The organism is Cellulomonas sp. H30R-01 (genome assembly GCF_010119915.1).
Taxonomy (GTDB): Bacteria; Actinomycetota; Actinomycetes; order Actinomycetales; family Cellulomonadaceae; genus Cellulomonas; species Cellulomonas algicola.
Map to the genome: position 1 here is coordinate 2,703,078 of NZ_CP048210.1, position 57,671 is coordinate 2,760,748.

The 57,671-nt window shown below is 75.5% G+C and carries 47 protein-coding genes (2 of these 47 cut by a window edge); 20 read left to right on the forward strand and 27 right to left on the reverse strand.

Going from position 1 to position 57,671, the window contains the following annotated elements; all coding sequences use genetic code 11:
* The 6 genes from proC to GXP71_RS12100 all read right to left on the reverse strand — a co-directional run.
* Positions 1-821, reverse strand: partial view of a pyrroline-5-carboxylate reductase gene (gene proC, locus GXP71_RS12075; RefSeq protein ID WP_162352839.1) — the 5' portion only. It extends 13 nt beyond the left edge of the window; the window shows 821 of its 834 coding nt (coding positions 1-821); its start codon is at positions 819-821; its stop codon lies off the left edge, out of view.
* 233 nt (positions 822-1,054) lie between these two features.
* Positions 1,055-3,115 carry an efflux RND transporter periplasmic adaptor subunit gene (locus tag GXP71_RS12080; RefSeq protein WP_162352840.1) on the reverse strand — a complete coding sequence of 687 codons (2,061 nt, stop codon included), beginning with the start codon at positions 3,113-3,115 and terminating at the stop codon, positions 1,055-1,057.
* Positions 3,108-4,148, reverse strand: a complete 1,041-nt coding sequence (locus tag GXP71_RS12085; RefSeq protein ID WP_162352841.1) for a hypothetical protein — start codon at positions 4,146-4,148, stop codon at positions 3,108-3,110. Before GXP71_RS12085 ends, GXP71_RS12080 begins: the two co-directional genes overlap by 8 nt.
* A gap of 92 nt (positions 4,149-4,240) precedes the next feature.
* Entirely contained in the window at positions 4,241-5,473 is a 1,233-nt protein-coding gene (locus GXP71_RS12090) for an ABC transporter permease (protein ID WP_162352842.1), read from the reverse strand.
* A complete protein-coding gene (locus tag GXP71_RS12095; protein ID WP_162352843.1) occupies positions 5,470-6,210 on the reverse strand; it encodes an ABC transporter ATP-binding protein in 741 nt (246 codons plus the stop codon). Before GXP71_RS12095 ends, GXP71_RS12090 begins: the two co-directional genes overlap by 4 nt.
* The gene (locus GXP71_RS12100) at positions 6,203-7,423 is read right to left on the reverse strand and encodes an efflux RND transporter periplasmic adaptor subunit (protein WP_162352844.1); all 1,221 of its coding nucleotides are present in this window, start codon (positions 7,421-7,423) and stop codon (positions 6,203-6,205) included. The genes GXP71_RS12095 and GXP71_RS12100 overlap by 8 nt, the downstream gene beginning before the upstream one ends.
* Before the next feature lie 334 nt (positions 7,424-7,757).
* Between GXP71_RS12100 and GXP71_RS12105 the strand changes: the two genes are divergently transcribed.
* Positions 7,758-10,778 (forward strand): glycosyl hydrolase, encoded by a 3,021-nt coding sequence (locus GXP71_RS12105; protein ID WP_162352845.1) that lies wholly within the window; start codon positions 7,758-7,760, stop codon positions 10,776-10,778.
* Between the two features lie 67 nt (positions 10,779-10,845).
* On the opposite strand, the gene GXP71_RS12110 is transcribed toward GXP71_RS12105, so the two are convergent.
* Positions 10,846-12,387 carry a methyltransferase gene (locus tag GXP71_RS12110; protein WP_162352846.1) on the reverse strand — a complete coding sequence of 514 codons (1,542 nt, stop codon included), beginning with the start codon at positions 12,385-12,387 and terminating at the stop codon, positions 10,846-10,848.
* Positions 12,388-12,629: 242 nt separating this feature from the next.
* Between GXP71_RS12110 and grpE the strand changes: the two genes are divergently transcribed.
* On the forward strand, positions 12,630-13,316 hold the full coding sequence (gene grpE, locus GXP71_RS12115) for a nucleotide exchange factor GrpE (protein ID WP_162352847.1): 687 nt from the start codon (positions 12,630-12,632) through the stop codon (positions 13,314-13,316).
* A gap of 49 nt (positions 13,317-13,365) precedes the next feature.
* Here grpE and GXP71_RS12120 read toward each other — a convergent pair whose 3' ends face one another.
* The 3 genes from GXP71_RS12120 to GXP71_RS12130 all read right to left on the reverse strand — a co-directional run bounded on the left by GXP71_RS12120 (position 13,366) and on the right by GXP71_RS12130 (position 17,220).
* Positions 13,366-14,100, reverse strand: coding sequence for an endonuclease/exonuclease/phosphatase family protein (locus GXP71_RS12120; protein ID WP_162352848.1), 735 nt, complete (start codon positions 14,098-14,100; stop codon positions 13,366-13,368).
* Positions 14,101-14,113: 13 nt separating this feature from the next.
* Positions 14,114-14,818: a ThuA domain-containing protein gene (locus tag GXP71_RS12125; RefSeq protein ID WP_238402388.1), complete on the reverse strand. Its 705-nt coding sequence runs from the start codon at positions 14,816-14,818 to the stop codon at positions 14,114-14,116.
* Positions 14,819-14,919: 101 nt separating this feature from the next.
* Positions 14,920-17,220, reverse strand: a complete 2,301-nt coding sequence (locus GXP71_RS12130) for a sodium-translocating pyrophosphatase (RefSeq protein WP_162352849.1) — start codon at positions 17,218-17,220, stop codon at positions 14,920-14,922.
* A 208-nt stretch (positions 17,221-17,428) separates the two neighbouring features.
* Between GXP71_RS12130 and GXP71_RS12135 the strand changes: the two genes are divergently transcribed.
* The 3 genes from GXP71_RS12135 (at position 17,429) to GXP71_RS12145 (ending at position 21,471) form a co-directional block, all read left to right on the forward strand.
* Entirely contained in the window at positions 17,429-17,959 is a 531-nt protein-coding gene (locus GXP71_RS12135) for a sigma-70 family RNA polymerase sigma factor (protein ID WP_162352850.1), read from the forward strand.
* Complete coding sequence (locus GXP71_RS12140) at positions 17,956-19,323, forward strand: hypothetical protein (RefSeq protein WP_162352851.1); 1,368 nt, start codon at positions 17,956-17,958, stop codon at positions 19,321-19,323. Before GXP71_RS12135 ends, GXP71_RS12140 begins: the two co-directional genes overlap by 4 nt.
* 183 nt (positions 19,324-19,506) lie before the next feature.
* Positions 19,507-21,471, forward strand: a complete 1,965-nt coding sequence (locus GXP71_RS12145; protein ID WP_162352852.1) for a GGDEF domain-containing protein — start codon at positions 19,507-19,509, stop codon at positions 21,469-21,471.
* A gap of 74 nt (positions 21,472-21,545) precedes the next feature.
* Here the strand turns inward: GXP71_RS12145 and GXP71_RS12150 are convergent, their stop codons facing one another.
* Complete coding sequence (locus tag GXP71_RS12150) at positions 21,546-22,670, reverse strand: epoxide hydrolase family protein (protein ID WP_162352853.1); 1,125 nt, start codon at positions 22,668-22,670, stop codon at positions 21,546-21,548.
* A gap of 144 nt (positions 22,671-22,814) precedes the next feature.
* On the opposite strand from GXP71_RS12150, the gene GXP71_RS12155 reads away from it, so the two are divergent.
* The 7 genes from GXP71_RS12155 to GXP71_RS12185 all read left to right on the forward strand — a co-directional run bounded on the left by GXP71_RS12155 (position 22,815) and on the right by GXP71_RS12185 (position 28,930).
* Positions 22,815-23,768 (forward strand): YafY family protein, encoded by a 954-nt coding sequence (locus GXP71_RS12155; protein WP_162352854.1) that lies wholly within the window; start codon positions 22,815-22,817, stop codon positions 23,766-23,768.
* Positions 23,769-23,847: 79 nt separating this feature from the next.
* Entirely contained in the window at positions 23,848-24,393 is a 546-nt protein-coding gene (locus GXP71_RS12160; protein WP_162352855.1) for a sigma-70 family RNA polymerase sigma factor, read from the forward strand.
* Complete coding sequence (locus GXP71_RS12165) at positions 24,390-25,430, forward strand: hypothetical protein (protein WP_162352856.1); 1,041 nt, start codon at positions 24,390-24,392, stop codon at positions 25,428-25,430. The genes GXP71_RS12160 and GXP71_RS12165 overlap by 4 nt, the downstream gene beginning before the upstream one ends.
* Positions 25,431-25,548: 118 nt before the next feature.
* Positions 25,549-26,085 carry a sigma-70 family RNA polymerase sigma factor gene (locus GXP71_RS12170; protein ID WP_124344339.1) on the forward strand — a complete coding sequence of 179 codons (537 nt, stop codon included), beginning with the start codon at positions 25,549-25,551 and terminating at the stop codon, positions 26,083-26,085.
* Positions 26,082-27,296 (forward strand): hypothetical protein, encoded by a 1,215-nt coding sequence (locus tag GXP71_RS12175; protein ID WP_162352857.1) that lies wholly within the window; start codon positions 26,082-26,084, stop codon positions 27,294-27,296. The genes GXP71_RS12170 and GXP71_RS12175 overlap by 4 nt, the downstream gene beginning before the upstream one ends.
* 78 nt (positions 27,297-27,374) lie before the next feature.
* Positions 27,375-27,914 carry an RNA polymerase sigma factor gene (locus tag GXP71_RS12180; RefSeq protein ID WP_162352858.1) on the forward strand — a complete coding sequence of 180 codons (540 nt, stop codon included), beginning with the start codon at positions 27,375-27,377 and terminating at the stop codon, positions 27,912-27,914.
* A complete protein-coding gene (locus tag GXP71_RS12185; RefSeq protein WP_162352859.1) occupies positions 27,911-28,930 on the forward strand; it encodes a hypothetical protein in 1,020 nt (339 codons plus the stop codon). The genes GXP71_RS12180 and GXP71_RS12185 overlap by 4 nt, the downstream gene beginning before the upstream one ends.
* A gap of 72 nt (positions 28,931-29,002) precedes the next feature.
* Here the strand turns inward: GXP71_RS12185 and GXP71_RS12190 are convergent, their stop codons facing one another.
* The 6 genes from GXP71_RS12190 to GXP71_RS12215 form a co-directional block, all read right to left on the reverse strand.
* Positions 29,003-29,347 (reverse strand): STAS domain-containing protein, encoded by a 345-nt coding sequence (locus tag GXP71_RS12190; RefSeq protein ID WP_238402389.1) that lies wholly within the window; start codon positions 29,345-29,347, stop codon positions 29,003-29,005.
* A 168-nt stretch (positions 29,348-29,515) separates the two neighbouring features.
* Positions 29,516-30,202: an anaerobic ribonucleoside-triphosphate reductase activating protein gene (locus tag GXP71_RS12195; RefSeq protein ID WP_162352861.1), complete on the reverse strand. Its 687-nt coding sequence runs from the start codon at positions 30,200-30,202 to the stop codon at positions 29,516-29,518.
* Positions 30,202-32,034 carry a ribonucleoside triphosphate reductase gene (locus GXP71_RS12200; RefSeq protein ID WP_162352862.1) on the reverse strand — a complete coding sequence of 611 codons (1,833 nt, stop codon included), beginning with the start codon at positions 32,032-32,034 and terminating at the stop codon, positions 30,202-30,204. The genes GXP71_RS12195 and GXP71_RS12200 overlap by 1 nt, the downstream gene beginning before the upstream one ends.
* A gap of 261 nt (positions 32,035-32,295) precedes the next feature.
* Complete coding sequence (locus tag GXP71_RS12205; protein WP_162352863.1) at positions 32,296-33,255, reverse strand: biotin-dependent carboxyltransferase family protein; 960 nt, start codon at positions 33,253-33,255, stop codon at positions 32,296-32,298.
* Positions 33,252-33,956: an allophanate hydrolase subunit 1 gene (locus GXP71_RS12210; protein WP_202924244.1), complete on the reverse strand. Its 705-nt coding sequence runs from the start codon at positions 33,954-33,956 to the stop codon at positions 33,252-33,254. Before GXP71_RS12210 ends, GXP71_RS12205 begins: the two co-directional genes overlap by 4 nt.
* Positions 33,957-34,059: 103 nt before the next feature.
* Positions 34,060-34,857 carry a LamB/YcsF family protein gene (locus tag GXP71_RS12215; RefSeq protein ID WP_162352864.1) on the reverse strand — a complete coding sequence of 266 codons (798 nt, stop codon included), beginning with the start codon at positions 34,855-34,857 and terminating at the stop codon, positions 34,060-34,062.
* Between the two features lie 229 nt (positions 34,858-35,086).
* Between GXP71_RS12215 and GXP71_RS20380 the strand changes: the two genes are divergently transcribed.
* Positions 35,087-37,912 carry a DEAD/DEAH box helicase gene (locus GXP71_RS20380; protein WP_238402390.1) on the forward strand — a complete coding sequence of 942 codons (2,826 nt, stop codon included), beginning with the start codon at positions 35,087-35,089 and terminating at the stop codon, positions 37,910-37,912.
* Between the two features lie 371 nt (positions 37,913-38,283).
* Here the strand turns inward: GXP71_RS20380 and GXP71_RS12225 are convergent, their stop codons facing one another.
* From GXP71_RS12225 to ssd, 7 genes are all read right to left on the reverse strand, one after another.
* A complete protein-coding gene (locus GXP71_RS12225; RefSeq protein ID WP_162352865.1) occupies positions 38,284-38,589 on the reverse strand; it encodes an Rv3654c family TadE-like protein in 306 nt (101 codons plus the stop codon).
* Between the two features lie 71 nt (positions 38,590-38,660).
* Positions 38,661-38,996 carry a TadE family type IV pilus minor pilin gene (locus GXP71_RS12230; RefSeq protein WP_162352866.1) on the reverse strand — a complete coding sequence of 112 codons (336 nt, stop codon included), beginning with the start codon at positions 38,994-38,996 and terminating at the stop codon, positions 38,661-38,663.
* A gap of 158 nt (positions 38,997-39,154) precedes the next feature.
* Entirely contained in the window at positions 39,155-39,325 is a 171-nt protein-coding gene (locus GXP71_RS20385) for a DUF4244 domain-containing protein (RefSeq protein ID WP_370520939.1), read from the reverse strand.
* A 1,093-nt stretch (positions 39,326-40,418) separates the two neighbouring features.
* Positions 40,419-40,889 carry a type II secretion system F family protein gene (locus GXP71_RS12240; protein WP_162352868.1) on the reverse strand — a complete coding sequence of 157 codons (471 nt, stop codon included), beginning with the start codon at positions 40,887-40,889 and terminating at the stop codon, positions 40,419-40,421.
* Positions 40,890-41,287: 398 nt separating this feature from the next.
* The gene (locus GXP71_RS12245; protein WP_238402391.1) at positions 41,288-41,800 is read right to left on the reverse strand and encodes a type II secretion system F family protein; all 513 of its coding nucleotides are present in this window, start codon (positions 41,798-41,800) and stop codon (positions 41,288-41,290) included.
* Between the two features lie 214 nt (positions 41,801-42,014).
* Complete coding sequence (locus GXP71_RS12250) at positions 42,015-43,358, reverse strand: TadA family conjugal transfer-associated ATPase (protein ID WP_162354328.1); 1,344 nt, start codon at positions 43,356-43,358, stop codon at positions 42,015-42,017.
* A 71-nt stretch (positions 43,359-43,429) separates the two neighbouring features.
* Positions 43,430-44,281, reverse strand: a complete 852-nt coding sequence (ssd, locus tag GXP71_RS12255) for a septum site-determining protein Ssd (RefSeq protein WP_238402393.1) — start codon at positions 44,279-44,281, stop codon at positions 43,430-43,432.
* A 286-nt stretch (positions 44,282-44,567) separates the two neighbouring features.
* Between ssd and GXP71_RS12260 the strand changes: the two genes are divergently transcribed.
* Positions 44,568-45,398, forward strand: a complete 831-nt coding sequence (locus tag GXP71_RS12260) for an HAD family phosphatase (RefSeq protein WP_162352869.1) — start codon at positions 44,568-44,570, stop codon at positions 45,396-45,398.
* Positions 45,399-45,874: 476 nt separating this feature from the next.
* On the opposite strand, the gene GXP71_RS12265 is transcribed toward GXP71_RS12260, so the two are convergent.
* On the reverse strand, positions 45,875-46,750 hold the full coding sequence (locus tag GXP71_RS12265) for a Fic family protein (RefSeq protein WP_162352870.1): 876 nt from the start codon (positions 46,748-46,750) through the stop codon (positions 45,875-45,877).
* A gap of 103 nt (positions 46,751-46,853) precedes the next feature.
* On the opposite strand from GXP71_RS12265, the gene GXP71_RS12270 reads away from it, so the two are divergent.
* On the forward strand, positions 46,854-48,260 hold the full coding sequence (locus GXP71_RS12270; protein WP_162352871.1) for an NAD-dependent malic enzyme: 1,407 nt from the start codon (positions 46,854-46,856) through the stop codon (positions 48,258-48,260).
* Positions 48,261-48,401: 141 nt separating this feature from the next.
* On the opposite strand, the gene GXP71_RS12275 is transcribed toward GXP71_RS12270, so the two are convergent.
* Positions 48,402-49,523 carry an NADH:flavin oxidoreductase/NADH oxidase gene (locus tag GXP71_RS12275; RefSeq protein ID WP_162352872.1) on the reverse strand — a complete coding sequence of 374 codons (1,122 nt, stop codon included), beginning with the start codon at positions 49,521-49,523 and terminating at the stop codon, positions 48,402-48,404.
* 90 nt (positions 49,524-49,613) lie between these two features.
* Here GXP71_RS12275 and GXP71_RS12280 point away from each other — a divergent pair, with 90 nt between their 5' ends.
* The 4 genes from GXP71_RS12280 (at position 49,614) to GXP71_RS12295 (ending at position 55,445) form a co-directional block, all read left to right on the forward strand.
* The gene (locus GXP71_RS12280) at positions 49,614-50,552 is read left to right on the forward strand and encodes a formate/nitrite transporter family protein (RefSeq protein WP_238402394.1); all 939 of its coding nucleotides are present in this window, start codon (positions 49,614-49,616) and stop codon (positions 50,550-50,552) included.
* A 50-nt stretch (positions 50,553-50,602) separates the two neighbouring features.
* Complete coding sequence (locus tag GXP71_RS12285) at positions 50,603-51,505, forward strand: hypothetical protein (RefSeq protein WP_162352873.1); 903 nt, start codon at positions 50,603-50,605, stop codon at positions 51,503-51,505.
* A gap of 177 nt (positions 51,506-51,682) precedes the next feature.
* Positions 51,683-53,695, forward strand: a complete 2,013-nt coding sequence (gene acs, locus GXP71_RS12290) for an acetate--CoA ligase (RefSeq protein WP_162352874.1) — start codon at positions 51,683-51,685, stop codon at positions 53,693-53,695.
* A 331-nt stretch (positions 53,696-54,026) separates the two neighbouring features.
* Positions 54,027-55,445: a cellulase family glycosylhydrolase gene (locus GXP71_RS12295; protein WP_162352875.1), complete on the forward strand. Its 1,419-nt coding sequence runs from the start codon at positions 54,027-54,029 to the stop codon at positions 55,443-55,445.
* Between the two features lie 190 nt (positions 55,446-55,635).
* On the opposite strand, the gene GXP71_RS12300 is transcribed toward GXP71_RS12295, so the two are convergent.
* A complete protein-coding gene (locus tag GXP71_RS12300) occupies positions 55,636-56,925 on the reverse strand; it encodes an NAD(P)-binding domain-containing protein (RefSeq protein WP_162352876.1) in 1,290 nt (429 codons plus the stop codon).
* A gap of 72 nt (positions 56,926-56,997) precedes the next feature.
* Between GXP71_RS12300 and mshD the strand changes: the two genes are divergently transcribed.
* On the forward strand, positions 56,998-57,671 hold the 5' portion of the coding sequence (gene mshD, locus GXP71_RS12305) for a mycothiol synthase (protein WP_162352877.1). 289 nt of this gene lie beyond the right edge of the window; 674 of the gene's 963 nt are visible here — the first part of the coding sequence; it begins with the start codon at positions 56,998-57,000; the stop codon falls past the right edge of the window.

Genomic DNA, 57,671 nt, shown 5'->3' on the forward strand with positions numbered 1-57,671 from the left:
TGCGCGCCGAGCTCCCGCGACCGCTCCGCAGCCGCCCGCGCCGCCGCGACGACACCCGCCCGGACGCCGTGCGCGTCGAGCTCCGCGACCGCCGCGACCGTCGTCCCACCCGGCGACGACACGCGCTCACGCAGCACCACCGGGTGGTCCCCCGACTGCGCCGCGAGCGCCGCCGCACCCTCGACCGTCGCGACCGCGAGGCGCGTCGCCAGGTCGCGCGTGAGCCCGAGCAGCACCCCCGCCTCGGCCATCGCGTCGACCAGGTAGAACGCGTACGCCGGGCCCGAGCCCGAGATCGCGGTCACCGCGTCGAGGTCCTTCTCCGCGACGCGCACGACCAGGCCGGTCGCGGCGAGCAGCTTCTCGACCAGCACCAGGTGCCCCTCGGTCGCGTGGGCGCCACCCGCGATCGCGCTCGCCCCCTTGCCGACGACCGCCGGGGTGTTCGGCATGACGCGGACCACCGGCGTGCCGGCCGGCAGTCGCTGCTCGTAGAACGCGATCGGCAGACCCGCCGCGACCGACACCACGAGCGCCCCGCCCCGCAGCGCCGACGCGATCTCGTCCAGCACGGACCCGACGACGTTCGGCTTCACCGCGACCAGCACGACGTCCGCGCGCGCCGCCGCGTCCGCGTTCGACGCCCCGGTCCGGACCGCGTACCGGCCGGCGAGCTCGTCCGCGCGGGCTGCCGCATGCTCCGTCACCTCGACCTGCTCGGGCGTCCAGCCTGCGGTGAGCAGCGCGCCGAGGAGCGCCTCCCCCATCACGCCGCCGCCCAGGACCGCCACCTGCGGGGTGCCGCCCGCTGTGTCCGTCATCGTCGTCCTCCCTCACGCGCCCGGTCGGGCGACGTCGCGAGCCTACCGACGCGCGCGGCGCACCCTCGTCGCCGCCCGACCGCGCGGTGCCGCCGCGAGCTCGTGACGTCGCGGCGAGGTCGTGAGGTGCGACTCACGACCTCGCCAGGACGTCACGACCTGGACGGGGTGGTGGCGGCGGAGCGACGAGCTCGGCGGCGACGTGGGCGGCGGGCTGTGCGTGGAGGGGGCTGTCAGCCGGCGGTGCGGGTCGACGGGGGGCCGCCCTCGAGGTCGACGGGCGGGCCGCCCTGGATGACGACCGGGCCGCGCTGGTCGTCGCCGAGGCCCGACAGGCCGGTCGACGTGCTGCCCGACGCACCCTCGACGGGCTGGTCGAGGTCGGCGAGGACGACCTCGTCACCCTCCGACAGGCCGGACACGATCTCGGTGCGCTCCGCGCCGACAGCGCCGACCACGACGTCGACCGTGCTCGGCGAGTCGCCGTCGAGGACCTGCACCGTCGTCGCGCCGTCCGCCGTGCGGACCGCGGAGGTCGGGACGGTCAGCACGTCGTCGACGCCCGCGACCTGCACGACGACCTGCGCCGACGCGCCGTCGAACAGGCGCTCCTGCGTCGCGTCGAGCGCGATCTCGACCGTGTAGGACGGCTCCGACGTCGACGACACGTCCAGGACCCCGATGCTGCTCACGGTCCCCGGGAGGCTCACGTCGGTGCTCGGCGTCGTCACCGTGGCGGCCTGGCCGACGGCGACGAGGTCGACGTCCGCGAGGCCGACCGTCGTCGTCACCGTGTGGCCGTCGCCGCCGAGGACCGTCACGACCGCCGTCGACGACGACGCGCCGACCGGGTCGCCCGGCGCGAGGGAGACCGCCGCGACCGTGCCCGCGATCGGGCTGGTCAGCGTGCCGAACGGCAGCGCCGCCCGCGCCAGGGCGACCTCCGCCTCGGCGGCCGCGACCGCCGCCTGGTCGGCGAGGATCGTCGCCGCCGAGGCGACGCCGCCGCCGGTCGTGTCGGAGCCGTCGGGGCGGGTGTCCGAGGTGGCCGAAGGGGCGGTGCCCGTCGCCCCCGTCGCGCCCGTCGTCCCCGTCGTCCCTGTCGCGCCCGTCGTGGCCGTCGTGCCGGTCGTGCCGGTCGTGCCGTCGACCGGGCCGCCCGTGGTCGGGCCCGCGCCCGTCGGCTCGCCCGTCGCGCCCTCCGCCGCGAGCGCCTGCGTCACGGCCTCCCGCAGCCGGCCGACGGCCTCGTCGAGCGTCGTCGCGAGCGCCGTCAGCGCCTGCTGGGCGGCGTCGGTCGCCTCCTGCGCGTCGAGCGTCCCGGAGATCGCGTCCTCGCAGTCGGCGAGCGCGTCCGCGACGGCGGGGTCCGCGCCGTCCGCGCCGTCCGCGCCGTCCTCGTCGTCGGCGGTGACGTCCGTCGTCGAACCCGGCGCGACCTGCTCGCCGGTCGCGTCGCCGGTGGGGTCGGTCGACGGCCCGGACGGCGTCGACGGCGTGGGCTGCGGCTCCCCGTCGTCCGCGACGAGCTCGAGGAACGCGGCGCACGCCGTCCGTGCCGCCTCGACGCTCCCGCTGCTCGCGGCGAGCGCGTCGTGCGCGGCGGCGGCCTGCGCGAGCAGGTCCTCCTGCGCGGCGCGCACCGCGGCGACGGCGGCCTGCACCGCCGCGTCGGCGGAGCCGTCCGAGCCGCCGGGGCCGGTCGCGGGCGAGTCGTCCGCCGGGTCCTCCGACGGGGAGGGCGTGGTCGTCGCCGTGGGTCCGGTCGAGCCGGACGGGGTGTCGGCCGCGTCGGGCTCGTCGGTCGAGGCGGACGACGTCTGCGACGCCAGGTCCGTGTCGAGCTGGTCCTGCGCGTCGGCGAGCGCCGCCTCGGCGTCGTCGACCGCGTCCTGCAGCGAGGCCGCGTCGAGCGTGGCGAGCGTCTCGCCGGCGGTGACCTGCTCCCCGACGGCGACGTCGACCGTCGCGACGGTGCCCGCGACGGAGAACGACGCGTCGCGCCGGGTGGCCGAGGCGACGGAGCCGACCGCGTCGACGGACTGCTCGACGGACGCGGTCCCGGCCGTCGCGGTGCGGTACCGCCCGCTGCCGTCGCCGCCCAGCGCGAGGGCCACTCCCCCGCCGACGCCGCAGAGCACGACGGCCCCGGCGGTGGCGAGCGCGACGGTGCGGCGCCGGGCGCGACGACGGGCCGACCGTGCGGTCGACGGGTGCGGCGCGGCGTCGGCACGGGGCACGGCGTCGGCACCGGGGACGGTGGCGTCGCCGGCCGGCCGGGTGGCGTCACGCATCGGTGCCCTCCTCGTCCTGGGCGACCCCGCCCGGCATGCCGCCGGGGCCGCCGCGCATCACCATGCCGCCGAGGGCCGACGTGCAGCCGTCGTCGGTGGGGTCGCTGACCTGCACGGACGTCGCCGCGACCTTGCCGCTGTCGTCGGCCTCGCCCCGGACCGCGGCGCAGCGACCGACCGTGAGCGCCGACGCGTCGGCGTCCACGGTGCGGATGTACGTCGTGGCGTCGGAGACGACGACCTGCCGGTCGACGGGCTCGTCGGACGAGCCGTCGTCGTCGGACTCCCCCGGCCCAGACGTGACGGACACGGTCAGCGTCGTGCCCGAGACGCCCGTGACCTGCCCGCTCACGACGCCGCCGAAGGCCCGCGTCATCGGGGCACCCGAGGGCAGGTCGGTCGGCGCACCGTCGGGGCGCTCGTCGTCGTCGCCCCACGGGGCTCCGGACGGGAGTTCGGTCGGCAGGTCCGTGGGCGCGCCGCCGGGCAGGCCACCGCCACCACCCCCGGGTCCCCCGAACCCGCCGACGCCCGTGCACGTGCCGTCGTCGGCGGCCGCGGTGATCGTGACCGTCGTGGCGTCCAGCGGCGTGTCCGACGTGTCGTCCGAGGCCGTGGTGTCACCGGTCGGGGTCGCGACCGCGACGACGCACGACCCGACGGCCACGTCGGCGAGCGTGCCGGCGACGGTCTGCGTGAAGGTGGTCGTGTCGGACCAGGTCACGGCCGTCTGCTCGTCCGTGGCCCGCACCTGCACGAGAGCGGTGTCGACGGAGACGATCTCGCCGACCACGCGGCCCGGCTCGTCGACGCGCTGCGTCTGCGGCCCGGCGCCTCCACCGTCCGCCGGCGCGCTCGCGGTCGGGTCGGCGCCCGCGTCACCGGCCGCACCGGAGCAGGCGGCGAGGAGGAGGACGAGCCCGACGGCCGGCAGCGCGAACGCGGTCCGGCGACGGGCGGTCGCGGGGTGGTCGGGACGCGCGACCCGGCCGGGTGCGGGACGGTCGCAGTGGTCGAGCACGGTGCGGGTCATGGCGAGGGCTCCTTCGGCGGCGCGGACGGCGGTTCGGACGGCGTGCCGGGTCGTGGGTGTGACGGCGGGTGGGCGGGGGCGGCCGGGCACGGTCACTCCGCGCGCAGCGCGTCGATGGGGGCGAGCCGCGCGGCGCGCGTCGCGGGGTAGACGCCGAACACGAGCCCGATGGCGAGCGCGACGACGATCGACCCGGCGACGGCGGCGCCGGACACGACGACGGACGCGTCGAGCAGCCCGGGCAGGACGCGCGCACCGACGATGCCGAGCACGGCACCGAGCACGCCGCCGCCGAGCCCGAGGACCCCGGCCTCGACGAGGAACTGCCGCCGGATCGCCCACGGCGGCGCCCCGAGGGCCTTGCGGAGGCCGATCTCACGGGTCCGTTCGGTGACGGACACGAGCATGATGTTCATGACGCCGATACCGCCGACCAGCAGCGAGAGCGCGGCGATGCCGGTGAGCAGGACGGTGAGCGTCCGGTAGACCGCGGTCGCGGTCGAGACGAGCGCGTCCTGGCTGTCGATCGTGAAGTCGGCGGAGTCCGCGTCGCTGATCCCGTGCAGCGCGAGCAGCGTCTGCTGCGCCTCCTGGTAGGCGGCCCCGAGCGCGTCGGACGACTCCGCCTGCAGGTAGATCGTCGAGACGGCGTTGCGGTCCGTGCCGCCGAACAGGGTGTCGGCCGCGGTCGACATCGGCACGACCGCGACGTCGTCGAGGTCGCTGTCCCCGCTCGCCCCGGCGGCCGCCAGGACCCCCACGACCTGCAGGTCCGTCCCGTCCACGGTCACGGTCTGCCCGACGACGCGTGTCGTGCCGAACAGCTCGGTCGCGGTCTCGGGGCCGAGCACGACGACGGCGGCGCCGGACTCCTCGTCGTCGGCGGTGAAGAACGCGCCCGACGCGACCTCGCGGCCGCGCACGTCCAGCCACGACGTCGTCGTGCCGACGACCTGCGTGGTCCAGTTGGTGTCGCCGGCCTCGACCGACGCGCCGGACGACTTCTCGGCGGCGACGCCCGCGACGTCCGGTGCGTTCACGTCGGACGAGAGCGCCTCGGCGTCGGCCCGGGTCAGGGTCGTGCCGGTGCCGAACCCGCCGCGCATGCCCGAGGAGTCGGTCGACGACCCGGGCCGGACGATGAGCAGGTTGCTGCCGAGCGCGCTGATCTGGTCGGACACGTCCTTCTGGGTGCCGAGCCCGAGCCCGACGGTGAGGATGACGGCGGCGATCCCGATGAGGATGCCGAGCACCGTGAGGGTCGACCGCATGACGTGCGTGCGGATCGCGGACCAGCCGGTGCGCAGGGTCTCGGTCCAGGTCACCGCGCACCCCCGGCGTCGGTGCGGACCAGCCCGTCGAGGACGCGCACGACCCGTCCGGCGCGCTGCGCGACCTCCTCCTCGTGCGTGATGAGGACGATCGTGCGGCCCTGCGCGTGCAGCGCGTCGAACAGCGCGAGCACGTCACGCGTCGAGGCGGAGTCCAGGTTGCCCGTGGGCTCGTCGGCGAGCAGCAGGTCAGGCTCTCCGACGAGGGCCCGGGCGACGGCGACGCGCTGCTGCTGGCCGCCGGACAGCTCGCCCGGGCGGTTGTCGAGCCGGTCGCCGAGCCCCACCCGTCGCATCGCCGCGACGGCACGGTCACGCCGCACGGCCGCCGCGACCTGCCCGTAGACGAGCGGCAGCTCGACGTTGCGCCAGGCGGACAGCGACGGCAGGAGGTGGAACTGCTGGAACACGAACCCGATGCGCCGGTTGCGGATGTCCGCGAGGTCGACCTCGTCGAGGTCACCCACGTCCTCCCCGGCGAGCCGGTACGTGCCCGCGGTCGCGACGTCGAGGCAGCCGAGGATGTGCATGAGGGTCGACTTCCCGGACCCGGACGGCCCCATGATCGCGACGAACTCGCCCGCGTCGATGCGCAGGTCGACGCCCCGCAGCGCCTCGAACTCGACCGTGCCGGTGCGGTACGTCTTGCGGACGCCCGTGAGCTCGATGACCGGCGCCGGCGTGTCCGCACCCGCGGTCCTGGGCGCCGTCAGCGTCCTGGGCTCAGCCATTGCCGCCGCCCTGCATCGGTCCGCCCTGGAACGTGCCGCCGCCGGGTGCGACGCCGCCCGGGCCACCCTGGAAGACCATGTCGCCCTCGCCGGGCACCGGGAACGACTGCTGACCGCCGCCGTCCTGCGTCGCGCGGGGCGTGAACACCGCGAGGACCACGGAGTCGCCCTCGGTCAGGCCGTCGGTGATCTCGGTGAGGTCGTCGGCGGTCTCGCCGGTCGTCACGGGGGTCTCGACCTGCGTCCCGTCGGCCTCGACCTTGGTCACGACGGTCTGCCCGTCGACGGTCGACACCGCCATGCTCGGGACCGTCAGGACGTCGGTGCGACGCTCGTAGACGACGCTGACGTCCGCGGAGACGCCGTCGTGCAGCCCTTCCTGGTCGCCCGTGACGGCGATCGTCACCGGGTAGGACGGGACGCCGTCCTCGCTCGTCGACAGCAGCCCCACGGACGCGACCGTGCCGAACACCGTGCCGTCGGCGCCGTCGACGGTGAGCTCGGCCTGGTCGCCGACCTCGACGAGCGCGACGTCCGCGTCGGAGACCCCGACCTCGACCTGCCACGCGTCGGTGCCGACGATGGTGAACTGCGCGGTCGACGTGGTGTCGCCGCCCTGCGGGCTCGTCGCACCGGAGTCGCCGCTCCCGGTGACCGCGTCCCCGACCTCGAGGTCCACCGCGGTGAGCAGGCCGGCGACCGGCGCGACGAGCGTCGCGTCCGCGAGCGCCGCCTGGGCGTCGTCGACCTGCGCCCGCGCGACCTCGACCTGCGCCTGCGCGGACGCGATCTGCGCGTCGGAGGTCGACGTGCCGTCGTCGGCGTCCTGCGCGTCGTCGAGCCGGGCCTGCGCGGTCGCGAGCGTGGCCTTCGCGGCGAGCAGGTCGGCGTCGAGGCGCAGCGTGTCGACGGTCGCGAGCGTCTGCCCCGCGGTGACCGTCTGGCCCTGCGTGACGGCGACCGAGGTGACGGTCCCGCTGACCGCGAAGGACACGTCCTCCTGCACGGCCGGCGTCAGGGTGCCGGTCCCGTCGACGGTCTTCTCCATCGTCGTGAGGCTCGCGGTGACGGTGCGGGTCACGGGTTCCTCGGCGGCGGCGCTGCTCGGGTCGCGGAGCGTGAACCACCAGGTGCCGGTGGCGAGCGCTGCGACCGCGAGCGCGACGACGAGCCCCCGGACCCACCGACGGGTCCTCCTCCAGGCGCTCAGCATGCGGGTGTCCTTCGTGTGTCGGGGTGGGCGCTGGCGACGCTAGGGACGCGCCCTGGCGTGGACCTGTCGCGAGGCTGTGCACGACCTGTGCACCCCGGCGGCGGCCGCTCCCGTCCGGCGACCGGCGTTCGCAGGCGAGGGCCGGAGCGGGCGCTGCCGGCGTGGACGGCGGCGAATCGCTTAGGTGGCCTGGGTCCGGCGTCGTCCGCCCTAGGCCGTTCCGACTAAGTTTGGTAACTTGACGAAGTCTGTCCGCGCCCGTCCGGTTCGCGACGGCCGTGACCCCTGGAGGGTCGAGCACCGGTGCTCGACCCGACCGTCACCTGGAGGTTCAATGACGAACCGCAGCCTGCCGCGCCGCGCGCGCGGACGGTCGGCGGCCCGCACCCTGGCCGCCACGGCCGCGGCGCTCGCCGTGGCCGGGCTGTCCGCGCTCCCCGCCCAGTCAGCCCCGTCCGTGCCGTCGGCGGCCGCCGACTCGACTGTCACCATCGTCGACACGGGTGCGACCGCCGAGACCCGGTCCCTGTTCTCCTACCTCGACGACGTGCGCGGCGACGGCATCCTGTTCGGCCACCAGCACACGACGTCGTTCGGCCTCACCCCGGGCGTCGGCGACGGCACCACGTCGGACGTCGAGAACGTCACGGGCGACTTCCCCGCCGTCTTCGGCTGGGACACCCTCATCATCGAGGGCAAGGAGCGGCCCGGCGTCGCGGAGAACACGCGCGACCAGAACATCGCGGTCATGGCCGACTACATCGCCAAGGCCGACGCGCTCGGCGGCATCAACACCGTCAGCGCGCACGTCGAGAACTTCGTGACGGGCGGCTCGTTCTACGACACCTCGGGCGACACGCTGCGGGCCGTCCTGCCCGGCGGCTCGCACCACGCCGACCTCGTCGCCTACCTCGACGACATCGCCGAGCTCGCCGACGCCTCGCGCGACGCGGACGGGAACCTCATCCCGATCATCTTCCGGCCGTGGCACGAGAACGCGGGCTCGTGGTTCTGGTGGGGCGCCGCGTTCGGCTCGCCGGGCGAGTACCAGGAGCTCTACCGGTTCACCGTCGAGTACCTGCGCGACGTCAAGGGCGTGAGCAACTTCCTCTACGCGTGGGGCCCCGGCGGCGGGTTCGGCGGCAACCGGGACGTCTACCTGCGCACCTACCCCGGCGACGCGTTCGTCGACGTCCTCGGGCTCGACACGTACGACAACACGGCGTCCGACGCGTTCCTCACGGGCCTCGTCGCCGACCTGCGGATGATCGCCGAGATCGCCGACGAGAAGGGCAAGATCTCCGCGTTCACCGAGTTCGGCGTGACCGGCGGCGTCGGCACCAGCGGTTCGTCGCCCGCGCAGTGGTTCACCAAGGTGCTCGCGGCGATCAAGGCCGACCCCGTCGCGAGCCGGAACGCGTACATGGAGACGTGGGCCAACTTCGACGCGGGCCAGCACTTCGTGCCCGTCCCCGGGGACGCCCTGCTCGAGGACTTCCAGGCGTACGCGGCCGACCCGTTCACGCTGTTCGCGTCCGAGGTGGACGGGGCCTTCGACCGTGCGGTCGACGCCGCGCCGGCCGCACCCCTCGTGCACATCGCGTCGCCCGCCGACGGCGCCCGGGTCGCCACGTCGCCGTCGACCGTGCGCGTGCGCGTCACCAACGCCTCGGCCACGGCGGTGAGCGTCCAGGTCGCGAAGGGCGGCACGGTCGTCGACACGCTCGACCTGACGTACGACGGGTCGCTCTGGTGGAGCGCACCGTGGTCGCCGACCGCCGCGCAGCTCGACAACAGCACGTACACGGTGAGCGCGACCGCGACGCTCGACGGCGGCGGCACCCTCGACGTGACGAACCAGGTGGTCCTCGGCCCGAAGCCGACGTTCGCACCCGGCGTCGTCGACGACTTCGAGGGCTACGGCGACGACACCGCGCTGCGCGCCGAGTACGTCACCTACGGCGCCAACACGATCTCGCTCGAGACCGGGTCGGTCGGGGGCGGCGCGAAGGCGCTGCGGCTCGACTACGACTTCGCGACGCAGACCTACACGGGCCTGGGCAAGCAGATCAGCGGCGACTGGTCCGAGTTCAACGAGCTCGCGATCTGGGTCGACCCGGACGGCTCGAACAACAAGATGGTCCTCCAGCTCAACGCGGGCGGCGTCGCCTACGAGGCCTACCCGTCGCTCGCCGGGGACGCGCCGCAGCTCGTCACGATCCCGTTCGTCGACTGGCGGCCGGCGCCGTGGGACACCGCGCACGCCGACCGGCGGATCTCCGACGCCGACCTGAAGGCGCTGACGTCGTTCAACATCTACGTCAACAGCGTCGACGGCGGCGCCGCGTCCGGGTCGATCGTCGTCGACGACATCGCCGCCCTGCCGGGCGTCGAGCCGCCGCCGCTGTTCTCCGACGTCCCGAAGGGCCACCCGTACGAGACCGAGATCCTCTGGCTGCACGCCCAGGGCCTCGACGACGGCTACCCGGACGGCACCTTCCGTCCGACGAAGACCGTGAAGCGCGCCGACGCGGCGCGGCTGCTCTACGCCTACGAGAAGGCGTCGTTCACGCCTCCCGCGAAGCCGTCCTTCCTCGACGTCAAGAAGAGCAGCGCCGCGTACACGGCGGTCGAGTGGCTCGTCGCGGAAGGCCTCGTCGACGACGGGCTCCTCTTCCTGCCGAACGCCCCGCTCGACCGGTCGTCCACGGCCGAGCTCCTGTGGCGGCTCGCCGGTTCCCCCGAGCCCGACGGCACCGAGGCGTTCCGCGACGTGCCGACGTGGCACCCGTACCGGACCGCGATCACGTGGGCGACCGAGGTCGGCGTGATCGACCCCGCCTCGCCGTACACGTTCGGCGTGCTCAAGCCCGTGCAGCGGCAGGAGGTCGCCCGGTACCTGTACCGGTTCGACGCGCTCCCGTCGCCGCTGCAGCCCGTCGTCCTGTCGGACTTCGCCGACGGCGCGCAGGGCTGGGGACCGCTCGACAACGGCCCGGGCTCGGCGACGGCGTCCGGCGGGGCCCTCGCCATCGAGGCCGCCGCACCCGACGGAGGGTGGTTCTCGTTCACCCCGTCCGCCGCCGACTGGACAGGCCGCACGTCGCTCGCGCTCGACGTCGTCTCGACGACCGGGTTCGACACCAAGGCCGCGATCCAGCTCGGCTCGTCGTGGCAGTGGTGCGAGACCGCGCAGGTCGGCTGGGTCTCCGGGCCCCGGACCGGCGACGACCCGCTCGTCGTCGACCTGACGACCCTGACCGCCGAGTGCGGTGCGCTGCTGTCCGACGTCAAACGCGTGAACCTCTACTTCAACGCAGGCACGCACGCGATCGACGACGTCGAGCTCCGCTGACGCGGGCGTGACGCACGACCGAGGGCCGGTCACCCAGCACGGGTGGCCGGCCCTCGGCGCGTCCGCCTCACGACGGGAGGAGCAGGCCGTCCGTCACCAGGCCGCGGACCGACGGGAGGACGTCCGCGGCGACCGCCTCGGCACCCACCTCCAGCAGCGCGCCCAGCGCACCGACGATCTGGCCGACCGTGAGCTCGCCGTCGCACACCCCGACGAACCCCGCGAGCGCGGTCCCCGCCTGCACCGTGCGGCCGAACCCGCCGCCCTGGCGCAGCAGCACGACCTGCGGGTCCACGGCACCCGGCGTCAGATAGCGCTCCTCGGTGACGTCGGGGGCGACGACCAGACGTGCGTCGGCCAGGTCGGCGTCGCTCCGGGCCGAGAGCCAGTCGTGGGCGTCGAGCGCGGCGCCGAGGACCGGCCCGAGCGGCTGCGCGACGGTCCCCGTGACCTCCTCCAGGCGGCGCAGCGTCCGGCCGCGGTCGGACGGGCGGCGCAGCGTCACGATCCCGAACCCGACGGCCTCGACGTCGCGGCTCGCGAAGTCGTCGAGCCACGCGCCGTAGCGGGCCGCCCACGCGTCGCGGTCACGGTCCGGCGTCGTGCCGCCGTCGCGGATCCACGTCTCGGCGTACTGCGCGGGGTCCTGGAGCTCGCGCTGCACGACCCACGCGTCCAGCCCGGACGCGTCGACCCACGCCCCGATCCGCTCGTCCCACGACTCGCCGCGCCGCACCTCCCAGTTGCCGAGCAGCTGTGCCACCCCGCCGGGCTCGAGGACGTCGCCCACGCCCTCGACCAGCTCGCGCACGATCGCGTCCCCCGCCCTGCCGCCGTCGCGGTACTCGTACGCGGGCACGTCGGCCGACCGTGGCGTGATGACGAACGGCGGGTTGCTGACGACGAGGTCGAAGCGCTCGCCCGCGACGGGCTCGAGCATCGACCCCTCGCGCAGCTCGACCTGGTCGCCGACGCCCGCCAGGGCCGCGTTGAACCGCGCGAACGCGAGCGCGCGGCGCGAGATGTCCGTCGCGACGACCACGCCGGCGTGCCGCGTCGCGTGCAGCGCCTGCACCCCGCACCCGGTGCCGAGGTCGAGGACCCGCCGGCGCGGCGACCGCACCGTCACCTGCGCCAGCGTCGTCGACGCCCCGCCGACGCCGAGCACGTGGTCGGTCCGCAGCGCGGTCCCCGTCGCGAGCTCGCCCAGGTCGGACGCGACCCACCAGTCGACGTCGCCCGACCCGTCGGACGCCGCGTACGGGCGCAGGTCGACGAGCGCGCGGACGTCGTCGTCGGGGGCCGCGCCGCTCGCGTCGAGCAGCCCGAGCGCGTGCGCCCCGCGCGCGCCCAGCGTCGGCAGCGCCCGGTCGAGGGCGTCCCGACGCACCCGGCAGCCGAGCAGGAACGCGCGGACCAGCGTCGCGACGGGCTCGTCGGACGCGGCCGTGGCGCGCAGCGCGGGCACGGGCTCCTCGCGGTGCAGGGCCGCCGCAGCGACCGGGCCGAGCAGGTCCTCGACGGCGGCGACCGTGAACGACGCACGCCGCAGGTCGTCGCGCAGGTGGTCGAGGAGGGCGGGGTCCGGCTGCGGGACGTCGACGCTCATCCCCCGATTCTCCCCGCCGCAAGCCCACGCGGTGCCGCGCACCCTGCGCGGTGCACCGAGCCACAGGAGAGCGAGGCGGGCGGCACGTGTCACCCGAACGAGCGGTCCTCCTGCGCCGTCCGAGGCGCGCCGCGACCGATCCGTCCCGGTGTGCCGGATTCTGCGCCACGATGACGCCCTGGGGCCGCCCCGTCCCAGGTCCCCCGCCCGGGACCGTCGCACGCAGAAGGTACGTCGGCAGCATGGCACTCGAACTCACGCTGGGCGCACGGTCGCGCACAGCCGACACCTCCGTCCTCGCCGTGCCGTCGTGGTCCGACGTGACCGCCTGGGCCGACGCCGCTCCCCCGTGGCTGCCGTGGGCCGTCGCGGGCTTCTTCGCGCTGGTCACCGTCCTCGCGCTCGTCGGCCGTCGCCGCGCACGCCGCCACGACCGGTACACCACGGCGCGCTTCAAGCAGGCGTGGTCGGCGCTCAAGGACACCGAGAAGAAGCTCGAGGAGGAGCGCGCGTGGGCGCAGGAGCAGGCCCGCGCGGTCGAGCCGGCCCTGCAGGTCGGTCAGGCGCTCGCCGTCGAGCGGGCGCTCGCGGCCGAGCGCGCGCACGCCGCCGAGCGCGCCTTCGCGGCGGGGCAGTGGCCGCACCTCGACGACGCGGCGGTCGAGGAGCTCCTCGCGCTCGCCGACCTCGTCACGACCGACGAGGCGGCGCTCCAGCTGCGGCGCGTGCTCTCGGCGGTCGGGATCCGCGAGCTCTCCGTGCAGGCGGGCGACCCGTTCGACCCCGACCTGCACGTCGTGTGCCACGCGCGGCCCGCACCGACCCCCGAGTACCTCGGCACGGTCGCGACGGTGCACGCGTCGGGCTGGGCGACGACCACCGACGTGCTGCGCCCGGCGGACGTCGAGCTCTACGTCGACCCGCGCTGACTCCCTCGCGCGGAGTGGGCTCCGCGACGGCCCACGTGCGGTCCCCGCGTCAGACGCCGGTCGGACCCGGTCCCGGGGCAAGGTCGACGACGAGCGGCCGGTGGTCGCTCGCGCGGTGCACGAGCGCGTCGTCGCGCACGTGCGCAGCCACCACGCGCACGCCCGCGTCGTGCAGCACGACGTCGATCCGGTGGCGCGCGTCGACGGCCGGGTACGTCGGCGGGCCGTCGGGCGCCGCGTCGAGCAGCCCCGCGAGCCCTGCCTGAGCGCCCGCGGTACCGCCAGCACCCCCGACGCCTCCCGGGGTCCCCGAGCCGAGCAGCCGCTGCCAGGTCGGGCCGCCCGGCTGCTCGTTGAGGTCCCCGACCAGCACGAGCGGGCGCTGCGCGCGCGCGAGGTGCGCGTCGAGCACGTCGAGGTGCCGCAGCCGCTCGGCACGGTCCAGGGAGAGGTGCACGGCCACCACGACGACACCCTCGACGCGCGCGAGCGCGACCCCGCGCCGCACGGTGCCTGCCTGCCACGGCAGCGGCAGCGCGTGCGCGTGGGTCACCGCGAGCCCCGGGGAGGCCAGCAGCGCCGTCGTCCGCGCACCGCGCCCGCCCACGACGACCCGCAGCCCGGTGCGTCGCGCGAACCGGTGCAGCCGCCACCAGCCGAGAGGGCCGCGCGGCGGCTCCTGCACGGCGAGGACGTCGGGTCTCTCGGCGCGCACGACCTCCGCCACGGCCCGCCCGTCCTGCTGCAGGCCCTTGACGTTGTAGGACATGAGTCGCAGCGTCACGGTGACCAGCGCATCACGCGTCGAGCAGCCACGCGACCTCACGGCGCAGCAGCGTGCGCCGTGACGGCGACGCGTACGAGCGGACGTCGTGCCCGAGCGCGTCGTAGAGGGCGCGGCCGGGACCCGGCGCGACCCACACGACGGGGTGCGTCCGCGTCGCGCCGTCGTCGCCCGTGACGTCGGCGACCAGCAGCACGTGCGCCCCGTCCGCGACGAGGAGGTCCGCGTACCGCTCGTCGACCGCGTCGACGTCGTCGAGGTCGTGGGTCACGTGGTGCATCGCGTCGACGACGCGGAACCGTGCCGCGCCGAGCGGCGGGTGCCACGACACGTCGTCGTCCCACCGCCCTCCGAGCGTCGCCGCCCAGCGCGGGTCGTCGCCGAACGTGTTGGCCGCCTGGTGGAGCCCGAGCACGGCGACGCCGTCGGCGACGAGCGCCTCCCGCCGGTCGTGGAACCCGCGCCACGCGTCGGCGTGCGCGGGGTCGAGCGGCCCCTGCCCGCAGTTCACGACCAGCAGATCGGGCCGGTCGACGTCGTCGAGCGCGTCCGGGAAGACGCTGCGGACCGTGACGTCGTGCCCGTCGGCGCGCAGCAGCGTCGCGACGGCGTCCGACGTCGCCGCGTGGTCGTGCCACGGGTCCCCGTACCGGTCCCGTCCGACGAGCACCACCACCTGCGCCACGGCCACCTCCTGCGTCGATCGGCCCTGCGTCACCGTCGGACGGTCGAGTCTCACCCACGGCGACGACCCCCGCGAGACGCCGGACGCCGCCCACCCCCGATCGGGGCGGACGGCGTCCGGGTGGTGGGGGTCGGTCAGCGCGCGAGCGCGCGCTCCGCCTCGGCCGCGACGGTCTCCTCACGGTCGACGCGCGCCGCGCGGAGCCGGGAGGCGATGACGGCACCGAACGCGATGAGCGCCGCGACGACCGCGATGGACAGGCGCGCGACGTGGTTGGCGTCGTCGCCGACGGAGATCACGACGACGGCCGGCGCGATCAGCACCGAGACGAGGTTCATGACCTTGATGAGCGGGTTGATCGCCGGGCCCGCGGTGTCCTTGAACGGGTCGCCGACGGTGTCGCCGATGACGGCGGCGGCGTGCGCGTCGGAACCCTTGCCGCCGTAGTGCCCGTCCTCGACGATCTTCTTCGCGTTGTCCCACGTGCCGCCCGCGTTCGCGAGGAACACGGCCATGAGGACGCCGGCGCCGATGGCCCCGGCGAGGAACCCGGCGAGCGGCCCGACGCCGAGGCCGAAGCCGACGGCGATGGGCGCGAACGCCGCGAGGAGGCCCGGGGTCGCGAGCTCGCGCAGCGAGTCGCGCGTGCAGATGTCGACGACCTTGCCGTACTCGGGCCGCGTCTCACCGGTCATGATGCCGGGGAAGTCGCGGAACTGGCGGCGCACCTCGAAGACGATCGCGCCCGCGGCGCGGGTCACGGCGTCGATCGCCAGGCCGGAGAACAGAAAGACGGTCGCACCGCCGAGGATCACGCCGACGAGCGTGACCGGGCTGATGATGTCGTACGACAGCATCGCGGCGACGATGTCGTTCCCGACCGTCCCGGAGATGCCGTCGAGCGCGGTCCGCACGGCGTCCGCGTACGAGCCGAACAGCGCGGTCGCGGCGAGCACGGCGGTCGCGATCGCGATGCCCTTGGTGACGGCCTTCGTGGTGTTCCCGACGGCGTCGAGGTCGGTGAGGATCTGCGCGCCCTCGGGGCTGACGTCGCCGGACATCTCGGCGATGCCCTGCGCGTTGTCGCTGACCGGCCCGAAGGTGTCCATCGCGACGATGACGCCGACGGTGGTGAGCAGGCCGCAGCCCGCGAGCGCGATGAGGAACAGCGCGAGCGCGACGTTGCCGCCCGCGATGAGGAACACGCCGCAGATCGCGGCGGCGATGATGCCCGCGGTGTAGACGGCGGACTCGAACCCGACGCCGATGCCCGACAGCACGACGGTCGCCGCACCGGTGAGGGTCGTCTTGGCGACGTGCAGCGTGGGCTTGCTGGTCGTGCCGGTGAAGTAGCCGGTGACCCACAGGATGATCCCGGCGAGCACGACGCCGATCGCGACGGCGGCCGACGCGATGACGCGCGGGTCGCCCGCGTGGTTCTCCAGGCCCGCCGTGCCACCCGTGAAGTCCGCGAACGACGACGGCAGGTAGACGAACGCCGCGACGGCGGCGAGCGCGACGCCCACGAGCGCCGAGATGTAGAAGCCGCGGTTGATCGCGGTGAGGCCGCTCTCGTCGCCGCGGACCCGCGTGATCGCGACGCCCAGCGCGGCGACGAGCGCGCCGACGGTCGTGACGATGAGGGGGAAGACGAGCCCGTGCTCGCCGAACGCGGCCTTGCCGAGGATGAGCGCCGCGACGAGCATCACGGCGTACGACTCGAACAGGTCGGCCGCCATGCCCGCGCAGTCGCCGACGTTGTCGCCGACGTTGTCGGCGATCGTCGCGGCGTTGCGCGGGTCGTCCTCGGGGATGCCCTGCTCGACCTTGCCGACCAGGTCGGCGCCGACGTCGGCCGCCTTGGTGAAGATGCCGCCGCCGACGCGCATGAACATCGCGAGCAGCGCGGCCCCGAAGCCGAAGCCCTCGAGGACGCCCGGCGCCTCGCCGCGGTACAGCAGCACGACCGCAGCGGCACCCAGCAGGCCGAGCCCGACGACGCTCATGCCGACGACCCCGCCGGTGCGGAACGCGATGCGCGCGCCCTCGGCACGGCCGCCGGGCTGGGACGCGGCCGCCGCGACGCGCAGGTTCGCGCGCGTCGCGAGCCACATGCCGAGGAACCCGATCGACGCGGAGAACAGCGCGCCGACCAGGAAGAAGATGGACCGCCCGACCTTGATGCCGGCGTCGCCCGGCAGCAGGAACAGCAGGGCGCAGACGACGACCGCGAAGATGGCCAGGGTGCGGAACTGCCGGCTCAGGTACGCCGACGCCCCTTCCTGGACCGCGCGCGCGATCTCGCGCATGGAGGCCGTACCCTCACCGGCCGCGAGCACCTGACGGCGCAGCACGGCAGCGACGACCAGGGACGCGACCGCGACCGCTGCGATGACCACGACGATCGTGATGCTCGTGGAACCGAGCTCGACCATGCATCCTCCCAGGATGGTGCCCGGCACGCTCCCCCTGACCGTGCCTGTCCCGCGGCCCCGTTGCCGCCGGACCCGCAGAGTCTAGCCAGCAGATGTGACCTGGATCGCACCGGGAGATGGACATCAGGTTCGAGCGCAACCCCAACCGTTCCGATGTCCCGTACGTCAGCACGGTCATGAGGCATCGACGACGGACGGGGACGCACCGGTGACGTGGGAGGACGACCTCGGCCGCGTGGTCGCCGAGCGCGGCGGCGCGCTCGTCGCGTACGCGCGCCTGCTCACCGGTGACCTGCACGCCGCGCAGGACCTCGTGCAGGACGCGCTCGTCAACGCGTTCACGCGGCGCCGGCGCGGACCTGTCGACGAGGTCGAGGCGTACGTGCGCCGCGCGATCCTCAACGCCTACCTCGACGGCTGGCGGCGACGACGACGCCTGGACCAGGTGGTGCACCTCGTCGCCACGCAGACGCACGCAGCCGACCAGACGTCCGCGGCGGGTGACCGCGCCGACGTCGCCGCCGCGCTCGACGCGCTCTCGCCGCGCGAGCGGGCGTGCGTCGTCCTGCGGTTCTACGACGACCTCACGCTCCCCGAGATCGGGCACCGCCTCGGCGTGTCCGACGGTGCCGTGAAGCGGTACCTGTCCGACGCCCGACGACGTCTCGAGCCGCTCCTCGGTCCGCAACCCGACCTGCTCGACGACGTCCCGACGATCGCGAAGGGAGCCCGGCGATGACCCGCGACCTGTCCCACGAGCTGCGCGACCTGGCGGCCCGGCACGCGCGGACCCTCCCCGACGGTGGGCTCGCCGTCGCGGCGCTCACGCGGCGCGCCCGGCGACGTCGTCGGGCGCGGGCCACGGCCCTGACCGTCGGCTCCGCGGCCGTGGTCGTCGTGGTGGCGGCGGCGGGTGCGCTCGCCCTGCGTCCGGCGCCCCGTCCCGCGCCGGCGCACACGCCGTCCCCCAGCGCGAGCGCGACGCCTGCTCCGTCGGCCTCCGCCACGCCGGCCGTGGCCCTGCCGCACGGCGATCCCACCGCGGAGTACGGCACGTGCGGTGCGCTCGTGGACGCGACGCCGACCGGCGGGTTCGCCGCGTCGTGGACGACGACCGTCGAGATCGCCGACGACGAGGTCGCGGAAGCCGGCGCCCTGGCCGTCGACGCCGCCCTGGCGCCTCCCGACGCGCCTGCCACGATCGTCGGCTACCCGGAGTCGGGACCTCGGTTCTCGGTCGTGCGCGACGGCGTCGTCGTCGCAGGCGGCACTGATCTCTACCTCGGCGCCGACCTGGGCGTCGGCCTCGACCCCGTCTACTCGGAGGGGGACGACACCGTCGCCTTCACCGGCAGGGTCGATCTCGCGGTCTGCGACCCGGGCGACGGCTCCGCCGACGTCGGCGCCGCCCTCCCGCCGGGGCGCTACACGCTGGTCGCCTGGACGCCCGTCGTCGACCTGGGCACGGACTCGTGGCCGGACGCCGTGGTCCAGGGAACCTCGACCAACGCGGAGTACGTCGCGCAGGCCGGTCTGACGTGGGTCGTCGCGGCCGGACCCGCCGTGCCGTTCTCCGTGCTCGCCGGGGATGCGCCGGTCGCCCAGGCGCCGGTCGCCGGTGCGCCGCCCGCCGGGTCGGCGCCGACCTGCGGGGACCCGGCACCGGCGGTGACCCGCGGCCCGCTCCACCTCGACCGGCCGGCCGCACCGCCGTCGGAGGCGCAGGTCGGCGAGGTCCTCGAGGTCGCGCTCGACCTGCGGTACGACGGGCCGGGCAGGTTCCGGCTGCACCAGTACCCAGCGGCGCTGGTCATCAGCCAGGAGGGCGTGGTCGTCGGAAGCACGGTGGTGCAGTGGGACGGGATGACGCGCGTCGTCGACCTCGGCAGCGGGCAGCCGCGGCACGAGACCGTCTTCGCGTCGCTCACGGGCTGCTCGACCGAGTTCGGCGAGCCGGGCACGTCACTGCCTGCCGGGACCTATCTCGTGCACCCCGTCGTGGACGGCAACGTCGGGTGGATCTGGACGTCGGAGTCGGGGGCGGTGCGCCCGGGCGGGAGCACGGTCGCCGTCGGGGAGCCGTTCACCGTCACCGTCCGCTGACCGGTCCCGCGACCAACGGCCCGGGGACGTCGTTCGTCCTTCTCCGTGACGGTGGGCGACGACGGGAGGGCGCAGGTGCTTGCGCCGGGCGGGTGGCCGTCCGACCTGCGGCTCAGCACGTGCCCCGGGCGACCGATACGCACGGGCGACAGCGCGACGAGGCGACGACGAGCGGCGGCACCGATGGCGGACGGACACGAGGACGGCGACCGGCGCCGACCCTCCGGGGAGCCGCTCGTCTGCGTCCTGTCGCCGTTCATCGGCGGGCCTTTCTACGGTCGGGTGCTCAACGGCACGCAGCGGGGTGCGCGGCGCACGGCGAGCCGGCTCCTCGTCGTGCAGACCCTGGACGCGGCGTCGTTCCGCATCGACGCGCACACGGTGCCCGAGCACCTGCCGCCCGTCGCGCACGACCACGTCGAGGGGTTCGTCGTGCCGGTCGGCGCGGTCGCGGACGACTACGTCCAGGAGCTGCACGCGAGCGGTGCGGACGTCGTCCTCGTGGGGCACTCGCTGCCCGGGATCACGTCGGTGCGCGCCGACAACGCGGCGGGCGTCGCGGCGGCGGTCGCGCACCTCGTGGCGCACGGGCACACGAGGATCGCGTTCGCCGGGTTCCGGGGCGCACCGGACGTCGCGGAGCGCTACGACGGGTACCGCGACGGCCTGCACGCGGCCGGGATCGTGCCCGCCGACGACCTCGTCTACGACGCGCCCGACAACCTCGAGGGCGGCGGCGCGGTGGCGGCGCGCGCGATGCTCGCCGCGGGCCTGCCGTCGACCGCGGTCGTGTGCGGCACCGACCTCAACGCGATCGGCCTCATGCGGGTGCTCCGCGCCGCCGGCCTGGACGTGCCGGGCGACCAGGCCGTCGTGGGGTTCGACGACATCGACCGGGCCGCGTTCGAGCAGCCGGGGCTCGCGTCGGTCGCGCAGCCGATGGAGGAGATCGGCGCGACGGCGGTCGAGCTGCTCCGCGAACGTCGGGCCGCCGCCGAGGGACCGCGGACCGTCCGGGTGCCGACGACGTTCGTGCCGCGGGAGTCGTGCGGGTGCCCGGTCGAGCGCCCGGCGCCCGGCCCGGCGGACGCCGACCGTGCCGACCGGGCGGACGACGCCCGCGAGCGCACGTTCGCCGGGGCGCGCGCGCTCGGCCGGACCCTGGCGATGCACTACGAGCTCACGATGGACCTGCTGCACACGCCCGACGAGGACCCGGCCGCGCTGCGCTGGATGCGACACACCTTCGCCCGCGCGGGCTGCCTCGGGCTGTGGACGACCGGCGAGCGGTCGGTGCCCGACCCGGACGCGCGGACGCTCCGGGTGACCGGGACGTACGAGCGCTCGCCCGACGGCGACGCGGCGGGTCCGGTCGCGACGCACCCGGTCGCCCGCCGGACCGGCGTCCGGTCGTTCCCGCCGCGCGACGTGATCGCGCTCGCGCGCGACCCCGAGGACGTCGTGCTCGTCGTGCCGGCGAAGGTCAACGACAGCGACTGGGGGCTGCTCACGTTCGTCGGCCCGTTGCAGACCGGCGTCGAGAACGGACGTGAGAGCCCGTACCAGTGCACCGCCCTGCTGACGGTCGCGCTCGACCTGCGCCACAAGGAGGAGCAGCTGCGCCGGGCCGCGCTGCACGACCCGCTGACCGGGCTGCCCAACCGTGCCCTGTTCACCGAGCAGCTGCAGCGCTCCGTGGCCCGCGCCCAGCACCACACGCACTACCACTTCGGCGTGCTGTTCCTGGACCTCGACGGGTTCAAGGAGGTCAACGACTCGCTCGGCCACGCAGTCGGGGACGAGGTGCTGGTCGCCGTCGCCGGGCGGATCAGCCGTGCCGTGCGGGCCAACGACCTCGCGGCGCGCCTCGGGGGTGACGAGTTCGTCGTGCTGCTCGACGGCATGTCGTCGACGGCCGACGCGACGGCGGTGGCCGAACGCCTGAGCCGCGCGCTGCTCGAGCCTCTCGACGTCGGCGGGACGACCGTGCACGTCGGGGTGAGCGTCGGCATCGCGACGAGCGAGCGGGTCCCGGGCACCGCGGACGACGTCATGCGGGACGCGGACGCGGCGATGTACCGCGTGAAGCAGGCGCGCGCCGCCGCCGCGCTGGAGGGCCTGACGACGCGCGGCGTCGGCGGCCGCTGAGCGTCGGCGACGGGTGCGGGGGCGGCGGCCCGACGACGCGGGTCACCGCCCCCGACCGGGTGACGACGGGTGCGTCAGGCGAAGAACACGCGCAGGTCGTCGACGACGTCCTGCGGGACCTCGAGCGCCGCGTAGTGCCCGCCGCGCGGGTGCTCGGTCCAGTGCTCGATGCGGGCGTTGTCCCGCTCGGCGAGGCTGCGGATCGTCTGGAAGTCGTCCTTGAACACGGCCACGCCGATCCGACCGGTGCTCACGGCGGGCTCGGCACCGGACCGCTGCTCGGCGTAGTGGTACCGCGCGGCCGTCGCGTAGGTGTTGGTGAGCCAGTAGAGGCTGGCCTGGGCGAGCACCTGGTCGGCGGTCACGAGCGAGGTGCCGTTGCCGAAGCTCTCGAAGAGCTCGTGGTACGCGAGCGTCGCGACGGGCGAGTCGGCCAGGCCGGCGGCGACCGTCTGCGGCCGGGACGCGTTCATCGTGTTGTACGCGCCGACCGACTGGAACCACTGCATGTGCGCGAGCGCCGCGTACTCCCGCGGGCCGAAGCCGTCCATCTCCCCCGGCGCGCCCGTCGGGAACGAGAACAGCTGCAGCACGTGCGCGCCGCGGAAGCCGTCGGGGTCGAGGATCGCGAGCTCGCGCCCGACCATCGCGCCCCCGTCGCTGCCGTGCACGCCGTAGGAGTCGTAGCCGAGCCCGCGCATGAGGGTGTCGTAGGTGCGCGCGACGCGCGCCATCGTCCACCCCGCCCCGACGAGCGGCGTCGAGAAGCCGAAGCCGGGCATCGACGGCACGACGACGTGGAACGCGTCCTGCGGCCGGCCGCCGTGCGCGGTCGGGTCGACGAGCGCGTCGATCATGCCGAGGAAGTCGAGCACCGAGCCCGGGTAGGTGTGCGCGAGCAGCAGCGGGGTCGCGTCGGCGTGCACCGAGCGGACGTGCAGGAAGTGCAGAGGCTGGCCGTCGATCTCCGTGACGAAGCCCGGGTACGCGTTCAGCCGGTCCTCCACGGCCCGCCAGTCGAACGTCGTCCAGCGCGCGACCATCTCCCGCAGGTACGACTGCGGGGTGCCGTACTCCCAGGAGTCGTCGGGGGCGGCGGGGGCGAAGCGGGTGCGCGCGAGCCGCTCGCGCAGGTCGTCGAGGTCGGCGTCCGGGACGTGGACGGCGAACGGGCGGATCGGGAGCGGGGTGGCGGTCATGGTGGTCTCCGCGGGTCCGTGAGCGGGGTCTTCGTCCTGCTCGGTACCCTCACGCTAGAAGTTGATCCGGAACGGTTCTTTCCGCTTCTTCCGCCAGATCTGCGGCGGTCTGCGGCGGCACCCCGACGAGGTCCCGGAGGGCCCATGGCCACCACGTCCGCCCGGCTGCTGACGCTGCTCGGCCTCCTGCAGTCCCGCCCCGACTGGTCCGGCGCCGAGCTCGCCGAGCGGCTCGACGTCACCGACCGCACCGTCCGCAACGACGTCGCGCGGCTGCGCGACCTGGGCTACCCCGTCGACGCCGTCCGCGGACCCGGCGGCCGGTACCGGCTCGGCGCCGGTGCACGCGTGCCCCCGCTCCTGCTCGACGACGCCGAGGCCGTCGCCGTCGCCGTCGGGCTGCGCCGCACCACCGCGACCGCGGGGTTCGAGGACCCCGCCCGGTCCGCGCTCGCCAAGCTCGAGCAGGTCATGCCCGACCGGCTGCGACGGCGGCTCGCGTCGATCCGCGACGCCAGCGCGAGCGGGCCCGAGAACACCGACTCGAACGTCGAGGACCCGGCCGTCGACACGGTCGTCCTCGCGGCGCTCGCCGACGCCGTCCGCGACCACCAGGGCCTGCGCGCCTACTACCGCGACGAGCCCGTCGAGATCGAGCCGTACCGCCTCGTCGCGTGGCAGCGCCGCTGGTTCCTCGTCGCGCGTTCGCCGTCGGCGGGGACGTGGGCGCCGTACCGCGTCGACTGGCTCCGCCTGCGCACCCCCGGCGGCCGACGCTTCACGCCCACGCCGTTCCCCGGCGACATGACCGAGTTCACGGTCCGCGAGGTCGCCCGGACCGGCTGGGCCGTGCACGCCTGCGTCACCGTCGACGCCCCGCCCGAGGAGGTGCTGGCCCGCATCAACCCGACCGTCGGCACCGTCGAGGCCACCGACGACGGGCGCAGCGTCCTCGTCACCGGCGGCGACAGCGTCGAGGTCGTCGCCGTCTGGATCGGCATGCTCGGCCTCGACTTCCACGTGGAGGAGCCGCCCGCGCTCGTCGCGCACGTCCGGGTCCTGGCCGAGCGCTACGCGCGCGCTGTCCCCGGCACGTAGCACCGGGGTGGAGCGCCGCCACAACGATCCGGGCCCCGCCGACCGTCGTGCACCATGACGGCCACGACAGGGAGGTCCGATGCCCGCCTGGGAACAGGTGCTCGACGAGCTGCTCCGCACCCGCGGCGCCGCGCTCGTCCGCTACGCCACGATGCTGACGGGCGACAGCCGCAGCGGCGAGGACCTCGTGCAGGACGCCGTCGTGCGCTGCTTCACCCGCCGGTACGCGCTGCGCGAGGCGCACGCCGCCGAGTCCTACGTGCGGCGGACCATCCTCACGCTGTTCGTCGAGGAGCACCGTCGACGCCGCCGCTGGGGCGCCGTCCAGCACCTCCTGGCCCGGGCCGACGAGTCACCCGGACCCGAGCCGACGAGCAGCGCGCGCCTCGACGTGCAGTCCGCCGTCGCGACCCTCCCGCCGCGGCAGCGCGCCGTCGTCGTCCTGCGGTTCTACGACGACCTCACCGTCCCCGAGGTCGCCCGCACGCTGGGCATCGCCGACGGGACGGTCAAGCGGTACCTGTCCGAGGCGACCGAGCGGCTCGAGCGCCTGCTCGGCCCGCTGCAGGACGCCCGCGACGACGTCTCCCTGATCGACGCCATCCCCGAGAGGAGCTCCCGATGAGCACGCACCTGCGCACGGACCTGCACGCCGCGATCGACGGCGGCACGCAGGACTCCCCGCTCACGTCCGCCGACCTGCTGGGCCGCATCCGACGCCGTCGCGCCGTCCGCTCCGGCGCGCAGGGCGCCGTCGGGCTCGTCGCGGCGGGCGCCGTCACGGCCGGCGGCGTGCACCTCGCCGCCGGCTCGGGGGACGGCGAGCTGCGTCCGGGCACGACGTGCGGCACGGACGTGGCCGCGTGGGCGCGCACGCACCGCGACGACGACCTGCGCGTCGTCGCCCAGCCCTCGGGGCGCGAGATGTCGCCGCAGCTGCGGTCGCTCGGCGACGTCGACGAGGGCCGCGAGGTCGGGGCGGGCGGTCCGCTCGGGGAGTGGGCCGGCCGGACGCTCGAGCTCGTCGCCGCGCACGTCGCCGACGACGACCACGCGCCGGGTGACGGCGCGGGGATGCGGGTCATGCTCGCGCGCGACGGCGAGGTCGTCGGCTGGGCGCAGAACGTCGCACGCGGTGACGACGCCGCGTCGACGTGGCAGCAGGCCGCGACGGTCGACACGCCCGAGCCCGTCGTCGTCCCGGGCACCACGATGCTCACCGCCTACGCCTGGCTCGACCTCCACGCGTGCGCCGGGAGCGACCTGCCCGCCGGGACGTACGACGTGTACGTCGGCGACGGCCCGGTCACAGCGAACGCGCCTGTCGCGGACGTCGCGTCCGGCTGGACCGTCGACCTCCTCGACCCCGGCCCTGCCGTGACCGGCCTGCCCGACGACTTCCCCGTCGACGACGTGCCGGTGCTGCCGGGCGAGCTCGTCGCGGCCGCGCCGCACGTCGGCGGCGGCTGGCACCTCGAGGTCCGGGTGCCCGGCGTCGACGCGCACGGGCGCGCCTGGCGGCTCCTGGCCGAGCACGGCGCGCACGCCGACACCGAGCGGAGTCTGTCCGGGTACGTCACCGCGAGCGGCGACTGGACCGTCGACGTGCAGCCGTGGGACCGCGGCGAGCGGATCTCCTACGACGTGCGACCCGTGGGCTGAGCGACCGACCCACCGGGACCTGACCTCCCGGGCGTCCGTGCCCGGCGTCCGAGCGGGTGACCAACGATCCGCCACCCCTCCGCGTCCTGGACCATGACGACTCGGGACAGGAGGGCCGATGGCGGCGTGGGACCAGGTGCTCGACGACCTCGTGCAGGTCCGCGGGCACGCGCTGGCCCGGTACGCGGCGCTCCTCACGGGTGACCGGGACACCGCGGAGGACCTGCTGCACGACGCCCTCGTGCGGTGCTTCGGCCAGGCTCGTCCGCTCCGCGACGCCGTCGCGGCCGAGGCGTACGTCCGGCGGGCGATCCTCACGGCCTTCCTCGACGGGCAGCGGCGACGCACCCGGTGGGCGGCCGTGCGGCACCTCGTCATCCGGCGCGAGACCGTGGACGGCCCGGAGCCCGCCGTGGTCGAGCGGGTGAGCGTCGAGGCGGCGCTCGGCATGCTGCGCCCGCGGCTGCGCGCGTGCGTCGTGCTGCGGTTCTACGACGACCTGACGGTCCCGGAGGTCGCACGGCGCCTCGGTCTCGCCGAGGGCACGGTCAAGCGTTACCTGTCCGACGCGGTCGGGCAGCTCGAGGACGTGCTGGGGCCGGTGTCGACCGGTACCGACCGGCACGAGAGCGTCACGGTGGAGGAGGCACGATGAGCATCGACCTGGCGGCAGTGCTGCACGACGTGGTCGACCGAGGGCTGCCCGACGGCCCCGCCCCGGTCGACGTCCCACGGGTGCGGGCGCAGGCGCGACGCCGCCGCGCGGTGCACCTCGGTGCGCGGGGAGCGGTCGGCGTCGGAGCCGCGGGTGCCGTGGCGCTCGGGGCCGTCCACCTCGCGGGGGCGCGTGACGCCCGCACCGTGCTGCCGTCCGACCCCGACGCGGCTCCCGGCGAGTGCGGGTCGAGCGTCGCGGGCCTGGAGGGAACACCGGACCCGACCCTGGGCCTGGCCCGGTCGTGGTGGTCGGCACCCGGGGCCGGCACGACGGCGAACGGGCCGGCCGCGGTGCCCGGACCCGGCGACCTCGGCACCTACGTCGGGCGCGAGGTCTGGGTGCAGGCCGTGAGCTCGCGGCCCCAGGACGGTGCGGGCGAGCCCGCGACGGAGCTGTCGTCCCTGCAGGACACGCTCGCGCTCGTCGAGCAGGGCTACACGGACCGCCTCGCGGCGCGCGCGGCGGGCAAGGACGTCAGCCAGGACGAGCTCGACGAGCGCGCCGAGACCGTCGCCGCCCTCCAGGCGTCGATCGACACGAGGGTCGCCGACGGCGAGGTACCGCCGGCGACCCCGGCCGTGGCGCGGGTGCGGGTGCTCGTCACCCACGGCGAGCGCGTCGTCGCGACGGCCGTCCTGCCCGAGGAGGGCACGTCCGACGCCGTCGCCGTGTGGAACCGGGCGACGAGCGGCCTGCTGTCCGAGCAGGTGCGGCTCGGCCTCGTCACGTGCACGGTCGACGGCGTCGGCGGCGACCCGTTGCCGGCAGGGACGTACGAGGTCTTCGTCGCGCGCGGTGGCGGGCCGCTCACGTCCGCCTCTGGGCCGTGGACCCTGACGATCCCCCCGCACGCGAGCGCGGCATCCGGCCTTCCCGGCGACTTCCCCGTGGACGCCGTGCCGATGCCCCCGGGCACCGTCCTCGCGGTCGCCGGTGACGCCACGGCCGGCTGGAGGGTCGAGCTGGACGTCGCGGGCGACGACCGACTGTTCGTGGCGGCCGACCTCCTGACGGCGCTCGACGGTGCGACGGAGGAGGGGCGCGACCCGCTCGGCGTCACCGTCGACGTCCCCGGCTGGTTCGTCGAGATCCACCCGGGCGACGAGGGCGACGAGACGTCGCTCTTCTACGAGGTGCGCCCCCGCTGACGCGCGCCTGACGGCGGCCGACCCAACGTTCTCGGCGCCCCGAGCGTCCTGAGCGCGACGACCGGACAGGAGGCACGCATGGCGGCGTGGGAACAGGTGCTCGACGACCTCGTGCAGGTGCGCGGGCACGCGCTCGTGCGGTACGCGACGTACCTCACGGGCGACCGGCGGCAGGCGGAGGACGTCGTCCAGGAGGCGCTCGTCCGCTGCTTCGGCCGGACGCGCCCGCTGCGCGACACCGTGGCTGCCGAGGCGTACGTGCGCCGCGCGATCCTGACCGAGTTCCTGGACGGGCACCGCCGCACGACGCGGTGGCGGAGCGTCCGGCACCTCGTCGCGCGCGACGAGCAGGTCGAGTCGCCCGAGGCGGCCGCCGTCGAGCGGGCCAGCGTCGAGGCCGCGCTCGCGACCCTGTCCCCACGACTGCGGGCGTGCGTCGTCCTGCGGTTCTACGACGACCTCACCGTCGCGGAGATCGCCCGCACGCTCGGGCTCGCCGACGGCACCGTCAAGCGCTACCTGTCCGACGCGATGGACGCCCTGGAAGGGGTCCTCGGCCCGCTCGACGCGGACCGCACCACCGACATCGAGCTCGTGAACACCCGGGAGGCACGATGAGCACCGACCTGTCCCGCACGCTGCACGCGACGATCGACGGCGAGCCCGCGGGAGTCCCGACGGCCTTCGACATGACGCGCGTCCGGTCCCGCGCGCGGCGCCGGCGCGTCGCCCGCACCGCCACGCGCGGCGCGGTCGGGGTGGGCGCCGCCGGCGCCGTCGCCGTGGGCGCCGCGCAGGTCGGTGGGCGCGACGCCGGCGTCCTGCCGCCCGCCGTGGCGGGCGCACCGGCGGGAACCTGCGGCTCCGACACCGGCGCGCTGCGCGGCCTCCCGGTCGAGGACGCGCTCACGCTGACCGCGACGACCGACGACGCCAACGTCGCCGTCCTACCCCCCGACGCGCACGAGGGGGCCCTGACCAGCGTCATCGGTCCGTCGGTGTGGCTGTGGCCGTCCTTCGGCGGCGTGCGCGACCTGGAGGCGTACCCCCTCGTCCCCCGCCCCGACGTCGAGACCCCACCGTTCGTCCGGGTCGTCCTCGCGCACGAGGGGACGGTCGTCGGGACGTCGATCGAGCAGACCGACGTGGGCGGCATCCCGTACTCGCCGACCGGCTGGGACCCGCTGGTGGTCCCTCTCGTCACCTGCGACGAGCCGGGCCGACCCGGCGGTGACGCGCTGCCCGCGGGCGACTACGAGGTGTACGTCGCACCCGACGACGGCCCGCTCGACGCCCCCGTCGGTTCCGTCTCCCGGTCGTGGACCGTGCGCGTCGTCGACCAGACAGCCGTCTCGGGCCTGCCCGCCGACTTCCCCGACGACGTGCCGCTGGTCCCGGGCCAGCTGCTCGACGTCCGACGCCTCGACGACGGCGGCTGGTTCGTCGAGATCGAGACGCCGGCCGACGACCGGGTGTCGCGCGCGGGAGCTCTCCTCGACGGGTCCGCACCCGACGCAGGCCGAGGGCCTGGCGCGTCGTTCTACGGGACGACGCTCGCCGAGTGGACGGTGGAGATCAAGGCGTCGCAGGTCGACGGGGTGGAGACCGTCTTCTACGTGCTGACCCCCCGCTGATCCTCCGGCCGGTCGCGTGGTGGAGGGACCGTGCGGCCGGCCGGTGCCGTGGGCCGGGACCGCGGGACGGGCTCAGGCGACGGAGCCGTCGTCCGTGAGCGCGTCGTCGAGCGTGTCGTGCACCGTGAAGACGGGCAGCAGCGCCGTGATGCGGAAGAGCTGGCGGACCCGCTCGGTCGAGATGACGAGCTGGAGCCGCCCGCCGAGCAGCCGCACCTTCTTGAGCGACCCCACCAGCACCCCGAGTCCCGTGGAGTCCATGAAGGTCACGTGGCCGAGGTCGACGACGAGATCGGTGCGCTCGCGGTCGAGCAGGTCGTGGACGCTCTCGCGTAACGCGTCGGCCGTGGACACGTCGACCTCACCGTCGACCTCCACCACGGTCCGCGTCCCCACGTCCCTGCTGGTCACGCGCACCCTGTGCTCCCCCGTCCCTCGTCGGAAATTCAAACATTCCCGACAGGCCTGCGACGAGCGCATCGAGCGGCGTGTTTTCACCCGGGTGGCGGTGTCCGGCGTGCTCGATCGAGGACGGTGCGTCCCGGATCGTGCCGACCTGCGGCCTCCGGCACGGGACGGCCCTGCTCAGACGGTCGTCGGAGCGCGTCGTGCCGACGCGAGCGCCCGCCGGTACTCGTCGGTCGTGCCGTCGGGGCGGACCTCCTGCAGCACGTGGTCGCGCACGCCGAGGCCTGCGAGCGTCGCGGTGAGCTCGTCGACGTCGGCCGTCGTGAGGACGGTCGGGTCGACGGTCGTGCGGACCTGCACGTCCACGCCGGACGCCAGGACGAGCGCGAGGGACGCGGACGTCGCGTCGGCGCTCGTCGTCGGGCCGCCGGCCCGGGTGATCGCGCGGTACAGGTGCGCGGGCGCCTTGACGTCGAACCCCACCCAGTCGACGTGCGGCAGCAGCGCCTCGAGCCGTCGCGGGTAGGCGCCGCCGGTGTGCAGGCCGACCAGGAAGCCGGCGTCGCGCACCTCGCGCGCCGCGTCGACCAGGCCGGCCTGCCGGGTGGGCTCGCCGCCCGAGAAGACGACGCCGTCGAGCAGCCCACGCCGCCGCGCGAGCAGGTCCCGCACCTCGGACCACGGCACGACGCCGGGGGTGCGCGGGTCGAGGATCGCGGCGTTGTGGCAGTACGTGCAGCGCCACGGGCAGCCCTGCAGGAACGCGGTCGCGACGAGCCTTCCCGGCCAGTCGCACGACGACAGCGGCGTCAGGCCCGCGATCGCGAGCCCGTCCGCCGCCGCCGTCGTCGTGCGGTCCGTCATCAGACCTGCTGCTCCCCGCCGGCCGTCGCGAGCGCGTGCTCCTGGAACGGGGTCCGCTCCATGTGCTCGCCCTTCTTGCCGATGTTGAACGAGCTCACGGGCCGGTGGTAGCCCATGACGCGCGTCCACACCTCGCACACGACCTCGCCGTAGCCCTCGTCGGCGCAGCGCGGGCACGTCGGGTGCTCGCCCGACAGGTAGCCGTGCCGGGTGCAGACGGAGAACGTCGGTGTGACCGTGAGGTAGGGCAGGCGGAACGTCGACAGCGACCGCTTCACGAGCTCGCGCGCCGCCTCGGGCGTCGACAGGCGCTCGCTCATGTACAGGTGCAGGACGGTGCCGCCCGTGTACTTCGTCTGCAGGTCGTCCTGCCGGGCCAGCGCCTCGAACGGGTCGTCCGTGAAGCCCACGGGGAGCTGCGAGGAGTTCGTGTAGTACGGGTGGTCGTCCGTGCCGGCCTGCAGGATGCCGTGGAAGCGGCGGCGGTCCTCCTTGGCGAACCGGTACGTCGTGCCCTCCGCGGGCGTCGCCTCCAGGTTGTAGAGGTGGCCGGTCTCCTCCTGGTACCGGACCATCCGCGCGCGGACGAAGTCGAGCACCCGGACGACGAGCGCGTGCCCGCGGGGGTCGGTCAGGTCGTACGCGTCGCCCGTGAAGTTGCGGACCATCTCGTTGAGGCCGTTGACGCCGATCGTCGAGAAGTGGTTCTCGAGCGTGCCGAGGTACCGCTTCGTGTACGGGAACAGGCCCTCGTCGATGTACTTCTGGATGACGGTGCGCTTGAGCTCGAGCGACGTGCGGGCCAGGTCGAGCAGGCCGGACAGCGCGTCGAACAGGCCGTGCTCGTCGCCCGGGTTGAGGAAGCCGAGGCGTGCGCAGTTGATCGTCACGACGCCGAGCGAGCCCGTCTGCTCCGCCGAGCCGAACAGGCCGTTGCCGCGCTTGAGCAGCTCGCGCAGGTCGAGCTGCAGCCGGCAGCACATCGACCGCACGTCGCCCGGGTTCATCTCCGAGTTGAGGAAGTTCTGGAAGTACGGCAGCCCGTACTTCGCCGTCATGGCGAACAGCCGGTCCGCGTTCGGGCTGTCCCAGTCGAAGTCGTGCGTGATGTTGTACGTCGGGATCGGGAACGTGAAGACGCGCCCGCTCGCGTCGCCCTCCGTCATGACCTCGATGTACGCCTGGTTGATGAGGTCCATCTCCGTCTGGAGCTCGCCGTACGTGAAGTCGCACGGCTCCCCCGCGACGAACGGCACCTGCTCGCGCAGGTCCTCGGGGCACGTCCAGTCGAACGTGAGGTTCGTGAACGGCGTCTGTGTGCCCCAGCGCGACGGCACGTTGAGGTTGTAGACGAGCTCCTGGATCCCCTGGCGGACCTGCTCGTACGTGAGGCCGTCGAGCCGCACGTACGGCGCCATGTACGTGTCGAACGACGAGAACGCCTGCGCGCCCGCCCACTCGTTCTGCATCGTGCCGAGGAAGTTCACGATCTGACCGATCGCGGACCCGAAGTGCTTCGGCGGCCGTGCGTCGACCTTGCCCGGCACCCCGTTCAGGCCCTCCTGCAGGAGGGTCCGCAGCGACCACCCCGCGCAGTAGCCCGACAGCATGTCGAGGTCGTGGATGTGCAGGTCGCCCTCGCGGTGCGCCCGGCCCACCTCGGCCGGGTAGACGTGGCTCAGCCAGTAGTTCGCGACGACCTTGCCGGCCGTGTTGAGGATGAGCCCACCCAGCGAGTAGCCCTGGTTGGCGTTGGCGTTGACGCGCCAGTCGCGGCGGTCGAGGTACTCGTCGATCGACGAGCCGACCTCGACGACGACCTGCTCGGTCATGTGCGGTGTCCCCTTCGTCCCTGGTGCCCTCCCGCCTCAGCGACCCCACATGTTGTGGTCGCGGCGTCCCCGGAGGACTAGATGTGGCAGTTCTATGCCCGACGACGTGGCCTCCGGGGGACGAAGGTCCCGCCTCCGCGGGCGCTCGGGCGGCCCTGCGGCGAAAACTCGTCCGGATGCGCGGCGTGTCGCGACGGGGCCGTGCACGGCGTGCGGCGTGTCGTCCGGGACGGCCGCTCGCGGCGTGTCGCGACGAAGCGGTCAGCCGCGGACGAACCGGACCGGCTCCCCCGGTCGCACCTGCGCCAGGACCCCGAGCGCCGACGCACGCACGACCGCCACGACCGGGTACCCGCCCGTCACCGGGTGGTCGACGCCGAACACCACCGGCAGGCCGTCCGGCGGCACCTGCACCGCCCCCGGGACCAGACCCGCCGACGGGAGCTCCGCACCCGCACATGCCGGCACGCGCACCACCCGCGGACCGTCCAGGCGCAGGGCCACGCGGTCCGACGACGGCGTCACGCGGAACCCGTCCGTGCGGCAGACCGCGTCGAGGCCGCGCTCGAACCAGTCCGCGTGCGGACCCGGCACCACCGGCAGCCGCCAGGGACCGTCCGGCCAGGGGCGGACCGGGGCGACGTCGACGGGAGGCCACGCCGCGGGTGGGAGTCCGACCGGCAGGACGTCGCCGGTCGCGAGCGGCGCAGGGCCGATGCCGCCCAGCCGGTCCGTGGCGCGAGAGCCCAGCACCGGGGGAACGTCGACGCCGCCGCGCACCGCGAGGTACGTGCGCAGCCCACGCGTCGGGGCGCCGACGCGCACCTCGGCACCGTCCGGCACCTCGACCGGGGCGTGCATCCCGACCAGCACGCCGCCGACGCGCACCGGTGCCGGTGCACCCGCGCACGCGATCGTCAGCGGCCCGCGCGCCCGCAGCCGCAGACCGCCCATGAGGAGCTCCAGACCCGCCGCACCCTCGTCGTTCGCGACCACGCGGTTCGCGAGCCGCAGCGCCGCCGCGTCCGCCGCCCCCGACCGCCCGACGCCGACGTGCGCCCACCCGGGCCGGCCGAGGTCCTGGACCAGCGTGAGGACGCCGGGGTCGACCACCTCGAGAGCCCCGTGGTCGACGACCTGCCGGCCCCCTGGGTCGACGACCTGGCGGGTCGACGAGGCCTCCCGACGTCCGCGCGCCGCGTCGCGCCCTGCCGCGCTCACGCGGGGGCTGCCGCGGGTCCGTGGGTCGACGCCGGCTCGGTCTCCGGCTCCGGGACGAAGCGCACCCGGGAGCCAGGCGTCAGCAGCGCCGGCGGCGTGCGCGCCACGTCGAACAGCGGGACGTCGCACCGGCCGAGCAGCCGCCAGCCGCCCGGCGTCGCCGCCGGGTACACCGCCGCGAACTCGTCCGCGATCGCCACGGCCCCGGCCGGGACCCGCTCGCGCGGTGTCGCCCGTCGCGGGACACGCAGCGCCGGGTCCAGGCCGACCAGGTACGCGAACCCCGGCATGAAGCCGCCGAACGCGACCGTGTACGTCGCGGCCGCGTGCCGCTCGACGACCGCGTCGACCGTCAGCCCGGTGAGCGCCGCGACCTCCGCGAGGTCCTCGCCGTCGTAGTGCACGGGCAGCTCGACGACGTCGCCCCGCTCCGCCTCGCCGACCGGTTCCGCGGTGCGCGCGGACCGCCAGACCCGTCGGACCTCCGCCGCGAGCGTCGCCACGTCGGCCCGCGGCGTCGTCCGCAGCAGCACCGTCGTCGCCGCGGGCACCTGGTCGACCACCGCGCTCCACACCGACGGGTCCGCTGTCTCGCGCGCGCGCCGCAGGGCGTCGTCGAGCCGCCGCACCGCGGCGAGGTCCGCGACCTCGACGAGCAGCGCGTCGTCGCCGAACGGCACGACGTGCAGCGCGGAGGTCATGCGCCGATCCTGCCCCTCCGCGGCCACCGGGTCAGACCAACGAGCCGGACGTCAGACGAACGGGCCGGTTGCCGGACGGCGGGCCGCCGCGTCGGCTGGGCCGTCAGACGGACGGGCCGCCTGGTCGGACGAACGGGCCGACGGTGACACCCGCCCGGTCCAGCGCTCGGCGCACCGCGGTGGCGAGCACGACCGCGCCCGGGGTGTCGGAGTGCACGCACACCGACTCCGCATCGACGGGGACGACCGTGCCGTCGACCGAGGTGACCCGCCCGTCCAGCGCCATCGCGAGCACGCGCGCCACGACCTCGTCGGGATCGACGACGAGCGCACCCGGCTCGGTCCGCGGCACGAGCGTCCCGTCGGTGCGGTACCCGCGGTCGGCGAACGCCTCGCGCACCGGTCGCAGACCGCGGTCCCGGGCGAGGTCCAGCACGACCGCGCCGGGCAGCCCGACGACCGGCAGCGGGTCGCCGTCGCTCGCCTCGACGACCGCGTCCACGACCGCCGCCGCCTGCTCGGCGTGGTGCACGACCGCGTTGTAGAGCGCGCCGTGCGGCTTGACGTACGACACGCGCGTGCCCGACGCGGCCGCCGCGCGGCGCAGCGCGCGCACCTGCACGACGACGTCGGCCCGCAGGACGTCGGGCGGGACGTCCAGGAATCGCCGGCCGAAGCCCGCCCGGTCCCGGTACGACACCTGCGCCCCGACGGCCGCACCCCGCACCGCCGCGGCCCGGCACACCGCCGCCATGACCCGGTCGTCGCCGGCGTGGAACCCGCACGCGACGTTGGCGCTCGTGACCACGTCGAGCAGGCGCGACTCGGGCCCGTCGACACCCGGGACCCAGTCGTCGAGGCCTTCCCCCAGGTCGCAGTTGAGGTCGATGCTCGCGCCCATGCCCCGATCCTCCCCCGTCGTCGACTGCGAGGAAGCACACGGCGGGTGCGCGGGACGCGCCGCGGCCGTCGCCCGGGGGAATCCGCCGTCGTCACGGCGGACACGACCCTGGGCACGTGGCCGCCCCGACCGTCGTCGTCCCTGCGAGCGTCGTCGCCGCACCGTGGGCCGTCGCCGCACCGCACCGCTGCGGACCGTCCGCACCGTCCGTGGGTGCAAGGATGGGCCGGTGGTCCGGACCGATGAGCTGCTCGACGCGCTCCTCGCCGGAGGACGGCGGGCCGACCGGCTCACGCACGTCCGCCACCTCCCGGCGCGCGAGGGCGTCCGGGCACCGTGGCCCACCTGGGCCGACGCCGACGTCGTGCGCGGCTACCGACAGCTCGGGGTCGAGCAACCCTGGGCGCACCAGGCAGTCGCCGCCGAGGCGGCGTGGGCCGGCCGGCACACCGTGCTGTCGACGTCGACCGGGTCGGGCAAGTCGCTCGCCTTCTGGCTGCCGGCCCTGACGGCCGCACGAGGATCGGCCGCCGCACGCACGCTCGACCCCGGCCGGATCGAGACCGTCACGCGCCGCGCGACGACCCTCTACCTGTGCCCGACGAAGGCCCTCGCGGCGGGCCAGCTCGCCGCCCTCGACGACCTGCTGCGCGCCGCCGCCCTGCGGGACGTCCGCGTCGCGACGGCCGACGGCGACACGTCGCTCGACGAGCGGCGCTGGGTCCAGGAGCACGCCGACCTGGTCCTCACCAACCCCGACTTCGTGCACTTCGCGCTCCTCCCGCAGCACCGCCGGTGGGCGCGCCTTCTCGGTGCCCTCCGGTACGTCGTCGTCGACGAGTGCCACGCCTTCCGCGGCGTCTTCGGCGCGCACGTGGGCCTCGTGCTCCGGCGACTGCAACGCGTCGCCCGGTCCTACGGTGCGTCGCCGGTGTTCCTGCTCGCATCGGCCACGACGGCCGATCCCGCGGTCAGCGCCGCGCGCCTCGTCGGCGTGCCCGCCGCCGACGTCACCGCCGTGACCGAGGACGCGTCGCCCGCCGGCCGTAAGACCTTCGTCCTCTGGCAGCCGCCGCTGCTCCCCGGCGGGGACACGCCGTGGAGCGACCTCCTTCCCGACGAAGACCCCTGGTCGACGCCCGTCACCGCGCCCGGCGGTGCCGTGCGACCCGACGCGCCCGGCCCGCCCGCCCCCGACGACCCGTGGACGGTCGCCGACCCGTCGAACCCCGAGTCGGCGGACGACCCCGACCCGCTGCAGGCCGTCGCCGACGCGTCGTTCGCCGCAACGCCGGGCCGCCCCGACGACCCCGCGCGCGCGGCGGGCGCCTGGCCGGACGACGCTGCGTCGCGCCGACCGGGACGATCCGACGATCTGGAGCTCCCCGGGCAGGATCTCGAGTCCTCCCGGCAGCACGTGGTCGCACGGCTCCGCGGACCGGCCGCAGCGTCGCCCGCGACGTCGCACGTCGAGGCGCGCGCGCAGACGGCCGACGCGGTCGTCGACCCGTCGGCGTCCGGACCGTCGGGGACGGGCGAGCGCGTGGTGACCGAGCCGCACGACGGACCGCGACGCACCGCGACCGCCGAGGTCGCGGACCTGCTGACCGACCTCGTCGTCGTCGGTGCCCGGACCCTCGCCTTCACCCGGTCGCGCCGCGCCGCGGAGTCGGTCGCGTCCGCGACGCGCGACCACCTGCGCGACGTCGACCCGGACCTCGCGCGTGCGGTGTCCGCGTACCGCGGCGGCTACCTGCCGGAGGAGCGGCGGGCGCTCGAGCGGTCGATCCGGTCGGGCGACCTGCGCGCGCTCGCGACGACGAACGCCCTCGAGCTCGGCATCGACATCTCGGGGCTCGACGCCGTGCTCGTCGCCGGATGGCCGGGGACGCGGGTGTCGCTGTGGCAGCAGGCGGGCCGGGCCGGCCGCGCGGGTGCGGACGGGCTGGTCGTGCTGGTCGCCCGCGAGGACCCGCTCGACACGTTCCTCGTGCACCACCCCGAGGCGATCTTCGACACGCCCGTCGAGGCCACGGTGTTCGACACCGGCAACCCGTACGTCCTCGCACCGCACCTGTGCGCGGCGGCCGCCGAGATCCCGCTGCGCGCCGACGAGCTCGACGTGTTCGGTCCGCAGGCACCCGTCCTGCTCGGCGAGCTCGTCGAACGTGGCGCGCTGCGTCGTCGAGCGTCGGGCTGGTACTGGACGCACGCCGAGCCGGCGACCCGTCTCACGGACCTGCGCGGCTCGGGCGGCGACCCCGTCCGCGTGGTCGAGTCCGTCACGGGCCGGCTGCTCGGCACGGTCGACGCCGCCTCCGCGGACGCGACGGTCCACGACGGCGCCGTCTACGTGCACCAGGGCGCGACGTTCGTCGTCGACGAGCTGCACCTCGAGGACGGTGTGGCGCTCGTGACCCGGCGCGACGTCGACTACGGGACATGGGCGCGCTGGGTCACGTCGACCGAGGTCGTGTCGGTCGACGAGGAGAGCTCGTGGGGACCGGTCACCTGGGGCTTCGGCGCGGTCGACGTGACGACCCAGGTCCTCGGTTACCAGCGCAAACGCATCCCCGACCTCCAGGTGCTCGGCTCCACGGACCTCGACCTCCCGCCGCGGACGCTGCGCACCGCCGCCGCCTGGTGGACGGCCCCAGCCGACGTGCTCGAGGCCGCCGGCGTCGGCGAGGAGGACGCACCGGGCGCGCTGCACGCGGCCGAGCACGCGTCCATCGGCCTCCTGCCGCTGCTCGCGACGTGCGACCGCTGGGACCTCGGCGGGCTGTCGACCGCGCTGCACGCCGACACGGGCCACGCGACGGTGTTCGTGCACGACGCCTACCCGGGCGGCGCGGGGTTCGCCGAGCACGGCTTCCGTGTCGCGCCGACGTGGCTGCGGGCCACCCGGGACGCGATCGCGGCCTGCCCGTGCCCGGGCGGGTGCCCGGCCTGCGTGCAGTCCCCCAAGTGCGGCAACGCGAACAACCCGCTGGACAAGGCCGCGGCCGTCCGGCTCCTCGACGTCGTGCTCGCGCACGCCCCGCAACCCGACTGACACCCCGGCCGCCCGTCGACCCACAGGTCCACCCGTGCCGCCCCCGGCGCACCAGCGGCGCAACCGACGGACGCACATCGCACCGTCGACCGACAGGCCCACCCGCGCCGTCCCCCGGTGCACCAGCGGCGCGACCGACGGACGCACATCGCACCGTCGACCGACAGGCCCATCCGCGCCGTCCCCACCACGTGCGAGGTGCGACACCGACGGACGCCACACCGCACCGTCGACTGACGGGTCCCCCGCGCCGTCCCGCCTCGTAGCGCCGTCCCGCCATGGACGAGCGGCGACCGGCCGACGCCGTGCCGCTGCCCCGTCGACCGGGAAGCGCGCCGCGACGCCCCGCGCCGTCAGCCCGCCCGAGACGCTCATCCGCCGCTCGCAGGCCGAGGGCCGGCGCGCGCCTCCGCCGAGGTGGGACCGACGCCCGTGCGGTGCTGCGCACCGACCCTCACCACGCCGCCGCCCTCGTCCGCGCACGTGGTGATGCTCGCGCCGTTGCGTGCGGCGACCCGCCGCGCCGCAGCGCAGGCGTCTCCCCCGTCCCGCAGCGCGCTCGCGGCCGCGAGCGCGCTCAGGTCCGCAGCCGTCTGCGCCTGGAGCCGACCCGTGTGTGCCGAGGTCACGACGCCGAGGAACGCGGCGAGCACGAGCGCGACAGCGACGACGGCCACCAGCACGACGGTGACGGAGCCGTCGTCGGCGCCGCTCCGACGCCGACGACGTCCACCGGGAGCCTCGGGCGTCACGGCTCGACCCGCGCCGTCGCCGACCCGCGGGTCTCCAGCGGACCGAGCCGCAGTCCGCCGACAGGCACCGACGCCTCGACGACCACGGTGACCCACTCGCCGTCGCGGGTCGTCCGGACGCGCGCCCCGTCACCCGCGACCCGACGTGCGGTCGCGGCGGCGTCGGACGAGGACTCCCCGAGCGCGAGAGCACGAGCGCCCGCGCGGGCACCGTCGAGGCACTGGGCCCGCGTCAGCCCGGCCCCGACCACGGCGAGCACGACCACGAGCAGCAGCACGACGACGGGCAGCCCGACCGCGAGCTCCGCCGTGACGCTGCCCGCGTCCCTCACCGTGAGAGGCGCTGTCGGCCGGCGCGCGATCGTCCGCGACGCGAGGCCGCTCGTCGAGGCCGGCTGCTGCGCTCCGCCTCCGACGTCACGGGCGGTCACATCGGTCCTCCTGCGAGGGCGCCCGCGCGCCGCCACGTCGGGCCGCGCGGCGTCGACCGTCACAGCGAGAGCGCCTGCCGCACGATGCCGGTGAGCAGGCCCTTCACCTCGCCGCTCTTGAGGATCACCACGAGCAGCCCGGCGAACCCCACGGCCGCCAGCGTGACGATCGCGTACTCCGCGGTCGCCATGCCCGCGTCGGCGCCCAGACGACGAGCCCGCTGCGCCACGGTCGCCCCGAGTCGCCCGCAGGCACGCGCGCCTCGACGTGCGCGGGTCGACACCACCCGTGACCGCCCCGGCAACGATCCCGGGCCCGTGCCCACCGGACGGGCCGCCTCCTCGTCCCCCGAGCCCGCCGGCTGCGTCGTGATCCCACCATCCGTCGTCCGTCGCACGGTTCCTCCTCTCGTCGACGGGCCGAGGACCCGTCTCGCCGCGCCCTGCGGCCGTCCCCACCGTGCTTCGCCCCGCGGGCCGCCGGTGCCGGAGACGCCGGAACGGTGGACGACACGACGCCCGCCCCGACCTGTGGACGGCTCGTCACCGGCGGCCCCGCACGCGTCGCGCGTCACCTCCGGTCGCCCGCGGGACGCGAGACGAGCGACGCGCGACCCGGGAAGCGCGCAAGCGCGCCGCGCGACCCGGGAATCGCGCAAGCGCGACGCGCGCCCCGGGAGTCGCGACGCCCGACGCGAGAAGCGCGACGGGGTACGCGAGACGCGGGACGGGCGACGGGCGACGCGCGACGTGCGACGCGCGACGTGCGACGTGCGAGGCGCCGCCTGCGACGGGCGACGCGCGACCCGCGACCTGCGACGTGCGACGTGCGACGTGCGACGTGCGAGAACGAACAACGCGGCAGTCGGCGGTCGGACCGTCCGTCCGGCGAAGGACCGTTGGGGAGCGCCCGACCGCTCGTGGGATGGGCGGGCGTCTGCCCCGACGAGGGATGGATGAGCCCGGGCCGAGAGCTCGTCCAACCCGACGAGGAGCAGACGTGGGCCGTCGGTCCTGCGATGCTCCCGGTCGTCCGACGGCCGAAGTGGCGCGGCGGCGAGCCCGGAGCCGAGGGACGAGCTGGCTCGCCCAGACGCCGCCGGGCTGCGAGGGCCTCGCCATCTGGAGGGCTGCCCCTGGGCGCACGTGTCCGGTGCGCGGAGCGCGGTGCGCGGAGCCCGGTGCGCGGCGCCGCGCGGTACGCGGAGCGCGGAGCGCGGTGCGCGGAGCCCGGTGCGCGGCGCCGCGCGGTACGCGGAGCGCGGTACGCGGAGCGCGGTGCGCGGAGCCGGTGCGCGGCGCGGTGCGCGCGAGGCTGGACGGTCAGGGCAGGAGCGCGAGCCCGTCGGTCAGCGACAGCACGATCGGCACGAGGCCGACCAGCACGAACGCCGGCAGGAAGCAGGCGCCCAGCGGGAGGACGAGGTGGACGGCGAGCCGCGCGGCGGCGGTCCTGACCGCTCGGCGTCGCTCACGTCGTAGCCGCTCGGCCCGCGCGCGAAGACCCGGGACGGGTGGCGCGCCGGCGACCCACGCGCTCGTGAGCGCGTCGCGCACGGGCCGGACGGTCGCGGGCGCACCTGCCCACGCGGTCGACCAGGAGGCGCCGAGGACCAGCGCGGACCCGGCACGCTCGAGCGCCGCCCCCGCGACCCCGTCGATCGCGCGACCGACCGCCGTGAGGGCGGTCGGGATCGCGGAGCCCGTCGTGAGCGCGGCCTCCACGAGGGCGAGCACGAGCGCGACGTCGACCTCGACCTCGACCGATTGGTCCTGGCGGCCGGACGCCGCCACGGTCCGGACCGACGGCCCGCCAGGCGTCCCGCGGTCGGCACGCCACCCGTCGGCCGCCCGGCCGGACGCCGCCACGGTCCGGACCGACGGCCCGCCAGTCGCCCCGCGGTCGGCACGCCATCCGTGGGCCAGGGCCCGGCCTCGGCCCGGATCCGCGGGCTCGAGGTCTCCGTCGGCGGCACCTCGGCCCGGACGCGCGGGCTCGAGGTGCTCGTCGACGGTCGCCTGCGCCGACGCGCGCACCGCCCGCCCCCGGTGCGCGTGTCCGCCGGTGGGCGCCGACCGCGCCACGCGCGTGCCACGGGCCTCCCGTGCGAGACCGTGGAGCCGCGACCTCGGTCCACTCCGCCACGCCACGGCGACGGTCAGCGCCGCGAGCACCCCGAGCACGAGCACGCTCATGCGCCCAGCCGGCCGGCGTCGACGGTGCGCGCGACCAGCCGACCGGTCCACCACCGGCCGACGAGGAGCAGGGTGGCACCGAGCAGGGCGCACCCCGTGCCCACCCCGCCGCTCGTCATGACGCCGACCGGGTCGGCGCCGAGCAGCGTGCCGAGCAGGACGCCCGCCACGGGCAGGAGGAGCAGCACGCGTGCGGTGGCGCGCGGACCTGCGAGCGCCGCGGCGACGTCGGCGTCGTGCTCCTCGTCGGCGGCGACCGCGCCCGCGACGCCCTCCAGCACGTCGGCGAGGGGTGCCCCGAGGTCGGCGGCGAGCCGCGCCGCGGCGACGACCGCGCGTGCCCTCGCGACGTCCTCACGACGGCGCACCCTTCCGCCGCCGGCGAGGTCCTCGACGGTCGGCACGTCACCGACGCCGGGGCGCTCCAGGACGTCCGACCACGCCGTCCCGGGCGGCGCACCGCTGCGCAGCCGGGCGGCCGTGTCGTGCAGCACCCCGACGAGGTCCACTGCGCGACGTCGGTCGCGAGGACCCGCGCGACGCGTCCGACGCGCAGCCACGACCCCGCCGACCGTGCGCACGCGCCGCTCGGACGCTCCGGCGCTCGGCACCCTCCGCGGGTCGGTCGGTACCGCTGCTACCGCACCCCGACCGGCGCCCACCGGCCTCCCCCGCGCCACGACGAGCAGTCCGGCGTGCGCGGCTGCGACCACGGCCAGCACCTCACTCACCGCGCCCGCCTCCCCCCGGTCGGCGAGCGGGAACGACCCGTCCGACGGTCGGGGTGGTGATCGACGGCTCGCCGCGCGCCGCACCGGTGGGACGGGCGTCGAGGGTCGCGGTCGTCGGTGACGGCTCCCCGCGATCGGCGCCGACGGGGTCGGTGGCCGGCAGGCCGAGACGCGCGGACAGGTGCGCCCAGGCGGGCTCGACGGTCACGACGCCCGCCGGGTCGGCGCGCAGCGCACCCACGACCTCGAGCTCGCCCGTCGTCGACCGGCGGACCACCGCGACCTCGGCGAGGTAACGCGTCCCCTCGGCGGTGCGGCGCAGGTGCAGGACGGCGTCGAACGCGCTGGCGGCCTGCGCGGCCACGGCGTCGCGCGACAGGCCCGCGAGCGCCGCCAGGGCCTCGAGCCGTGCGGGCACGTCGGCGGCCGCGTTGGCGTGGACGGTCGCGCACCCGCCGTCGTGTCCGGTGTTGAGGGCGGTGAGGACCTCACGGACCTCGGCACCGCGACACTCGCCGAGCACGACCCGGTCGGGCCGCATGCGCAGCGACTGCCGCACGAGGTCGGCGAGCTCGACCCGGCCCGCGCCCTCGACGTTCGCGTGCCGGGCGAGCAGCCGGACGACGTGCGGGTGTCGTGGGGCGAGCTCTCCCGACTCCTCGATGACGACGATGCGCTCGTCGGGCGGTACGAGCGAGAGCAGCGCCGCGAGCAGCGTCGTCTTCCCCGACCCGGTCGCGCCGGACACGAGCAGATTCGCGCGGGACGTCACGAGCGCCCGGACGACGGGGACGAGCGCGGGTGCCAGCGTCCCGCCCGCCACGAGCTCGACCACGGACAGCGCCCGCACCCGGACGGCCCGCAGGCTGAGCAGGGTGCAGCCGCCCGCGACCGGCGGCAGGACCGCGTGCAGCCGCGTGCCGTCCGGCAGGCGCGCGTCGACGGTCGGGCTGGCCTCGTCGAGGCGCTGCCCGCCGGCGGCGGCGAGCCGGACCGCGAGCGCACGCACGTCGTCGACGCTGCCGAGGTGGACGCCGGTCCTCCGCAGCCGGCCCGCGTGCTCGACCCAGACGTCGTCGGGACCGTTGACGAGCACGTCGGTCACGTCGGGGTCGTCGAGCAGGTGCTGGAGCGGACCCGCCCCGTAGACCTCGTCGCGGACGGTCCGGACGAGCCCGGCGAGCCCGCTCGACCCCACGAGCGAGCCGCGCCGGCGCACGGTCGCGTCGACGGCGGCACGGACCTCGTCGTCGGTCGCCGGGCGTGTGCCCGTCCCCGCACCGGATCCGGAACCCACGCCCTCGCCCCCGGCGCCGCCCCCGACCGCGCCCGACATGAGGCGCGCTCGCACCTCGTCGAGGAACGCGGCGTCGACGAGCGCCCGACGCGGTGCCTGCCCGCCCGCCGTCACCGCGCGAGTCCTGCGGCGAGGCGCCGCACGGCGCGGTCGAACGGCCCTGCGGTCGGGATGCCGCCGTGCTCGGTGCCGGCGGCGAGACGGCGGTCGACGGGCAGCACCGCGCGGACGGGCAGCCCGACGGCCTCGGCGACCTCGGACGCGCCCAGGCCGCCCGGCGCCGGGCCGCGGACGACGAGGCCCACGTCGGCACCCGGCACGGTGAGCACCGGGCGGAGCGCGAGCGCACCCGCGGCCGCACGCAGGTCACGCGGGGCGACGACGAGGACCGTGTCGCACACCGCGGCGACCGACTCGCCGGCGACGACCCGCGACCGGTCCAGGTCGAGGACGAGGACGCCGACCGTGCGCGACAGCGCGTGCAGCACGTCGGCGACGACGGCCGGCTCGGGCGGGTCCGGCCGGGCGCGGTCGGCGCTGAGGACCGCGCACGCACCCCACCGCGGCAGGAGCGCGAGCAGGTCGTCGCCGTCGACGTCACCACGGGCGTCCGTGAGGTCCGGCCAGCGCACGCCGTCCGCACCCTCGAGACCCAGCAGGACGTCGAGGCCGCCGCAGCCACCGTCCAGATCGACGAGGGCGGTCGCCGTCGTGCGCGAGACCGCCCGGGCGAGCGCCGCCGCGAGGCTCGACGCCCCCGCGCCGCCCCGGGCGCCGACGACCCCGACGACGTGCGCGCGCCACGGTGGTGGTGCCGGTGGACCGACCCACCCGCGCGCGGTCGGGGGCGGAGACGAGACCACCGGCGCCGACAGCACACCGACGGCAGCCTCGCGCGGCGCAGCGTGGTCGCCAGGTCGCTCCACGCCCGCCGGTCGGCGCGTCCCCATGAGCACGTCCATCGCGGTCTCCTCTCCCGTCGTCGTCGAGCCGGCACGTGCGACGTCGCGCGCCGAGGGCCGGGGCGACGTCTGCGCAGCCTGGCCGCGCCCCGCGGGTCCGTGGCGCGCGGCTGAGCCCGCCGTGGACGAGGCGCGCTCGTGCCGGGCTGTGGACGGCTCGGCGCGTCGCAGCACCCGCACCGGTGTGTCGACCCGCACGTCGGAGCCGGTGGCTAGGCTCGCCGCGACCACGGTCGGCACGACGCACCAGGCCCGGCCGGACCGACGACCCGTCCCCGGGAGCGCGATGGACGACAGCCCGACCGGCCCGACGGCCACGCCCTCCGGCGCGGACCAGGCGGCGGCGTTCTTCGACCTGGACAAGACGATCATCGCGACGTCCTCCGCGACGGCGTTCTCCCGACCGTTCATGGCGGGCGGGCTGCTCACGCGCCGCTCGGTCCTGCGGACGGCGTACGCGCAGTTCCTGTACCTCGTGGGTGGGGCGGACGAGACGCAGACGGAGCGGCTGCGGGCGCAGCTCTCGCGCATGGTGACCGGCTGGGACGTCGCGCAGGTGTCGTCGATCGTCGCCGAGACGCTGCACGAATCCATCGACCCGGCGGTCTACGCCGAGGCGGTCGCGCTCATCGAGGAGCACCACGAGGCGGGTCACGACGTCGTCATCGTGTCGGCCTCGGGGAGCGAGATCGTCGAGCCGATCGCCGCGGTCCTCGGCGCCGACCACGTGATCGCGACGCGCATGGGCGTCAGCGACGGCCGGTACACGGGCGACATCGACTTCTACGCGTACGGCGAGAACAAGGCGGCGGCGATCCGCGAGCTCGCCGCCGCGCGGGGCTACGACCTCGCGTCGAGCTACGCGTACTCGGACTCGATCACCGACGTGCCGATGCTGGCGGCCGTCGGCCACGGCTTCGCGGTCAACCCCGACCGTGCGCTGCGCCGCGTCGCGGCGGAGCGCGGGTGGGACACGCTCTCGTTCAACCGGCCGGTGGCGCTGTTCTCCCTGGTGCGACCGTCCGGACGGACCGTCGCGGTCGCGACCGCGGTGCTCGTGGCGGTGTGCACGCTCGTCGTGTGGCTCGCCTGGCGCCGGCGCCGTCGCACCCGCTGACGCGGACGGAGCCGGCCCGCCGGCATCAGCGCCGGCTCGACGACCGCGCCGCCACGCGCCGACGTCCCCGCGACGCGGTCGGCCGGAGCCGGACCTCCGCGGCGGGCGCCGCGGCTCGTTCCGCATGTCGGGCAGGCGTCCCGCGATGCGGTCATCGCGCGGTGCTGTGCAGGGGCGTCGCCGCGCCCGGTTCCCAACCGTCGCGGCCTGAGGTACCAAGGACTCACAACTGGATGGCCGCGAGGGCACCCACGCGCAGGATTGCCCCCCTCTGGGCAGGTCGACCGGGCTCGACCCGTAGCGACTGGACAGGTGCACGCTTGATCACCCTCCGGCCACCGTTCGGCGACGGCGCCCCTCGGGGCGCCGTCGTTGTGCCGCCGCCCGACGTCCCCGTCCCGGCCGACGAAGCGCCGCACGCCCGTCGGACGACGACGTTCCCGAGCGCTCGCGCGTGACGGGCGCCGTGCCCGCGCTCAGTCCGCGGGCAGGCGACCGGCCAGCACCCCGTCCGCGACGTGCCGTGCCCGTGCCACCCCGTCGACAACCGCCCCCGCGCAGGCCCGCACCCACGCCGCGACGCCGTCGGGCGTGCCCGTCGCGAACCCGGCGGCCGCCCCGAGGTAGCCCTGCGGCGTCGCCGCCCAGCCGGCCTCCGCGACCACCGACCCGGTCGGGTCGAGCCCTCGCGCGGTGACCAGCAGGCGCGACGTGGCGCGTGCGACGACGCCGTTGCCCGCTGCGAAGGGCCGCAGCGTGAGGAGCTCCCCGTGCACGACGGCGGCGACGACGAGCGCCGGGGCACGGGTCGTCGCGACGGTCCGCCCGAGGAGGTCGAGGCGAGCGGCGACCTCGTCGCCGACGGGCGCCGGTCCGAGGCCGGTGAGGTCCTGCGGTGCGCCGGCGACGCGCACTCGTCCGACGGCGTCGTCGTCGAGCCAGCCGGTGGCCGCAGCGACGTGCAGCCGCGCCAGGAGCTGCGGGAGCGGTGGGAGCGTCGCGGACCCGCGCGCGCCGAGCTCCGGCATGAGGCGCTCGACGGCGGCCGCCGCGCGCACGGCCCCGAGCGCGCGGTCGACGTGCGGGTCCGCCCGGCCCGGGAGCGCCGCGCCGCCCGGTTCACGGGATGTCGCGCCCGTCGCGAGCCCGCGCACGACGTCGAGCGTGACGCGCGCCCCGTCGACGGCCGCGCTGGCCCGCGCGCTGCGCAGCCCCGCCTCGGCGCGGACCTCGCGCCACCTGCGCCGGTACGCCTCGTGCCACCGCAGTCCCTCGCAGGCCACGCGTGCCGCGTCCACGGCTTCGGCCACGCCGGGCAGGTCGGCGAGCGGGGCGAGCGGGTCGGCGGGCACCGGCACACCCTACGAGCCGCTGCCGCAGCCACCGCCGCCCACGTCCGTCGACGACCGCGTCGACGAGGAGACGCGCCCCGCGCGGCGGGCCAGAATGAGGCGCATGGCGTCGCCGAGCGTGTCCTCGTCCATCACCGCCCGGCTCCAGGTGCAGGCCCGGCCCACCGCGGTCAGCGAGCTGACGACCGCGATCGAGGAGGCGGGCGGGGTCGTCACGGCGCTCGACGTCACGGCGTCGGGGCACGAGCAGATGACGGTCGACGTGACGTGCGCGACGCGCGGCGAGCAGCACGCGGCGGACATCGTGGCGACGCTCAAGGACCTGCGCGGCGTGGTCGTCGACCGGGTGAGCGACCGGACGTTCCTCATGCACCTGGGCGGCAAGCTCTCGATCGAGTCGAAGGTGCCGCTGCGCAACCGCGACGACCTGTCGATGGCGTACACGCCGGGCGTCGCGCGGATCTGCGAGGCGATCGCGGCCCGCCCGGAGGACGCGCGCCGCCTGACGATCAAGCGGAACACGATCGCGGTCGTCACGGACGGCACCGCGGTGCTGGGGCTGGGCAACATCGGCCCGCTCGCGGCGCTGCCCGTCATGGAGGGGAAGGCGGTGCTGTTCAAGCGGTTCGCGGGGATCGACGCGTTCCCGCTGGTCCTGGACACGACGGACGTCGACCAGATCGTGGAGACGGTCGTGGCGATCGCGCCGGCGTTCGCGGGGATCAACCTCGAGGACATCTCGGCGCCGCGGTGCTTCGAGGTCGAGCGCCGGCTGCGCGAGCGGCTCGACATCCCGGTGTTTCACGACGACCAGCACGGCACGGCGATCGTCGTGGTCGCGGCGCTGACGAACGCGCTCAAGGTGGTCCGCAAGGACATCGGCACGGTGCGGATCGTCCTGTCGGGTGCCGGTGCGGCGGGCACCGCGGTGCTGCGGCTGCTGCTCGCGGCGGGTGCGCGCGACGTGGTCGTCGCGGACATCGAGGGCGTCGTGCACGGGGACCGCCCGGGCCTTCCCGAGTCGTTGCGGTGGACCGCGTCGGTGACGAACCCGCGGGGCGTGACGGGCACGATCCCGCAGGCCCTGGCCGGTGCCGACGTCTTCATCGGGGTGTCCGCGCCCGACGTCATCACCGCGCAGGACGTGTCGACGATGGGCCGCGACGCGATCGTCTTCGCGCTCGCGAACCCGCGCCCCGAGGTGGACCCGGACGACGCGGCCCGCTACGCGGCGGTGGTCGGCACGGGCCGGTCGGACTTCGCGAACCAGATCAACAACGTGCTCGCGTTCCCGGGCCTGTTCCGCGGGCTGCTCGACGCGCAGTCGCACAAGATCACCGACCGGATGCTGCTCGCGGCGGCGTACGCGCTGGCGTCGACGGTCACCGAGGACGAGCTGAACCCGACGTACATCGTGCCGAGCGTCTTCCACCCCGACGTGGCGACGGTCGTCGCGGCGGCCGTCGAGCGCGAGGCCCGCGCCGACGCCGAGGCGACGACGACCGGCTGACAGACCCCGACACCCTCGACTGACCGCCCGTCAGCGTCGTGTGGGAGGCCTGTCGCGCCTGGTGAGACAGACCTTCCACACCACGACCTCCACGGGGCCGCGGGGGCGGTGGGGAGCCCGTACGCCCGCCGCGGGGCGCCGTCAGCGCCAGGCGCCCCGCACGTACTGCGGCTGCCAGCCGGTGACCTCGGGCAGCCCGTCGACGTCCGACACGCCGTCGGCGACGGGCAGCGCGGACGTCGGCACCCCGAGCTCGTGCGCGGCACGCAGCGGCCACGACGGGTCGCGCAGCGCGACCCGGCCCAGCAGGACGGCGTCGGCGGCGCCGTCCACGAGCGCCTGCTCGGCCTGCTCGGGCGACGTGATGAGACCGACCGCGGCGACGGGCAGGCCGGACGTCTCGCGCACGGTGCGCGCGGCTGGCACCTGGTAGCCCGGGCCGACGGGGATCGACGCGAGCGCGTTGCCGCCCGAGGAGACGTCGACGAGGTCGACGCCGTGCCCGGCGAGGTCCTTCACGACGGCGGCGACGTCGGCGACGTCGAGGCCACCGGGCACCCAGTCCGTCGCGGAGACACGCACGAGCAGCGGGAGGTCGTCCGGCCAGGCGGCGCGCACGGCGTCGACGGTCTCGACGAGCAGGCGCGCGCGGTTCTCGGGCGAGCCGCCGTACTCGTCGTCGCGCGTGTTGGTGAGCGGTGACAGGAACTGGTGCAGCAGGTAGCCGTGCGCGGCGTGCACCTCGACGACGTCGAAGCCGGCGTCGAGCGCGCGTCGGGCCGCGGCCGCGAACTGCCCGGGGACCGCGGCGACCTGCTCGGTCGTCATCGCGGTCGGCGCGTCGAGGCCCGGGAACGGCTCGGCGCCGGGGCCGAGGGTGGCCCAGCCGCCCTCGTCGACGCCCACGGACCCCTCGACGGCCTCGAACGGCGCACGCGTCGACGCCTTGCGACCGGCGTGCGCGAGCTGCACGCCGATGCGCGTCCCGCGGGCGTGCACGAAGTCGGTGACCCGCCGCCACGACGCGACGTGCGCGTCGTCCCACAAGCCGGTGTCGCGCGGCGAGATGCGGCCCTCGGCGACGACGGCGGTGGCCTCGGCGAGCAGCAGGCCGTAGCCACCGGACGCGCGCGCCCCGAGGTGCACGAGGTGCCAGTCGGTCGGGTGGCCGTCGACGGCGGAGTACTGGCACATGGGCGCGAGCCACGCGCGGTTGGCGAACGTGGTGCCGCGGAGGGTGAGCGGGGAGAACAGTCGGGTCACGTCGACAGCCAACCGCGCCGAGGCCCGCACGGATTCCCGGGCGGTCTTTCGTCCCACGACTCGGACGGCGCCCGGGAGGACAGTGGTCGGGTGCTCCCCATCTCCGACGCCGCGCTCGCGCAGGCCGACGCGGCGCGCCACAAGGTCGACCTCATGGCGACGCCGGGCGTGTTCCTCGTCCGCACGATGCTCGCCGGCGCGTACATCGGCATCGGCGTCCTGATCCTCGCGACGGCGGGCGGCCCGCTCGAGGCCGCGGGGTCGGGCTTCGCGCCGCTCGTCAAGGGTCTGGTCTTCGGCGTCGCGCTCACGATCGTCGTCGTCGCCGGGGCGGAGCTCGCGACCTCCGCGATGATGATCCTCACGCAGGGCGCGATGCTCGGCCGCGTGCCGTGGGGCCGCGCCGGCCTGACGCTGCTCGCCGTGACGGGCGGCAACCTGCTCGGGTCGATGGCGTTCGCCGCGCTCGTGCACGCGTCGGGCGTCGTGGGACCCGGCACGGCGGGCGGTGCGACGATCGCGACGATGCTCGAGCACAAGGCGCACGAGTCGGCCGGGCAGCTGTTCGTCCGCGGCATCCTGTGCAACCTGCTCGTCTGCCTCGCGATCTGGTGCGGGGCGCGGCTGAGGAGCGAGGGCGCGAAGATCGCGCTCGTGTTCGCGTGCGTGATGGTCTTCATCACGTCGGGCTTCGAGCACGTCGTCGCCAACATGACGACGTTCTCGCTGGGCCTGCTCGGCGGGCTGCCGGGCGCGACGGTCGCGGAGATGGCACGCAACCTCGCGCTCGTCGGCCTGGGGAACCTGGTCGGCGGTGCGGTCCTCGTGGGTGCCGCGTACGCGTACGGGGTCCGCGCACCGGGGAGGAGCACGCAGGTCGCACGGTGGTCGACGCAGGGCGTCGACGACGTCCCGGCGCAGCTCGGCGCCGCCGCCGCGCACCGGGTCGTGGCGATGGGCCTGCCCGGGCACGCCCCGCGCGACACGGCCCTGCCGACCGGCGAGGCGGTGCCTGCGGCAATACGGTGAGGCGAGCGACGCCGACGAGGCGCACGCGCACCACCACGTGAGGAGACGCGATGAGCACCTCCGACCCGAACCGCCCGTCCGTGGACGAGACGCCGGACGCGTCAGCCACCTCCCCCGCACCGGGGAGCCCTGCGCCGACGCCGTCGGCCGCGACCACGCCGGCCGGCGCACCGACGACGTCGACGACCCCGACGACAGCCACGACGCCGACGTCCGGCACGACCTCGGAGCCGAGCACCGACACCGGCCGGCACGCGGTCGTGCGCCCCGCGCCGACCCCGCCGCCCGAGCCCGACGCCGCCCGGACCGAGACCTTCACGCCCGCGAGCGCCGCACCCGCAAGCGCCGCACCGACGAGCCCCGCGACCGCCGCCCCCGCGCCCGGCCCGGCCACAACCGCGCAGCCCGCGACGAGCACGCCGCCGAGCGCCCCGCGGACGGACGGTGACGAGACGCTGTTCCCCGCGCCGAACGCGCCCAGGTCCACGAGCTTCGGCGCGCACGTCCTCGGCGCGATCCTCGGCCTGCTGCTCGCCCCCGCGGGCGTGGGTCTCGTGCTCGTCGGTCAGGCACGCATCCTCGAGGCGCAGGTCGACGGCTGGGACGCCTCGACCGAGGTGCTGGGCATCGTCCTGGTGTCGATCGGCCTGCTGCTGCTCGGGCTGGTCGCACTCCTGGGGATCTGGTCGGCGGCCGTCCCGATCGCGGGCGGCACGCTGCTCACGGCCGTCGGCGGCTTCTACCTGTTCGCACCGTCGGTCGCCCGCGCCCAGACGCTCGCGGTGCTCGACGACACGGGCTGGCGGCTCACGGTCACGCAGGTGACGGTCGCGGGGACGTCGGGGACGCTGCTCGTCGCCGGGTTCCTCGTCCTGCTGGTCGGCGTCGTGGCGGCCGTCGCGCGTCGCCGCGGCGTGCACCTCGGCGAGTTCCGCGAGCGCCACCGCGTCTGACCGCCCGCGCCCGCCCGCGCGCCACCGCGGCTCGCGCCGCTCGCGCGCCGCCGGCATCGGTCCGCTGCCGTGCGTGATCTGCTCGGGCGGACGCGGATCGCGCGCGGCTAGAGTGCCTGTTCTGACCCGGTCGCTCCCGGGTTCCGCACCGACGCCGTTGCGCACAGGAGGTCGCACGTGACCGACACCACCCCTGCCACCGAGTCCTCCGAGAAGCCCGCCGGGCTGGAGAACCTGCTCTCCGAGGACCGCCGCTTCCCCCCGTCCCCCGAGTTCGCCGCGCAGGCGAACGCCCACGGCGACCTGTACGCGTGGGCCGCGGCCGACCGTCCGTCGTTCTGGGCGGACCAGGCCCGCGAGCTGCTGACCTGGTCGACACCGTTCACGCAGACCCTCGACTGGTCGAAGGCGCCGTTCGCGACGTGGTTCGCCGACGGGAGGCTGAACGCGGCGTACAACGCGGTGGACCGGCACGTCGAGGAGGGCCGCGGCGACCGGGTCGCCCTGCACTTCGAGGGCGAGGGCGGCGACTCCCGGTCCCTCACGTACGCCGACCTGCAGCGCGAGGTGTCGAAGGCGGCGAACGCGTTCACGACGCTCGGCGTCGGCACGGGCGACCGGGTCGCGATCTACATGCCGCTGATCCCCGAGGCCGTCGTGACGATGCTCGCGTGCGCGCGGATCGGCGCGCCGCACTCGGTCGTCTTCGGCGGGTTCTCCGCGGAGGCGCTCGCGTCGCGCATCGTCGACGCGGAGGCGAAGCTCGTCGTCACCGCGGACGGCGGCTACCGCCGCGGCGCGCCGTCGGCCCTCAAGCCGGCGGTCGACGAGGCGCTCGAGAAGGGCACGCCGTCGGTCGAGCACGTGCTCGTCGTGCGGCGCACGGAGCAGGACGTCGCGTGGACCGAGGGTCGTGACGTCTGGTGGCACGACGTGGTGGACTCCGCGTCGGACCAGCACACGCCGGTCGAGCTCGAGGCCGAGCACCCGCTGTTCATCCTCTACACGTCGGGCACCACGGGGAAGCCGAAGGGGATCTTCCACACGACGGGCGGCTACCTGACGCAGGCGGCGTACACGCACCGCAACGTCTTCGACCTCAAGGCCGAGACGGACGTCTACTGGTGCACGGCCGACATCGGCTGGATCACCGGGCACACGTACGTCGTCTACGGGCCGCTCGTGAACGGTGCGACGCAGGTGATCTACGAGGGCACGCCCGACACCCCGCACCGTGGCCGCTGGTGGGAGATCGTCCAGAAGTACAAGGTCTCGATCCTCTACACGGCCCCGACGGCGATCCGCACGTGCATGAAGTGGGGCGAGGAGATCCCCGCGCAGTTCGACCTGTCGTCGCTGCGCGTCCTCGGCTCGGTGGGTGAGCCCATCAACCCCGAGGCGTGGATGTGGTACCGCCGCGTCATCGGTGGCGACCGCACGCCGGTCGTCGACACGTGGTGGCAGACGGAGACGGGCGCGATCATGATCAGCCCGCTGCCGGGCGTCACCGCGGCGAAGCCGGGCTCGGCGCAGGTGCCGCTGCCGGGCATCGCGGCCGACGTGGTCGACGACGAGGCCCACCCGGTGCCCGACGGCGGCGGCGGCTACCTGGTGCTCACCGAGCCGTGGCCGTCGATGCTGCGCGGCATCTGGGGCGACCCGGAGCGCTACCAGGACACCTACTGGTCGAGGTTCCCGGGCCTGTACTTCGCGGGCGACGGGGCGAAGAAGGACGACGACGGCGACATCTGGCTGCTGGGGCGCGTGGACGACGTGATGAACGTGTCCGGCCACCGCCTGTCGACGACGGAGATCGAGTCCGCGCTCGTGTCGCACCCGTGGGTCGCGGAGGCCGCGGTCGTGGGGGCGAGCGACGAGACGACCGGCCAGGCCGTCGTCGCGTTCGTGATCCTGCGCGGCGGGGCCGGGGGCGCCGACAAGTCCGGCGACGAGGTGCAGACCGCGCTGCGCAACCACGTCGCGAAGGAGATCGGCCCGATCGCGAAGCCGCGGCAGATCCTCGTCGTGCAGGAGCTGCCCAAGACGCGGTCCGGCAAGATCATGCGCCGCCTGCTGCGCGACGTCGCGGAGCACCGCCAGGTCGGCGACGCGACGACCCTCGCGGACTCCTCCGTCATGGACCTGATCGCGCAGGGCCTGTCCAAGCCGGCTGCTGCGTCGGAGGACTGACACCGCGCTGACTCGACCCGGTTCTGGGTACCGCTCGCGGCCTCGCAGCGGTAGCCAGGACCGGGTCGTCGTACGTCCGGGGCCGTCCGGCGACCGACGCCGACGAGCGGCGCGCGACCCTATCGGGAGACACCGTCGGGCCGCCTCCGCGGTGAAGCGTTTAGGGCTCTGGGGGACGCTTTCCCGCCCTGGTTGTGTTGGCGCCCGGCACCCGCCCGCCGACCGGCCGGCGGAACGGCGGGCGGGTGCGACCACGGTCCGCACCGGCGCGGGCGTCGAGCTGGAACCCGGGCTCGCGGCGGTCGTCACACACCCGGAAACGAGGATGTCCATGAGATCCCGACTGTCCCTGCTGACCGGCGCCGCCCTGGCGTCGGCGGTCGTCGCGCTGGGCGCGGTGTCGCTCGTCTCGACGGCGGCGAACGCCGCCACCCCGCCCGGTCTGCGCGTCTCCGGCACGCAGCTCGTCGAGAAGGACGGCACCCCGTTCGTCGCGCGCGGCGTCAGCCACGCCCACACCTGGTACACGTCGCAGACGGCGACCGCGATCCCCGCGATCCGCGCGGCCGGCGCCAACGCCCTGCGTGTCGTGCTGTCGGGCGGCGACCGCTGGACGAAGAACGACGCCGCCGACGTCGCGAACATCATCAGCCTGTGCAAGGCCAACAAGCTGGTCTGCATGCTCGAGAACCACGACACGACGGGCTACGGCGAGCAGTCGGGCGCGGTCACGCTCGACACGGCCGCGAACTACTGGGTGGGCATCAAGTCCGCGCTGATCGGGCAGGAGGACTACGTCCAGATCAACATCGGCAACGAGCCCTACGGCAACAACGCGACGGCGAACGCGGGCTGGGCGGCCGACACCTCGGCGGCGATCAAGAAGCTGCGCGCCGCCGGGCTGCACCACAACATCGTCGTCGACGCCCCGAGCTGGGGTCAGGACTGGGCGGGCATCATGCGCGACCAGGCCGCGACGGTCGCGGCGGCCGACCCGGACGCGAACACCCTGTTCTCCGTGCACATGTACGGCGTCTACAACAACGCGTCGACCATCAAGACGTACCTCGACGCGTTCAAGGCGAAGAACCTGCCGCTCGTCATCGGCGAGTTCGGGTTCGACCACTCCGACGGCAACCCCGACGAGGACACGATCATGTCCGAGGCCGTGGCGCGCGGCATCGGCTACTACGGCTGGTCCTGGTCGGGCAACGGCGGCGGCGTCGAGTACCTCGACATGGTGACGGCCTTCAACCCGGCGGCCAAGACGTCGTGGGGCACGCGCATCTTCGACGGTGCGAACGGCATCAAGGCGACCGCGAAGACGGCGAAGATCTACGGCGGCACGGTCGACCCGACCACCCCGAACCCGACGCCGACGACGCCGAACCCCACGCCCACCACCCCGAACCCGACGCCGACCACCCCGACGCCGACGCCGACGTCGAACCCGGGCGGCACGTGCACCGCGGTGCTGCGGGTCGTGGGCTCGTGGCCGGGCGGCTGGCAGGGCGGCGTCACCGTCACGGCGGGCAACGCGATGATCGGCTCGTGGACGACGCAGCTCACGCTCCCGGCGGGCGGCTCGATCCAGTCCGGCTGGTCGGGCACGTACACGACGAGCGGCACGTCCGTCACGGTCAAGAACGCCGCGTGGAACGGCCTGCTCGGCGCGGGCGCGAAGGCGGAGTACGGGTTCGTCGCGTCGGGCAACGCCCCGACCGGCACGGTCCCCGTCAGCTGCGCCTGACCACCTGACCCCTCCCGGTGACGCCGGGGTCGTCCTCGCGACGGCCCCGGCGTCACCGCGCGGGTCGGCTCCGCCAGGGCCCGGTCGTCCGGTCACCGCATGCGCAACGCACCATCAGGACCGCGTCGCGTTGCTGAGGCGACTCCCGTGTGGCGTTCGGCGCAGCAGCGCTCCGGCCGGCAGGCAGCCGTCAGAGGGACAGCAGGCGGCGCAGGTGACGGACCGCCTCGCGGCCCGCCCGGTTGGCGCCGACGGTCGACGCCGACGGCCCGTACCCGACGAGCTGCACGCGCGGGTCGGCGACGACCTGCGTCCCGTCCATGACGATCCCGCCGCCCCGCGCCCGCAGGCCGAGCGGCGCGAGGTGGTCGAGAGCCGCGCGGAACCCGGTGCACCAGAGGATCGTGCGGGCCTCGACGCGCGACGGCCCGTCGATCCAGCCCTCCTCCAGCGCCGGAACCTCGTCCCACTCGACGGCGCCCGGGACGATCCGGCTGAACACGGGCCGCGCGCGCAGGACGCCGGACTCGATCCCGGCGCGGTACGCGTCGGTCAGCGGCAGCCCGGTGACGCTGACGACGCTGCCCGGCGGCTGGCCCGCACGGGTGCGCTGCTCGACGAGCGCGACGGCGTCGCGGCCGACCTCGGGCGTGAACTCCTCGTCGCGCCACGTGGGCGGCCGCCGTGTCACCCACGTCGTCGACGTCGCCTTGGCGACCTCGAGGAGCAGCTGCACCGCCGACGTGCCGCCGCCCACGACGACGACGTGCCCGTCGGCCAGGTCGGCCGCGGACCGGAAGTCGCGCGCGTGCAGCTGGCGCCCGCCGAACACGCCGCGCCCGGGGTAGGCGGGCCAGAACGGCTTGCCCCACGTGCCGGTCGCGTTGACGAGCCCGCGGGCACGCCAGACGACCCGCTCGCCGGGCTGCTCGACGCTGTGCGAGTGCACGAGGAGCCGGCCCCCGGCCCGCTCCCCCGCGCCCGTCGACGGGACGGGCGCGTGCCCCTCGTCGTGCACCGCGGTGACACGGACGGGCCGCTGCACGTGCAGCGCGTAGGCCTCCTCGTACTGCGCGAAGTAGTACGGAACGGCGCGTGCGGCGGGCTCGGCGGGGTCGGGCACGACGAGCGGCATGCCGGGGAGCTCGTGCACGCCGTGCGCGCGCTCCATGGTGAGCGACGGCCACCGGTGCTGCCACGCGCCGCCGGGTCCGGGCTCGTCGTCGAGGACGACGAACGACGGGCCGCTCTCCCAGCCGCGCTGCCCGACGGAGACCAGGCCGGTGCGGCGCAGGTGGTAGGCCGCGGACAGGCCCGCCTGGCCCGCGCCGACGACGACGACGTCCACGTCGACGACGTCCGCGGAGGTCGTCGGCGTCGCCCGTGCGACGGACGCTCCCTCCTCCCGGAGGGCACGCCGCGAGCGGCGCGTCTGCGGGGTCGGGGCGTCCTCGGCGAGGGTGCGCGTCGAGTCGTCCATGGCCGGTCCAACGTACCCGCTCCGTCTGTGCGCTCAGGGCGCCCGTCCCCCGTCCGTGGTGGGATGTCCCGCATGGTGGAGGGCACGAACGCGCAGGTCACGATCACGGCGACGCGGGGCCGGCCGGACGACGCCACGGTGTCGCAGGTCAGGGCGCTGGCCGCCCGGGCCCACGACGTGGACGGTGTCGCTCCGCTGTCCGAGCAGCCGCTGCTCCGTCTGGCGGACCCGGCGGCGCCGGTCGTGCACCTGACCGCGCGCACGCCCGGCGGCGACCTCGTCGGGTACGCGCAGGTCGACACCGAGGCGGCGTCGGCGGAGCTCGTCGTCGACCCGCCGCACCGCCGACGGGGGACGGGCCGCACCCTGCTCGACGCGGCCCGCACGCACGGCGCCGCCGGCACCACGCTGAAGGTCTGGGCGCACGGCGACCTCCCGCCCGCACGCGCGTTCGCGGCTGCCACGGGCCTGGCCGTCGTGCGCGAGCTGCGGAAGCTGCGCCTCGACCTCGCGACCCGGCCGGACACCGCGCGTCGCGCGCTGCCGCCCGGGACGACGCTGCGCACGTTCGTCCCCGGTCAGGACGAGGAGGCGTGGCGCCGCGTCAACGCCCGCGCGTTCGCGCACCACCCCGAGCAGGGCCGCCTGACGGTCGCGGACGTGCGGGCCCGCGAGCGCGAACCCTGGTTCGACCCCGCGGGCTTCCTGCTGGCCGAGCGGGACGGCGTGCTGGTCGGCTCGGTCTG

What these genes read in the sequence shown, in the direction of transcription:
- GXP71_RS12080 (WP_162352840.1), bottom strand. Translation starts at nt 3,115, where the DNA reads ATGCGTGACGCCACCCGGCCGGCCGGCGACGCCACCGTCCCCGGTGCC.
- GXP71_RS12085 (WP_162352841.1), bottom strand. Translation starts at nt 4,148, where the DNA reads ATGACCCGCACCGTGCTCGACCACTGCGACCGTCCCGCACCCGGCCGG.
- GXP71_RS12095 (WP_162352843.1), bottom strand. Translation starts at nt 6,210, where the DNA reads ATGGCTGAGCCCAGGACGCTGACGGCGCCCAGGACCGCGGGTGCGGAC.
- GXP71_RS12100 (WP_162352844.1), bottom strand. Translation starts at nt 7,423, where the DNA reads ATGCTGAGCGCCTGGAGGAGGACCCGTCGGTGGGTCCGGGGGCTCGTC.
- GXP71_RS12105 (WP_162352845.1), top strand. Translation starts at nt 7,758, where the DNA reads ATGACGAACCGCAGCCTGCCGCGCCGCGCGCGCGGACGGTCGGCGGCC.
- GXP71_RS12110 (WP_162352846.1), bottom strand. Translation starts at nt 12,387, where the DNA reads ATGAGCGTCGACGTCCCGCAGCCGGACCCCGCCCTCCTCGACCACCTG.
- grpE (WP_162352847.1), top strand. Translation starts at nt 12,630, where the DNA reads ATGGCACTCGAACTCACGCTGGGCGCACGGTCGCGCACAGCCGACACC.
- GXP71_RS12130 (WP_162352849.1), bottom strand. Translation starts at nt 17,220, where the DNA reads ATGGTCGAGCTCGGTTCCACGAGCATCACGATCGTCGTGGTCATCGCA.
- GXP71_RS12140 (WP_162352851.1), top strand. Translation starts at nt 17,956, where the DNA reads ATGACCCGCGACCTGTCCCACGAGCTGCGCGACCTGGCGGCCCGGCAC.
- GXP71_RS12145 (WP_162352852.1), top strand. Translation starts at nt 19,507, where the DNA reads ATGGCGGACGGACACGAGGACGGCGACCGGCGCCGACCCTCCGGGGAG.
- GXP71_RS12150 (WP_162352853.1), bottom strand. Translation starts at nt 22,670, where the DNA reads ATGACCGCCACCCCGCTCCCGATCCGCCCGTTCGCCGTCCACGTCCCG.
- GXP71_RS12155 (WP_162352854.1), top strand. Translation starts at nt 22,815, where the DNA reads ATGGCCACCACGTCCGCCCGGCTGCTGACGCTGCTCGGCCTCCTGCAG.
- GXP71_RS12160 (WP_162352855.1), top strand. Translation starts at nt 23,848, where the DNA reads ATGCCCGCCTGGGAACAGGTGCTCGACGAGCTGCTCCGCACCCGCGGC.
- GXP71_RS12165 (WP_162352856.1), top strand. Translation starts at nt 24,390, where the DNA reads ATGAGCACGCACCTGCGCACGGACCTGCACGCCGCGATCGACGGCGGC.
- GXP71_RS12170 (WP_124344339.1), top strand. Translation starts at nt 25,549, where the DNA reads ATGGCGGCGTGGGACCAGGTGCTCGACGACCTCGTGCAGGTCCGCGGG.
- GXP71_RS12175 (WP_162352857.1), top strand. Translation starts at nt 26,082, where the DNA reads ATGAGCATCGACCTGGCGGCAGTGCTGCACGACGTGGTCGACCGAGGG.
- GXP71_RS12180 (WP_162352858.1), top strand. Translation starts at nt 27,375, where the DNA reads ATGGCGGCGTGGGAACAGGTGCTCGACGACCTCGTGCAGGTGCGCGGG.
- GXP71_RS12185 (WP_162352859.1), top strand. Translation starts at nt 27,911, where the DNA reads ATGAGCACCGACCTGTCCCGCACGCTGCACGCGACGATCGACGGCGAG.
- GXP71_RS12195 (WP_162352861.1), bottom strand. Translation starts at nt 30,202, where the DNA reads ATGACGGACCGCACGACGACGGCGGCGGCGGACGGGCTCGCGATCGCG.
- GXP71_RS12200 (WP_162352862.1), bottom strand. Translation starts at nt 32,034, where the DNA reads ATGACCGAGCAGGTCGTCGTCGAGGTCGGCTCGTCGATCGACGAGTAC.
- GXP71_RS12210 (WP_202924244.1), bottom strand. Translation starts at nt 33,956, where the DNA reads ATGACCTCCGCGCTGCACGTCGTGCCGTTCGGCGACGACGCGCTGCTC.
- GXP71_RS12215 (WP_162352864.1), bottom strand. Translation starts at nt 34,857, where the DNA reads ATGGGCGCGAGCATCGACCTCAACTGCGACCTGGGGGAAGGCCTCGAC.
- GXP71_RS12250 (WP_162354328.1), bottom strand. Translation starts at nt 43,358, where the DNA reads ATGTCGGGCGCGGTCGGGGGCGGCGCCGGGGGCGAGGGCGTGGGTTCC.
- ssd (WP_238402393.1), bottom strand. Translation starts at nt 44,281, where the DNA reads ATGGACGTGCTCATGGGGACGCGCCGACCGGCGGGCGTGGAGCGACCT.
- GXP71_RS12260 (WP_162352869.1), top strand. Translation starts at nt 44,568, where the DNA reads ATGGACGACAGCCCGACCGGCCCGACGGCCACGCCCTCCGGCGCGGAC.
- GXP71_RS12270 (WP_162352871.1), top strand. Translation starts at nt 46,854, where the DNA reads ATGGCGTCGCCGAGCGTGTCCTCGTCCATCACCGCCCGGCTCCAGGTG.
- GXP71_RS12285 (WP_162352873.1), top strand. Translation starts at nt 50,603, where the DNA reads ATGAGCACCTCCGACCCGAACCGCCCGTCCGTGGACGAGACGCCGGAC.
- GXP71_RS12295 (WP_162352875.1), top strand. Translation starts at nt 54,027, where the DNA reads ATGAGATCCCGACTGTCCCTGCTGACCGGCGCCGCCCTGGCGTCGGCG.
- GXP71_RS12300 (WP_162352876.1), bottom strand. Translation starts at nt 56,925, where the DNA reads ATGGACGACTCGACGCGCACCCTCGCCGAGGACGCCCCGACCCCGCAG.